54 protein-coding genes and 1 pseudogene (1 of these 55 only partly in view) are annotated in these 56,607 nt (G+C 67.1%); 31 read left to right on the top strand and 24 right to left on the bottom strand.

What is annotated here, in order from left to right:
* A protein-coding gene (locus tag ABEB12_RS23550) for a response regulator (protein ID WP_185065939.1) crosses the window boundary here: on the top strand, positions 1-52 show its 3' end. 593 nt of this gene lie to the left of the window's left edge; only the last 52 of its 645 coding nucleotides appear in the window; its start codon lies off the left edge, out of view; the stop codon is at positions 50-52.
* A 306-nt stretch (positions 53-358) separates the two neighbouring features.
* Positions 359-796, top strand: coding sequence for a CBS domain-containing protein (locus tag ABEB12_RS23545; RefSeq protein ID WP_185065940.1), 438 nt, complete (start codon positions 359-361; stop codon positions 794-796).
* A gap of 62 nt (positions 797-858) precedes the next feature.
* Here the strand turns inward: ABEB12_RS23545 and ABEB12_RS23540 are convergent, their stop codons facing one another.
* The 7 genes from ABEB12_RS23540 to ABEB12_RS23510 form a co-directional block, all read right to left on the bottom strand.
* Positions 859-1,731 carry an ion channel gene (locus tag ABEB12_RS23540; protein ID WP_185065941.1) on the bottom strand — a complete coding sequence of 291 codons (873 nt, stop codon included), beginning with the start codon at positions 1,729-1,731 and terminating at the stop codon, positions 859-861.
* A complete protein-coding gene (locus tag ABEB12_RS23535) occupies positions 1,728-2,450 on the bottom strand; it encodes an ATP-binding cassette domain-containing protein (RefSeq protein WP_185065942.1) in 723 nt (240 codons plus the stop codon). Before ABEB12_RS23535 ends, ABEB12_RS23540 begins: the two co-directional genes overlap by 4 nt.
* A gap of 115 nt (positions 2,451-2,565) precedes the next feature.
* Entirely contained in the window at positions 2,566-2,994 is a 429-nt protein-coding gene (locus tag ABEB12_RS23530) for a pyridoxamine 5'-phosphate oxidase family protein (RefSeq protein WP_185065943.1), read from the bottom strand.
* 207 nt (positions 2,995-3,201) lie between these two features.
* The gene (locus tag ABEB12_RS23525) at positions 3,202-4,104 is read right to left on the bottom strand and encodes a carbamate kinase (protein ID WP_185065944.1); all 903 of its coding nucleotides are present in this window, start codon (positions 4,102-4,104) and stop codon (positions 3,202-3,204) included.
* Complete coding sequence (locus ABEB12_RS23520) at positions 4,101-5,321, bottom strand: arginine deiminase (RefSeq protein ID WP_185065945.1); 1,221 nt, start codon at positions 5,319-5,321, stop codon at positions 4,101-4,103. The genes ABEB12_RS23525 and ABEB12_RS23520 overlap by 4 nt, the downstream gene beginning before the upstream one ends.
* A 19-nt stretch (positions 5,322-5,340) precedes the next feature.
* Positions 5,341-6,750 carry an amino acid permease gene (locus ABEB12_RS23515; RefSeq protein ID WP_185065946.1) on the bottom strand — a complete coding sequence of 470 codons (1,410 nt, stop codon included), beginning with the start codon at positions 6,748-6,750 and terminating at the stop codon, positions 5,341-5,343.
* Between the two features lie 258 nt (positions 6,751-7,008).
* Positions 7,009-7,890 carry a CBS domain-containing protein gene (locus ABEB12_RS23510; RefSeq protein WP_185065947.1) on the bottom strand — a complete coding sequence of 294 codons (882 nt, stop codon included), beginning with the start codon at positions 7,888-7,890 and terminating at the stop codon, positions 7,009-7,011.
* A 167-nt stretch (positions 7,891-8,057) separates the two neighbouring features.
* Between ABEB12_RS23510 and ABEB12_RS23505 the strand changes: the two genes are divergently transcribed.
* A complete protein-coding gene (locus tag ABEB12_RS23505; RefSeq protein WP_185065948.1) occupies positions 8,058-10,754 on the top strand; it encodes a GNAT family N-acetyltransferase in 2,697 nt (898 codons plus the stop codon).
* 58 nt (positions 10,755-10,812) lie between these two features.
* On the opposite strand, the gene ABEB12_RS23500 is transcribed toward ABEB12_RS23505, so the two are convergent.
* Together ABEB12_RS23500 and ABEB12_RS23495 are read right to left on the bottom strand one after the other, a co-directional pair.
* Positions 10,813-10,980 (bottom strand): DUF6307 family protein, encoded by a 168-nt coding sequence (locus tag ABEB12_RS23500; RefSeq protein ID WP_185065949.1) that lies wholly within the window; start codon positions 10,978-10,980, stop codon positions 10,813-10,815.
* A 17-nt stretch (positions 10,981-10,997) separates the two neighbouring features.
* Entirely contained in the window at positions 10,998-11,138 is a 141-nt protein-coding gene (locus ABEB12_RS23495; RefSeq protein WP_345703079.1) for a hypothetical protein, read from the bottom strand.
* Between the two features lie 215 nt (positions 11,139-11,353).
* Here ABEB12_RS23495 and ABEB12_RS23490 point away from each other — a divergent pair, with 215 nt between their 5' ends.
* Complete coding sequence (locus ABEB12_RS23490; protein ID WP_185065951.1) at positions 11,354-12,124, top strand: nitroreductase family protein; 771 nt, start codon at positions 11,354-11,356, stop codon at positions 12,122-12,124.
* Between the two features lie 182 nt (positions 12,125-12,306).
* Here ABEB12_RS23490 and ABEB12_RS23485 read toward each other — a convergent pair whose 3' ends face one another.
* On the bottom strand, positions 12,307-13,194 hold the full coding sequence (locus ABEB12_RS23485) for a universal stress protein (protein WP_185065952.1): 888 nt from the start codon (positions 13,192-13,194) through the stop codon (positions 12,307-12,309).
* 384 nt (positions 13,195-13,578) lie between these two features.
* Between ABEB12_RS23485 and ABEB12_RS23480 the strand changes: the two genes are divergently transcribed.
* The 6 genes from ABEB12_RS23480 to ABEB12_RS23455 all read left to right on the top strand — a co-directional run bounded on the left by ABEB12_RS23480 (position 13,579) and on the right by ABEB12_RS23455 (position 17,173).
* Complete coding sequence (locus ABEB12_RS23480) at positions 13,579-13,842, top strand: CBS domain-containing protein (protein ID WP_185065953.1); 264 nt, start codon at positions 13,579-13,581, stop codon at positions 13,840-13,842.
* A 2-nt stretch (positions 13,843-13,844) separates the two neighbouring features.
* Positions 13,845-14,846: a magnesium transporter gene (locus ABEB12_RS23475; RefSeq protein ID WP_345703078.1), complete on the top strand. Its 1,002-nt coding sequence runs from the start codon at positions 13,845-13,847 to the stop codon at positions 14,844-14,846.
* Positions 14,847-15,057: 211 nt separating this feature from the next.
* A complete protein-coding gene (locus ABEB12_RS23470; protein ID WP_345703103.1) occupies positions 15,058-15,582 on the top strand; it encodes a DUF6292 family protein in 525 nt (174 codons plus the stop codon).
* An 87-nt stretch (positions 15,583-15,669) separates the two neighbouring features.
* Positions 15,670-16,182, top strand: coding sequence for a universal stress protein (locus ABEB12_RS23465; protein WP_185065955.1), 513 nt, complete (start codon positions 15,670-15,672; stop codon positions 16,180-16,182).
* A 184-nt stretch (positions 16,183-16,366) separates the two neighbouring features.
* Positions 16,367-16,657, top strand: a complete 291-nt coding sequence (locus tag ABEB12_RS23460) for an SHOCT domain-containing protein (protein WP_345703077.1) — start codon at positions 16,367-16,369, stop codon at positions 16,655-16,657.
* 60 nt (positions 16,658-16,717) lie between these two features.
* Positions 16,718-17,173 (top strand): DUF305 domain-containing protein, encoded by a 456-nt coding sequence (locus ABEB12_RS23455; RefSeq protein ID WP_345703102.1) that lies wholly within the window; start codon positions 16,718-16,720, stop codon positions 17,171-17,173.
* 95 nt (positions 17,174-17,268) lie between these two features.
* Here ABEB12_RS23455 and ABEB12_RS23450 read toward each other — a convergent pair whose 3' ends face one another.
* The gene (locus ABEB12_RS23450) at positions 17,269-18,048 is read right to left on the bottom strand and encodes an alpha/beta fold hydrolase (RefSeq protein WP_185065957.1); all 780 of its coding nucleotides are present in this window, start codon (positions 18,046-18,048) and stop codon (positions 17,269-17,271) included.
* A 98-nt stretch (positions 18,049-18,146) separates the two neighbouring features.
* Positions 18,147-18,716, bottom strand: coding sequence for a TetR family transcriptional regulator (locus ABEB12_RS23445; protein WP_185065958.1), 570 nt, complete (start codon positions 18,714-18,716; stop codon positions 18,147-18,149).
* A gap of 153 nt (positions 18,717-18,869) precedes the next feature.
* On the opposite strand from ABEB12_RS23445, the gene ABEB12_RS23440 reads away from it, so the two are divergent.
* Positions 18,870-20,513, top strand: coding sequence for a GMC oxidoreductase (locus tag ABEB12_RS23440; RefSeq protein ID WP_185065959.1), 1,644 nt, complete (start codon positions 18,870-18,872; stop codon positions 20,511-20,513).
* Positions 20,514-20,624: 111 nt separating this feature from the next.
* Here ABEB12_RS23440 and ABEB12_RS23435 read toward each other — a convergent pair whose 3' ends face one another.
* The 3 genes from ABEB12_RS23435 to ABEB12_RS23425 all read right to left on the bottom strand — a co-directional run bounded on the left by ABEB12_RS23435 (position 20,625) and on the right by ABEB12_RS23425 (position 25,216).
* Positions 20,625-22,076, bottom strand: a complete 1,452-nt coding sequence (locus tag ABEB12_RS23435) for a SulP family inorganic anion transporter (protein WP_221498809.1) — start codon at positions 22,074-22,076, stop codon at positions 20,625-20,627.
* 241 nt (positions 22,077-22,317) lie between these two features.
* Positions 22,318-24,792 (bottom strand): PEP/pyruvate-binding domain-containing protein, encoded by a 2,475-nt coding sequence (locus ABEB12_RS23430; protein ID WP_345703076.1) that lies wholly within the window; start codon positions 24,790-24,792, stop codon positions 22,318-22,320.
* Positions 24,767-25,216 (bottom strand): MarR family transcriptional regulator, encoded by a 450-nt coding sequence (locus ABEB12_RS23425; RefSeq protein WP_221498810.1) that lies wholly within the window; start codon positions 25,214-25,216, stop codon positions 24,767-24,769. Before ABEB12_RS23425 ends, ABEB12_RS23430 begins: the two co-directional genes overlap by 26 nt.
* Before the next feature lie 214 nt (positions 25,217-25,430).
* Between ABEB12_RS23425 and ABEB12_RS23420 the strand changes: the two genes are divergently transcribed.
* The 3 genes from ABEB12_RS23420 (at position 25,431) to ABEB12_RS23410 (ending at position 28,711) form a co-directional block, all read left to right on the top strand.
* Positions 25,431-26,621: a cation:proton antiporter domain-containing protein gene (locus tag ABEB12_RS23420; protein ID WP_185065962.1), complete on the top strand. Its 1,191-nt coding sequence runs from the start codon at positions 25,431-25,433 to the stop codon at positions 26,619-26,621.
* Between the two features lie 151 nt (positions 26,622-26,772).
* Positions 26,773-28,053 (top strand): TrkH family potassium uptake protein, encoded by a 1,281-nt coding sequence (locus ABEB12_RS23415; protein WP_345703075.1) that lies wholly within the window; start codon positions 26,773-26,775, stop codon positions 28,051-28,053.
* A 7-nt stretch (positions 28,054-28,060) separates the two neighbouring features.
* Positions 28,061-28,711, top strand: a complete 651-nt coding sequence (locus tag ABEB12_RS23410) for an NAD-binding protein (protein ID WP_185066218.1) — start codon at positions 28,061-28,063, stop codon at positions 28,709-28,711.
* 21 nt (positions 28,712-28,732) lie between these two features.
* Here ABEB12_RS23410 and ABEB12_RS23405 read toward each other — a convergent pair whose 3' ends face one another.
* Together ABEB12_RS23405 and ABEB12_RS23400 are read right to left on the bottom strand one after the other, a co-directional pair.
* Positions 28,733-29,959 (bottom strand): FAD-dependent monooxygenase, encoded by a 1,227-nt coding sequence (locus ABEB12_RS23405; RefSeq protein WP_185065964.1) that lies wholly within the window; start codon positions 29,957-29,959, stop codon positions 28,733-28,735.
* On the bottom strand, positions 29,959-30,762 hold the full coding sequence (locus tag ABEB12_RS23400) for a DUF4118 domain-containing protein (RefSeq protein WP_185065965.1): 804 nt from the start codon (positions 30,760-30,762) through the stop codon (positions 29,959-29,961). Before ABEB12_RS23400 ends, ABEB12_RS23405 begins: the two co-directional genes overlap by 1 nt.
* Before the next feature lie 436 nt (positions 30,763-31,198).
* Between ABEB12_RS23400 and ABEB12_RS23395 the strand changes: the two genes are divergently transcribed.
* From ABEB12_RS23395 to ABEB12_RS23370, 6 genes are all read left to right on the top strand, one after another.
* Complete coding sequence (locus tag ABEB12_RS23395) at positions 31,199-31,693, top strand: MarR family transcriptional regulator (protein ID WP_185065966.1); 495 nt, start codon at positions 31,199-31,201, stop codon at positions 31,691-31,693.
* Positions 31,694-31,751: 58 nt separating this feature from the next.
* Entirely contained in the window at positions 31,752-32,621 is an 870-nt protein-coding gene (locus ABEB12_RS23390; protein WP_345703074.1) for an ABC transporter ATP-binding protein, read from the top strand.
* 53 nt (positions 32,622-32,674) lie between these two features.
* Positions 32,675-33,376, top strand: a complete 702-nt coding sequence (locus tag ABEB12_RS23385) for a fluoroquinolone export ABC transporter permease subunit (RefSeq protein ID WP_185065968.1) — start codon at positions 32,675-32,677, stop codon at positions 33,374-33,376.
* Positions 33,373-34,146, top strand: coding sequence for an ABC transporter permease (locus ABEB12_RS23380; protein ID WP_185065969.1), 774 nt, complete (start codon positions 33,373-33,375; stop codon positions 34,144-34,146). The genes ABEB12_RS23385 and ABEB12_RS23380 overlap by 4 nt, the downstream gene beginning before the upstream one ends.
* Positions 34,147-34,326: 180 nt before the next feature.
* On the top strand, positions 34,327-34,632 hold the full coding sequence (locus ABEB12_RS23375; protein WP_185065970.1) for a DUF3040 domain-containing protein: 306 nt from the start codon (positions 34,327-34,329) through the stop codon (positions 34,630-34,632).
* A gap of 168 nt (positions 34,633-34,800) precedes the next feature.
* Complete coding sequence (locus ABEB12_RS23370; RefSeq protein ID WP_185065971.1) at positions 34,801-35,259, top strand: CBS domain-containing protein; 459 nt, start codon at positions 34,801-34,803, stop codon at positions 35,257-35,259.
* A gap of 312 nt (positions 35,260-35,571) precedes the next feature.
* Here the strand turns inward: ABEB12_RS23370 and ABEB12_RS23365 are convergent, their stop codons facing one another.
* The gene (locus ABEB12_RS23365; RefSeq protein ID WP_185065972.1) at positions 35,572-36,192 is read right to left on the bottom strand and encodes a hypothetical protein; all 621 of its coding nucleotides are present in this window, start codon (positions 36,190-36,192) and stop codon (positions 35,572-35,574) included.
* A 240-nt stretch (positions 36,193-36,432) separates the two neighbouring features.
* On the opposite strand from ABEB12_RS23365, the gene ABEB12_RS23360 reads away from it, so the two are divergent.
* The 4 genes from ABEB12_RS23360 to ABEB12_RS23345 all read left to right on the top strand — a co-directional run bounded on the left by ABEB12_RS23360 (position 36,433) and on the right by ABEB12_RS23345 (position 39,881).
* Positions 36,433-37,476 carry a PhoU domain-containing protein gene (locus ABEB12_RS23360; RefSeq protein WP_185065973.1) on the top strand — a complete coding sequence of 348 codons (1,044 nt, stop codon included), beginning with the start codon at positions 36,433-36,435 and terminating at the stop codon, positions 37,474-37,476.
* 413 nt (positions 37,477-37,889) lie between these two features.
* Positions 37,890-38,636, top strand: coding sequence for a hypothetical protein (locus ABEB12_RS23355; RefSeq protein ID WP_185065974.1), 747 nt, complete (start codon positions 37,890-37,892; stop codon positions 38,634-38,636).
* Between the two features lie 69 nt (positions 38,637-38,705).
* Positions 38,706-39,680: a hypothetical protein gene (locus ABEB12_RS23350; RefSeq protein ID WP_185065975.1), complete on the top strand. Its 975-nt coding sequence runs from the start codon at positions 38,706-38,708 to the stop codon at positions 39,678-39,680.
* A gap of 33 nt (positions 39,681-39,713) precedes the next feature.
* Positions 39,714-39,881, top strand: a complete 168-nt coding sequence (locus ABEB12_RS23345; RefSeq protein ID WP_185065976.1) for a hypothetical protein — start codon at positions 39,714-39,716, stop codon at positions 39,879-39,881.
* Positions 39,882-40,133: 252 nt separating this feature from the next.
* Here ABEB12_RS23345 and ABEB12_RS23340 read toward each other — a convergent pair whose 3' ends face one another.
* From ABEB12_RS23340 to ABEB12_RS23330, 3 genes are all read right to left on the bottom strand, one after another.
* A complete protein-coding gene (locus tag ABEB12_RS23340) occupies positions 40,134-40,871 on the bottom strand; it encodes a hypothetical protein (RefSeq protein WP_185065977.1) in 738 nt (245 codons plus the stop codon).
* 15 nt (positions 40,872-40,886) lie between these two features.
* Positions 40,887-42,749, bottom strand: coding sequence for an ORC-CDC6 family AAA ATPase (locus tag ABEB12_RS23335; RefSeq protein ID WP_185065978.1), 1,863 nt, complete (start codon positions 42,747-42,749; stop codon positions 40,887-40,889).
* 1,128 nt (positions 42,750-43,877) lie between these two features.
* Positions 43,878-44,264, bottom strand: coding sequence for a pentapeptide repeat-containing protein (locus ABEB12_RS23330; RefSeq protein WP_345703101.1), 387 nt, complete (start codon positions 44,262-44,264; stop codon positions 43,878-43,880).
* A gap of 139 nt (positions 44,265-44,403) precedes the next feature.
* Here ABEB12_RS23330 and ABEB12_RS23325 point away from each other — a divergent pair, with 139 nt between their 5' ends.
* From ABEB12_RS23325 to ABEB12_RS23310, 4 genes are all read left to right on the top strand, one after another.
* Positions 44,404-44,589, top strand: coding sequence for a hypothetical protein (locus tag ABEB12_RS23325; protein WP_185066233.1), 186 nt, complete (start codon positions 44,404-44,406; stop codon positions 44,587-44,589).
* Between the two features lie 167 nt (positions 44,590-44,756).
* Entirely contained in the window at positions 44,757-45,839 is a 1,083-nt protein-coding gene (locus tag ABEB12_RS23320) for a hypothetical protein (protein ID WP_185065979.1), read from the top strand.
* A gap of 504 nt (positions 45,840-46,343) precedes the next feature.
* Entirely contained in the window at positions 46,344-46,979 is a 636-nt protein-coding gene (locus tag ABEB12_RS23315; RefSeq protein WP_185065980.1) for a protein NO VEIN domain-containing protein, read from the top strand.
* A 1,606-nt stretch (positions 46,980-48,585) separates the two neighbouring features.
* Positions 48,586-48,891: a pyrophosphohydrolase domain-containing protein gene (locus ABEB12_RS23310; protein ID WP_185065981.1), complete on the top strand. Its 306-nt coding sequence runs from the start codon at positions 48,586-48,588 to the stop codon at positions 48,889-48,891.
* 41 nt (positions 48,892-48,932) lie between these two features.
* Here ABEB12_RS23310 and ABEB12_RS23305 read toward each other — a convergent pair whose 3' ends face one another.
* On the bottom strand, positions 48,933-50,705 hold the full coding sequence (locus tag ABEB12_RS23305) for a DEAD/DEAH box helicase family protein (protein WP_425572266.1): 1,773 nt from the start codon (positions 50,703-50,705) through the stop codon (positions 48,933-48,935).
* Complete coding sequence (locus ABEB12_RS23300) at positions 50,702-52,819, bottom strand: tetratricopeptide repeat protein (RefSeq protein WP_185065982.1); 2,118 nt, start codon at positions 52,817-52,819, stop codon at positions 50,702-50,704. The genes ABEB12_RS23305 and ABEB12_RS23300 overlap by 4 nt, the downstream gene beginning before the upstream one ends.
* Before the next feature lie 890 nt (positions 52,820-53,709).
* Between ABEB12_RS23300 and ABEB12_RS23295 the strand changes: the two genes are divergently transcribed.
* Positions 53,710-54,351 carry an SDR family oxidoreductase gene (locus ABEB12_RS23295; protein ID WP_221498811.1) on the top strand — a complete coding sequence of 214 codons (642 nt, stop codon included), beginning with the start codon at positions 53,710-53,712 and terminating at the stop codon, positions 54,349-54,351.
* 319 nt (positions 54,352-54,670) lie between these two features.
* Here the strand turns inward: ABEB12_RS23295 and ABEB12_RS23290 are convergent, their stop codons facing one another.
* Positions 54,671-55,216 carry a restriction endonuclease gene (locus tag ABEB12_RS23290; RefSeq protein ID WP_185065984.1) on the bottom strand — a complete coding sequence of 182 codons (546 nt, stop codon included), beginning with the start codon at positions 55,214-55,216 and terminating at the stop codon, positions 54,671-54,673.
* A gap of 429 nt (positions 55,217-55,645) precedes the next feature.
* Here ABEB12_RS23290 and ABEB12_RS23285 point away from each other — a divergent pair, with 429 nt between their 5' ends.
* On the top strand, positions 55,646-56,347 hold the full coding sequence (locus ABEB12_RS23285; RefSeq protein ID WP_185065985.1) for a phosphoadenylyl-sulfate reductase: 702 nt from the start codon (positions 55,646-55,648) through the stop codon (positions 56,345-56,347).
* 58 nt (positions 56,348-56,405) lie between these two features.
* A pseudogene (locus ABEB12_RS23280) lies at positions 56,406-56,607 on the top strand (sulfate adenylyltransferase subunit CysD); the annotation flags it as partial.

Below are 56,607 nucleotides of genomic sequence, written 5' to 3'. Positions count from 1 at the left end.
CCAGGTCGCGGTGCTGGCCACGGAGCTGCGGGACCAGCGGCGCCAGCCGTGACGTCGCGGCGTGAGCCCGGCGAGGTGGTCAGCTCACCGGCTCCACGCCGGTGACGTCGACGACCTCCTCCAACGGGCGCCGAGGCGTCCGTGTTCGTGTCCACCCCGACTCCCTTCCAATGGTCCGGGTCCGAGCATCTCGAGCCGCTCGGCGCGTGCGCAGGGCCATACGCAGCCGATTCCCGGTCATAAGGTCCCCACTTCGGGTACCGCGATGCCCGGGTTCCGAGGCCCTTGGACCCTGGACCGGCCCCCCGCGAACCGGCAGCGTGTCGTCTCCCGGACCCGGCGAAAGAGGAGGCCTACGGTGAAGGCACGTGACGTGATGAGCAGCCCGGTGATCACGGTCCGCTCCGACACCCCGGTGCCCGCCGCCGCGGCGCTGCTGGTGTCGCACGGATTCACGGCGGCACCGGTGGTGGACCGGCACGGCGAGCTCGTCGGCATCGTGACCGAGGCCGACCTGGTACGCGGCCGGGTCACACCGGAAGGCTGGCCCGCCGCGTACGGCGCGGAGGCATCGGTGGCGACGGCGATGACGCTCGCGCCGATCTGCTTCCGCCCGGAGGACGACGTGGCCGCCGTGGTCGAGCTCATGCTCGACCTCGGGGTCAGGTCGGTGCCGATCGTCGACGACGGTCGCCTGGTCGGCATCGTGAGCCGTCGCGACGTGCTGCGCACGGTGGCCCGCCGGGGGCTCGACCCCGAGGCCTGGCGGCCCGGGTCGGGTCGGGCGGTGACCTGACTCGGCGCGTGCGAGCGGCCCGCCTCCCAGCATCGCCCTCCCGGCTGGGTCGAGCTCTGGGCTCAGCTGGCGTCGAGCCGGTGGTCGCGGGCGTAGGCGTCGAGGACCTCCCGGGCGCGGCCGCCGTTGGGCAGTTGGAAACGCTCGGCGATGCTTGCCGCGAAGTCGTCGATGGCCCGCAGCAGCAGCTCGCCGTGGAAGCGCACCTCCGGCGACACGCACTGCTCGCGCGCCTCTTCGGCCAGGGTAAGTAGGCGCCCGATGGCCCCCGCCAGCGCGAACCGGTGGTCGTCGTCGCGGAAGTAGTAGGTGACCGGGAAGGTGACCAGGTCCCGCTCGCTGGCGATCAGCCGCGAGGTGAGGTCGGCGTAGACGGCGGCGGGCAGCGGCGACGGGTGCTCGCCCCGGGCCGCCTCCAGCAGGCGGATCTCGTAGGCGAGCGCCCGTCGCCGCGACAGCACCGGAAATATCGACAGCAGCCAGGAGACGCTGGCGGTGAGCAGCCCGAGCCCGAGCAGCGACTGCAGCGGCGCGAGCACCCGCAGCCAGCCGGCGGCCGGCGCGATGTCGCCGTAGCCGAGCGTCGCCAGCGTCACCAGCGAGAAGTACAGGGAGTCGATGAACCCGCCGGCCCGATCGCCCGGGGTCGCGTGGGTGAAGTCGCCGGGCATCCACGGCCAGTAAACCAACGCCCACCCAACGCCGAGCAGCAAGGCCCAGTCGGTCACCACGACGAGGAACGACACCGGCCCGGCGAGCGTCAGCAGACCCGGCGGGGGCAGCCGGCGGCAGAACGACCAGATCCCCCGGATCAACACCCGGCTGAGTGCCGGGCGCTCCGCGTGGAAGAACAGGGTGACGAACACGTCGATGACGGCGAGCAGGATGAGCGCGGCTCCCGCCGGCACAGCGAGGACGGCGCCGGGATCGGTCACGCGGCGCCTACCCGCTCCGCGCCGGGGCCGGCGCGCGGCGTCGTCCGTGCCGGTTGGCGCTGGTCGCTGACCACCCGGCCGTCGCGCAGGCGGATGACCCGCTCGGCGAACGCGGCCACCTCCTCGTCGTGGGTGATGATGACGACGGTGCGGCCGGAGTCGTTGAACTCCACCAGCAGGCGCATGATCTCGTTGCTGGTGGCGGTGTCCAGGTTGCCGGTCGGCTCGTCGGCCAGCAGCAGGGTCGGGTTGGTGACCAGTGCCCGAGCGATCGCCACCCGCTGTTGTTGGCCGCCGGACAGCTCGGTGGGCTGATGCTTCTCCCGGTCAGCCAGGCCGACCCGGGCCAGCGCCCGTTGGGCGAGCTGGCGGCGTTGCCGCGCGCCGGTGTAGAGCAGCGGCAGCTCGACGTTGCGTACGGCGTTGGTGCGGGGAATCAGGTTGAACGACTGGAACACGAACCCGATCTTGTGGCCGCGGATCCGGGCCAGTTCGTCGTCGCTCATGCCGGAGACGTCGACCCCGTCCAGCAGGTATCGGCCCTCGGTCGGCACGTCCAGGCAGCCGAGGATGTTCATCAACGTGGACTTGCCGGATCCGGACGGCCCCATGATGGCAACCATCTCCCCGTCGGTGATGGTCAGGCTCACCGCATCCAACGCCCGCAGCGTGACCGTGCCGGTCCGGTAGATCTTGGTGACCTGCTGTAGCTCGAGCACGATGTCGCTCCTCGCGGTGGCTTGTGGCTTGCGTTCACGATCTCGGCTCCCCGGCCGGGCGGGCAGGGTCGATGGCCGGAACCGGTGGGGACTTCCGACACCAGTCGGGCCGGGGCTACCGGGCCGGGCCGCTGATCCGCCGGCCGCTGATGCCCGACCCGTCGAGGCGGCCCACCCGCGACCTGCGGCCCGGCGCCCAGGGCGTACACATCGGCAGACGCCCGTCGGGTTGCTCGGCCAGCCAGCGCAGCCGTCCGGTGACCAGCACGCTCCAGCCGGTCCGCTGCCATGCGTCGTAGCTGTCGACCTCGAACGCGACGGGGGCGTCGGGCGCGATGTCCGCCGCCGCGCCCACCCTGTCGCCGCGCAGCCAGATGCGCGGCCCGTCGGCGGTGAAGTTCATCGGGTACGCCCGGGGCTCGCCGTCGTGCACGAAGACCAGGCGACCGACCGGGACCGTGGGAAGCAGCCGGATGCACTCGGCCCGGCTGAGCACGTCGGGGCGGCCGCGTGCATCGAATGGGAGCGGTATCCGCGGGTTCATGGCGTGGTCCTGAGGTGCCGGGCCGGCGAGACCGCCGGCCCGGCGACCTCGGGCGAACCAGCTATTCCTTGTTGATCGTGATCTGCTTGGGTTCGGCCTGGGCCTTCGGCTCGGGCAGCGGGATCCGGATCTCGACCGTGCTCCCGATTGGCCAGACAGGGGAGGGACTTCGGGCCCGACTCGGCTGGCCGAAGGGTTGTCGGTGGGTCAACCGGTGACAGAGGTCCCGGCCGTCTGGGCGAGCAGTGCCTCGGCGTCCACCAGGCGCCCGATCGCGGCCAACCGCCCGCCGGATTCGACGAACCGGCAGGCCGCCTCGACCTTGGGACCCATCGAGCCGGCCGGGAAGGATGCGGAGCGCAGCTCCCGGGCGGAGATCCGGCGGATCGGTGCCGCACCGGCGGTGCCGAACCCCGTGTAGACGGCGTCCACGTCGGTGAGCAGCAGCAGGACCTCCGCGCCGAGGGCGTGCGCGAGCAGCGCGGCGGTGAGGTCCTTGTCCACCACGGCCTCGACGCCGTGCAGCCGGCCGACGCGGTCGTGGGTGACCGGGATGCCGCCCCCGCCGGCGCACACCACGGTGGTGCCGCGGTCGGCGAGCAGTTCGATGAGCGGGAACTCGATGAGCTCGACCGGCTCTGGCGATGGCACCACCCGGCGCCACGCGGCCCCGTCCCGGCGGACCCGCCAGCCCCGTTCGGCGGCCAGCCGCTCGGCGGTGGGTTCGTCGTAGACCGGACCGACGAACTTGGTGGGATGGTCGAAGGCCGGGTCGTCGGCGGCTACCACTGTGCGGCAGATCAGGCAGGCTGCCTCGACCGCCGCCGCGTTCTGCAGCGCGGTGACCAGCCAGTATCCGATCATTCCCTGGGTCTGTGCGCCCAGGGTGTCGAAGGGAAACGGCCGGCGCAGGGCCGGGTCGCGTTCGCTCTCCAGCGCGAGCAGCCCGACCTGAGGGCCGTTGCCGTGGGTGATCACCAGGTCGTGGGCGAGGGCCAGCGGGGCGAGCGCCTCGGCGGCGCGGCGCACGTGCCGTTCCTGGACGTCCGCCTCGGGTGGCTCGCCGCGTTCGAGCAGTGCGTTGCCGCCGAGCGCGGCTACGATTCTCATGCCGGGTCGCGCTCGATGGGGCAGGTCATGCAGCGGGGACCGCCCCGGCCTCGGCCGAGCTCCCCGCCGGGCACGGTGATGACTTCGATGCCGTGTTTGCGCAGCATGGTGTTGCTGGCCACGTTGCGGTCGTAGCCGACGACCACACCGGGCGCAACGGCGAGATAGTTACTGCCGTCGTCCCACTGCTCCCGTTCCGCGGCCCGGACGTCCTCGTCGGTGCGCAGCACGGTGACCCGATCGACCCGCAGCGCCGCCGCCAGCGCGTCCCAGAAGTCGGCGTTGGGCCGTACCGCCAGCTCCCCGGGCCGCTGGGACGGGGTGAGGCTCCACGAGCGGGGCCGCGCGTCGAAGTAGGGGTAGAGCACGAAGGTGTCGGTGTCGAGCATGGTCATCACGGTGTCCAGGTGCATCATCGCGTGCGAGCGGGGCAGCTCGACCGCGATCACCAGCCGCGCCTGGCCGGCGTCGAACAGGGCACCGGCGAGCAGTTCCACCGCCATCGGTGTGGTGCGCTCACCCATCCCGATCAGCACCGCCCCGTCGCCGAGCACGTGCACGTCGCCGCCCTCGACGGTGGCCGGCAGGTGGATGCGGTCGTCGTCGCCGTAGTAGGTGGTGAACTCGGCCTCGGCGAACAGCGGGTGGTGGTGGTAGATGGCGCGCATGTGCAGGGTTTCGCGCCGGCGGGCGGGTTTGGCCATCGGGTTGATCGACACCCCCTGGTAGAGCCAGCAGGAGTTGTCGCGGGGGAACAGGTGGTTGGGCAAGGGTGGCAGCAGGAAGTCGTCGGCGCGCAGCATGTCCCATTTGAGGCTGCTGGCGCGCAGCGGCTTCAGGTCAGCCTTCAACACCCCGCCCACCAGGCAGGTCGCGAGCTCCTGGCCGTCCAGATCGTCGAACAACGCCCGCAGCGGCCGCACCAGAGCGGGGCCGACGAGCTCGGGCGTGCACACCCGGTCCAACACGAACGCGCGGCCCGCGTCGGTGTGGAGCGTCTCGGCCAGCAGTTGGCCGAAGTAGTGCACGCGCACGTCGTGTTCGCGCAGGGTCTCGGCGAACACGTCGTGCTCCTCCTTCGCTTTCTTGGCCCACATGACGTCGTCGAACAGCAGCTCGCCGATGTTGCGCGGGGTCAACCGGCTCAGTTCCAGGCCGGGCCGGTGCACGATCACCTGCCGCAGCCGCCCCACCTCCGAGCGCACGCCGAGGTTCATCGAAAGTCTCCTTCGCCGGTCAGGCGGCTTCGGGCCAGCGACGGTCGACGTCCTGGACAGGTGGCAGCTCCTGGGGAGCGGCGCAGAGCCCGGTGCGTTCCCGGCGGGCCTTGAAGAACACGTACGGGACCAGGCCGGCCAGTAGCAGCAGGGTGGCCTGGTACACGGCGGCGTAGCCGGACGCGGCGGTGACCCACAGCGCGAACAACACGCACGCGCCGCTGATCAGCAGGTCCCTGGCCAGCAGCCAGCCGGTGGGTCGGCGACGGCGGGACACCAGGTAGGCCAGCTGGGCGCAGGCGGAGAAGAAGTAGGGGATGGCCACCGTGACCACCGACAGGTTGACCAGGTAGGTGAACACGGCCAGCCCGGAGCCGCCGCTGTAGCGCCACAGCATGAGCGCCGAGGGCAGCAGCGCGGCCACCGCGATGCCCAGCCACGGGGTGTCCTTGCGGTCGGTGCGGGCGAAGAACCCGGGGAACAGGCCGTCGTTGGCCGCCGCCCGGGAGACCTCGGCGGTGACCAGGGTCCAGCCGTTGAGCGCGCCGATCCCGGAGACCACCGCGAGCGCGGCGACCAGCGTGCCGGCCCAGCCGGCGCCGGGCAGGATCGCTTCGAACGCGGGCACGAACGGGGTGCCGCTGCCCACCAGGACGTCGTGCGGCACCAGGCCCATCACCGCGGCGGACACGGCCACATACAGCACGGCGGAGCTGGCGGTACCCAGGACCGAGGCCCGGCCGACGTTGCGGCCCGGGTTGCGGACCCGTTTCGCGGTGATGGCCGCGACTTCGACGCCGATGAACGCGAACAGCGCCACCCCCGCCGCGATGCCGATGGCCTGGTAGAGGCTGCCGCCGGAGGCGTTGAACGCGCCGAAGTTGCCGTACGACACGAAGAACCAGCCGATGATCCCGACGAACAGCAGCGGCAGGAACTTCAGTACCACGGTCAGGTTCTCGAACCAGGCCATCTGCCTGACCCCGATCAGGTTCACCGCGGCGGGGATCCACAGCCCCACCAGCGCGATCGCCCAGTCCTGCCACCAAACCGGTTCCTTGAGTCCCAGCAGCGCTTCGACGTACATCACCCAGGAAGCCACGATGGCGGCGTTGCCTACCCAGGCGGTGATCCAGTAGCACCAGCCGGTTAGGTAGCCGGCGAAATCGCCGAACTCGTGCCGGGAGTAGGCGTACAGACCGCCATCGGCGTTCGGCACCCGCCGGGTGAGCTGCCCGAACAACACCCCGAGCAGCGTGGCGCCGACCGCGACGACGGTGAGCACCAGCAGCGAGCTGGTGCCGCCGCCGGCCAACACCGCGGGCATGGTGAACACCCCGGTCCCCACGATGCTGCCCATGACCAGGCCGGTCGCGGAGATCAGGCCAAGCCTCGGTGAATCGTGTTGTGGCGCGTCGGTACTGGACATGGTCCTCCGATCCAGGCGCGCCCGACCGCCACGGTTCTCCCGTGCTCGGCGTCGCGCCCTCGAGTGAATGAGATCGCTTGACGTTCAGCGAAGCCGAAGATCCCCGGCCCCGACGAGGGACGATCGGTCCGGTCACCGGGGCCGAAGGAAAGCAGCCGCGGCGCCGACCGCCGCGCGAGGCTGGACGAATGCGTGCATGGGTTGTCGATCGGCCGGGTCCGGTGGTGAGCGAGGCGTACTGAGTGAAATGCCGCCCCGTCAAGGGGAGTGTGGAATGCCGTGCGCCCGCAGCACATCGCCCCGGCTGACCACCCCGACCAGCCGGTCGCCCGCCACGATCGGCACCAGCCGCAGGCCGCCGTCGGACAGCACTTGGGCGAGCTCGACGACCGGGGCGTCCGGTGGCCGGGTGATGACGTCGGTGGTCATCGCGGCGGCGACGCTGCGCGGGCGGGGAGTCCGCCGGCCGTTGAGGGGATCGTCGATCAGGTCCGCCTCGCTCACCAGCCCGACCAGCCGCCCGGCCACGTCCACCACCGGCAGGGCGGTGAACCGGTTGCCGACGAGCAGCCTGGCCGCGTGGTCGGGCGGGGTGTTCTCGGTGACCGTGACGAGGTCGGCGGAAGTCATGATGTCCCGGGCGTGCAATGTGCCGGTTCGGTTGAGCTTCCGCGCGGCTGCCGGAGGACGGGGCCGGCCGGCCGTTCCGCCGCCCTTGAGTAGATTCGCCGCTCGGCGCGCGAGCCGGCCGAGCTTGCCGTCGCGTGGACGCGGCCGTAGCAGGTCGGCGCGGGTGATCACGCCGACCAGGAACCCGTGCTCGACGATCGGCATCATCTGCGGCTCGCCGTAGGTGCGCAGGCGGTGGGTGAGCACCCCGATGTCGGACTCGGGCGACATGCACACCACGCCGCGGCGCATCAGACCGCCGACGGTGTGGGGCGGCAGCCCCCGTGGGGTGTGGTCGAGGCGCACCAGATCGGCGGCGTCGAGCACACCGACCAGGTGGTTGTGCCCGTCCACCACCGGTAGCGCGCTGAACCGGCGCTCGACCAGCAGTGCCCGCGCCCGTTCGGCCGGTGTGTCCGGACGGACGGAGATGACCCGGTCGGTCATGACTTCCCTGGCTCGCAACACCATGTGCAGAACGCTAAGCAGCCTGTCCGGAGTCGGCCGCGGTCGAACGTCCTTCGGGCCGGGGCCGAAGGTCGGGTCCGCCCGGCGGCCAGGGAGCAGGGGCCGATCGGCGCTGGTGCTCGGGACCATTGGCCGTGTCCAGGTGGTGTGGGGAAGCGTGTGCTGGGGCAATGACTACATGTGGGACGCCGCCCGCGATCGGGCGCTCGCTGTTGTCCGACGGTTCAGCGGTGTTCATTCGCCGGCTCGGTCCTTCGGACCGGCCGGCTGTCGAAGACCTGCATGGCCGGTTGCCCGCCGACGACGTCTACCTGCGTTTCTTCACCGGCGCCCCGGCAAGTGCGCGGGTGGTGGCGGAGATGGTGACGCAGCCGGACACGGCCGCGTTCGGGGCGTTCCATCGGGGTGGCTTGGTGGGCGTGGCGCATTACCGCCGCGAGCCCGGCGGTCGGGCCCCGGAGATCGCCGTCGCGGTCGCCCGCCCGGAGCAGCGCAACGGTGTGGGCTCGTTGCTTCTCGAGCAGCTCGTCGCGTCGGCTATCGCCGACGGGTTGCCGCGGGTGGTCGCGGACGTGTTGACGGTCAACCACGGCATGCTGCGGGTCATCGAGGATCTCGGCCTGCCGCACCGCATCGACTACGACGGCCCGGTCAGCCACGTGGTCATCGACATGCCCCGCGACGAGGACCGCACGGACTACCTCGACGCCGTCCTCGCCCGGCAGGCCAGCGCGGACGAGGCCAGCCTGCGGGCCCTGCTCGAACCACGCTCGGTCGCCGTGATCGGCGCCGGGCGCCGCGCCGAGTCAGTGGGTCGGATGGTGTTGTGCCAGATCCGTGCCGCCGGGTTCTCCGGACCGCTGCATGTGGTGAATCCGCGCGCGAGCACGGTCGCGGGCATGACCTGTTACCCGTCGGTCGACCAGATCCCGGCCGAGGTGGACCTCGCGGTACTCGCCGTGCCCGCGTCACAAGTCGGGGATGTGGCTGAACAGTGCGGTCGGCGCGGTGTACGTGCGCTGCTGGTGGTGACCTCAGGGGTGAGCACCGATTCGGCTGCCTCGGCGCGGCTGGTCGACGCGGCGCGCCGGTACGGGATGCGGATCGTCGGGCCGAACAGTCTCGGCGTGCTCAACACCGACCCCCAGGTGCGCCTGCGGGCGACTTTCGGCCGAGGGGGCACCGCTGGCGAGGTGGGGGTCGCGGCGCAGTCCGGGGGAGTGGTGATCGGGCTGACCAGCGAGCTCGACCGGCTTGGCCTCGGCGTCTCCACAGCCCTGTCCACCGGCGATTCGATCGACGTCAACGGCGACGACATGCTGCTGTGGTGGGCCGACGACGCCCGCACCCGCGCCGCTGTGCTCTATGTGGAGTCGTTCCGCCGGCCGGAACAGTTCACCGAGATCGCGCGCAGACTGGCCCGGCGGGCACCGGTTGTGGCCATTCGTTCCGGCAGCTCCACCGCCGGGCAGCGGGCCGCCACCTCGCACAGCGCCGCCGGTGCCACCCCGGCGGTGGTACGGGAGGCGTTGTTCGACCGGGCCGGGGTACTCGCGGTGGACGATCTCACCCAGGCGGTCGGGGCGCTGGCCGTGCTGTGCTGGCAGCCGCCGCCGGCCGGGCCGCGGGTGGCCGTGTTGAGCAACGCCGGCGGTGGCGGGGTACTCGCCGCCGACGCCTGTGCCCGGCACGGGCTGGTCGTCGCCCCGCTGTCCGAGGTGACCCGGGCGCGTCTCGCCCGGCTGCTGCCGGCAACCGCGTCGGTGGGCAACCCGGTGGACACCACGGCCACGGTGTCGGCCGAGACGTTCGCCGACGCACTCAAGCTGCTCACGACGGCTCCCGAGATCGATGCCGTCATGGTGATCACTGTGGCTACCCAGGTCGGCGACCCCGCCGGGCTGGTGGCGCCGGCGGCCGCGCACTCCCCGGGGAAACCGGTGATCGCGGTCCGGTTCGGCCAACCGGTCGGCGTCGTCGGGGTGGCCGCCGGTGCAGTAGAGGCGGCGTCGGTTCCCAGGTTCGCCGACCCCTCGGCCGCCGCCCACGCGCTGGCGCTGGCCGTCCGGCGAAGCCGCTGGCTACACACACCTGACCGACCCGCACCGATACCCGACGGCGTGGATCTGGCCCGGGCCCGCGAGATCGTGACGGCCGCGATGGCCGGGCACACGGCCGCGGCGGCCGTCGAGGACACCTGGCTGGCCGCCGACGCGGCCTACGAGCTGCTCGCCGCGGCCCGCGTCCCGACCGCCCCAGCGAGGCTGGCCTGGTCGGCGGAGGAAGCCGCCCGGTGCTGGAGGCAGATCGGTGGACCAGTGGTGCTCAAGGCCGACGCCCCTGGGCTGCTGCACAAGAGCCGGGCCGGTGGCGTGCTCTCGGACCTGCGCTCCTGCCTCGAGGTGGAAGACGGGTACCGGACACTGGCCGAGCGGTTCGGCGAACGGCCGCGCGGCGTGCTCGTCCAACCGCTGGTGCCCGCCGGGTCCGAGCTGCTGATCGGGGTGACCCGCCACCCGCCCTACGGGGCACTGTTGAGTGTCGGACTGGGCGGAACGAACACCGACATCGTGAACGACCGCGCTCACCGCCTGTTGCCGGCGACCGCCGCCGACCTAGACGAGCTCCTCGACGCGCCCAGGGGCGTGGCGCGAATGCTCGCCGCGGATCGGGACGCATCCTGCCGCGACAAGGTCGCCGATGTGATCGCCCGGATGGCGTGGCTGGCCACCGCCCTGCCGGAGATCGCCGAAGCCGAGATCAACCCGCTGATCCTCACCTCGGGCACCGTCACGGCCGTGGACGTGCGGATCCGGCTGGCACCGGCCACCCCCGACGGGGCGTGGCTACGCACGTTGCCGTTCTGAGCGCGGCGCAACCCGATCGGAGTTGGTGCGTGGTGTTCGCCCTCCAGGTCGACGACGGTCACCGGATTTTCTCGGGGATGTGATCGACCGCCCGCAGTACCTGGATGGCGAGGCTGCGCGCGTCCTCTTCGCCCAGGGGCGAGTTCTGCCTGATCGCAGCCGCGGCCAGACGCACGCGCTCTTCGTAACCCGGCTTTGTCCGGCTGGCCAGAGTTGGAGCCGACATGATTCCCTTCCTCTCTCCTACTTTCCTGATGTTCGTGAACGGCCAAGCTTCGCGTAATGCGCCACAGCAACCACGCCGATCGCGATGATCGCCACGAAAAGCGCCATGCTGATTGCCATCACGGCGTAACCCCAAACGCCGACAAAATTCCACTCCATGGAGATTCCTTTCTCGTCGACGGGCTGTCCGTGACCGATCCGATCGTCTCGGTTCAACACGCGCGGGGGAGCGGTCGATAGTCCCTTCCGCCCGCGTCGAGAGTCCCGAAAATCTGTCGCGGACGGGTGGCCGGGTAGCCGGAGGGACCACTGGCGCGGTAGGTGGGGACCTCAGCCCATAGTGGTGCGCCCGGCCTCGCCCGCACACTCGCCGCATGACGAGCACCGTGGTGGCCACACCGTCCGTGGATCCCGCCGATTTAGGCACCCGAGAGCGGGACGTGGTGCACGCGGCGGTCGGTGCGCGATCGTTCCTGTGCACCGGGGCGTGGACGCCGCGGATCGCCGGCGGCGCGTTCGAGCTCTACGTCGACCGGGGCCGGTGGACCGCGGCCGGCGAGCGCGCAAGGCGCGGTCTGCGGCTGGCCGGCGGCGCGGCACTGTTCAACCTCCGTATCGCGGTCGCGACGCTGGGGCGTCGGCCGGTCACCACGTTGCTGCCCTCGCCCAGCCGGCACGAACTGCTGGCGAGTGTGCGCATGGGTGCCCCGATCGAGCGTCCGGATGAGTTGACCCAGCTGCACGCGGTGCTGTCGGGAACGTCGATGCGGCCCTTCCCGGGTTCGGCGCCGCTGCCGCCTTCGGTGCCGCACGCTCTGCGACGTGCCGTCCAGCTCGAGGGGTGTTGGCTCAAGCGCGTCGACCAGGGCGGATCCGAGGACCTGCGCGCTGAGCTTGGCCTCGGGTATGAGGTGACTGGCTCGACGCGGATGCTGGCCGTGCTCGGGTCCTACCACGATCTGCCGGCCGCCCAGCTGAGCGCCGGGCAGGCCGGGCAGCACCTGGCGCTCACCGCCGCTCGATGCGGTCTGGTCACCTCGATGCTGCCGGCGGCCCTGTCCGCCCCCACGGTGCGTACCGCGCTGGTCCGCTCGCTCGGGCGGTCGCTGTATCCGCAGATGATGCTTCGGATCGCCGCGCCGTGACCTCCGGCGGACGCTCCGGCCGCGACCTGTCGCGGGCGAGCGAGCAACTCGGTCGCCCGCTCGTCCAACGCGGTGTGCCGCTGGTCGGAAAATTTGCCACATCGCCCGCCGGCTGCCGGCCGCGACCGCCCACGACCGACAGATCGGCGAATAGCGGGAGCAAAGTCCCGCGTGAGAGCACGTCAGGCGTGGTCGGGCGTCGGGCGGACGACCGCGACCGGACACTTGGCGTGATGCAGGACGGCCTGGCTGACCGACCCGAGCAGCGTGCCCGCGATCACGCCGCGACCTCGGGCGCCGACCACGACCAGGCCGGCATCGCCGGACTGCTCCACCAACGACCACGCCGGCTGATCGCGTGCGACGTGTCGGCGGATCTCGACATTGGGGTACTTCTCCGACCAGCCCGCGAGGCGCTGGGCAAGCAGCTCACGTTCCTGCTCGAGCACCGCGTCAAGGTCGATCATGGCTACCAGCTCCGGCTCCACCGCCAGATCGAACCAGGTGTGCACCGCGACCAGCGGGACGTGCCGGCGCGCCGCCACGTCGAACGCGAAACCCAGTGCCGTCTCGCTCGTCGGCGAGCCGTCCACGCCGACGACGACCGGCGCCCGGTCGCCGCTGACATCACTGCCGGGTTGTCGCACGACCACGACGGGACACGAAGCGTGGGCGGCCACCGACACCGCGACCGAGCCGAGGAGGAGACCGACGAAACCCCCATGCCCACGGTGGCCCAGGACAACCAGATCGGCCCGGGTTGACTCGTCCAGCAGCACGGCGCGGGCCGATCCCTCCCTCGACTCCCGCTCGACCGTGAGGTCCGGTGAGATCCCCCGGGCCACCGACTCGGCCACGTCCAGACGGTCTTCGGCGTCGGCCAGGACCGCTCGCTGGTACTCGACCGCGCTGAATCCCTCGACCGGAACGTGCGTGGACTCGGCCATCCTCGCCGCCACGATCCGCAGGGTCGAGCCACGTCGCGACAACGCCTCGCACGCCGCCCATCGCACGGCCTCCAACGCCCGGTCGGAGCCATCCACCGCGGCGACGATCCGCTGCTTGATCATCGATCCTCCTCTGTTCGGGACCAGCCACGTTGCCGCCCGGCCGGGAGGCTGCGTAGCGTCGCTCGGCTCTTCCTCGAGAGCCGAAAGACCCCACTTCCGGCCCGCCTTCATGCTGCTCACGCTGGTGGCGTGGGTGGCGGTGCTTGCCATGGCCCGGTACCCGGCGTGGATCTTCAGGTTCAACGTCGGCGTGTTGCGGTGATCCTGGCGGGTTGGCTACTACGGGTAAGGCGCGCTGGGTCCCGAGCCCGGCGCCGCACCTCGCTAGAGGGCGGACGGCTTGGCGCACTGATGCCGGATAGCTCGCCCGATGGGGTACTACGACCCTTCTCCCGCGGCTGGTGGTTGATCGACGATCGGGATCACCATTCAGGGGAGGACATGATGGCGCTGGGCGTGATCTCCGAACGGGACCGGGTCTTCGGGACCGGGGCAGAGCTGGACGAGCAGCCGGCCGAGGACGTGATGAACCCCGATGTGGCGTGGGTGTCGGCGAAGGACACGATCCGCGACGTCGCGGCCCGGATGGACGAGGCCGGTGTGCGACATCTGCCGGTGCGTGACCAACGGGGCACGGTAGTGGGCAGGGTCTCGGCACGGGACCTTCTGTCCGTTCTCGCCGACCCGGCAACGACCGAGACCGAGTAGCGGTGACCGCGCACGCCGGCCACGGGGCGGAGATACGGGAGCGGCACACCGACCTGCTCGAGACAGCGGCGGCGCACGCCTCGATGAGGGTGCCACTCACCACCGTTGAGAGCACGGTCGGCGAGGTACTGGACGGCATGCGTGGACGGAGCTTCGACACCGCCGCGATCGCCGCCGTGATCGACGGCGACATTCTGTGTGGAGTGATCGCCCTGGAGCAGGCCCTCGCCCGGCCCCCGGCGACCCCGGTTGCCGAGGTCATGGACGCGCATCCACCGACAGTGGCGCCCGGTGTCGACCAGGAGCGCGCGGCATGGCGGGCGGTGCGGCACGGGGTGGCGGCGTTGGCAGTGGTCGACGCCGACGGCCGGTTCCGCGGCGTGATCCCGCCGCGACGCCTGCTGGCGGTGCTTCTCGCCGAGCACGACGAGGACATCGCGCGGCTCGGGGGCTACCTGCGCTCGACCGAAGCGGCGAGCACGGCGGCCACCGAGGGAGTCGCACACCGGCTGTGGCATCGGCTGCCCTGGCTGGCGCTCGGGCTGGCCGGCGCGTTCCTGGCCGCGGTGATCGTAGGCTCGTTCGAACAGCAGCTGGAACGCCAGGTGGTGCTCGCGTTCTTCCTTCCCGGTGTGGTGTACCTGGCCGATGCCGTCGGCACGCAAACCGAGGCGGTGGTCATCCGGGGGTTGTCGGTGGGGGTGTCCATCTCACGGGTCGCGCGGCGGGAGGCAATCACCGGCCTGCTCCTCGGCGTGCTCTTCGCTCTTGTCAGCTATCCGATCGTGTTGCTGATCTGGGCCGAGCCGCCGGTGGCCGCGACCGTGGCGGTGGCGCTGTTCGCGGCCTCGTCGATCGCCACGGTCATTGCGATGGTTCTGCCGTGGGCGTTGCAGCGGATGGGCCGAGACCCGGCGTTCGGGTCCGGACCGTTGGCCACCGTGGTACAGGACCTGCTGTCCATCGCGATCTACTTCGCTACCGCTACCGCGATCGCCGTGTGACCGCGTCCTGGGCCTCTGACACGCAGACCGCGACGACCGCGGTCAGGACCAGCAGCTCGATCGGGCCAGCCGAGACCAGCCGGCACGGATGGATGCCACTTTGGGGTCGAATGACCCCATGGTCGGGGCACTCGGCCCCCCGCGCCGACCTACCCGATTGCCACACCATCACTTCTGATAGGGGACGTATCGAAGAAGCGAGGTGGGTTTCATGCTGACGTGTGCGGACATCCCTGCCCCATCGGCTCAGTGTTCTCCCGAGCTCGCGCGACTCGACGACCGCGCGCTGTTGCGCGGCTACCTGTTGGCGGTGGTCGGTCGACTCGACGAGCGCGGCATCCCGGTTCGCGCCGTGCGGACGGATGACTCCGTTCCCGGCCCGTTGGCTGGTGCCATCATCCTCGATGAGGTGTGCGCGCCACCGCACGTCTGGACACCGACCGGGCTGCGTTGGAGTGTGGACGTGGGCTGGTCGGCCCTGCTGGCCCGCGTCGGCGACGAAACGCTCGGTAGCGTGGTCCGCTACCTGCCCTCCATGCTGTCCGTGCCGTCGCCTCGCAGCGTCGCGCATTTCGTAGTAGCACTCCGCGCCGACCCCGACACCGGCTGGGCCTCGGCGACCCCGTGCCGGCACAAGATCATCGATCGGCGTGTGCTGAACATGCAACTTGCGCCCTTCGTCGATCGCGAACCGACCTCGGGGGCCACGCACAGCGGCGTTGATCGCTGCTCGTAGAAATCCGCGGTCTTTCCGGAGATCTCGGCCGGAGCATTTACGTGTCAATCCGAGCTGTTCTCAATACTGTGTTGATTGGAGTGAACGATGACAAAAAGAATCGTAGTAGGTGTCGACGGTTCAGTCGGGTCGAAGGCTGCCTTGGAGTACGCATTCGACGAGGCCTCGCGACGCGATGCCTCGGTCTACGTGATCACCGTCTTTCAGTCGGCCGGAATGTTCGGCGCACATTACGGAATGCCCATCTCGATCTCCGAAGAGGACACCGCGGGGCAAATTCGGTGTCAGATCCAGGCGTTGATCGACGAGCTGCTGGTGGGCCGGCAAACAAAGCCCGAGGTGCGGTTGTCCGTCCGCACCGGATGGTCACCGGCACAGATTCTGGCCCGTGAGGCCGAAGCGGCGGAACTGCTGGTGGTCGGACATCGCGGGCTCGGTGGTTTCAGTAGCGCGCTTCTCGGCTCGGTGAGCCTTCAATGCGTGCTGCACGCGTCGTGCCCGGTTGTTGTGGTCCGGCTACCCCGGGCTCGTGCCCTTGAGGCCGAGAAGGACCGTCTTCCCGCGACGGAGGCCGTGCCGGGGTACGCCGCGTCGGGCTGACTCAGGACCGTGGGAATGGCGCGCGAGGTCGCGCTACGCCCACAAGCCGGGGACCATGCGCGCCTGGACAGGGGCTGGTCCCCGCACGGACGTTCGCGGTGGGCCGATCGGTCATCGCTGAGAGGCCTAACGCCTCTGGGGAGTCGGGGGCCCGAGCGACAGATTCGAAGCGCGGACCGGGGTCATGAGACGCCGGCGCGACCCGAGAGTGGTGATCAAAATGATGTGGGGCTACGGCAGCGGGTGGGGATGGCTCGGCATGGGTGTCGGGATGACCCTGTTCTGGGCGTTGGTCATCCTTGGTGTGATCTTCCTGGCGCGCTACCTCGGTGGCGCTCGTGACCGGCGCGATTTCGGGATCAACGGTGGACGGAGCGACGCCGAGCGGATCTTGGCGAACCGGTTCGCCCGGGGTGAGATCGATGAGGAGGAGTACCGGAAGCGGCGTGAGCTGATCCGGGGCGGCGGGAGGTGACCGCGGTGACCCGTCGACGACAGATTCTGCTGTTCGCGGCGCCCGGCGTCCGCGCGCCAGCTGGCAGGCTCGGGCCGCGCGGAGATGCGCGCACTGGGGGAGTCGATCGTGACGACGCAGAGCGCTGAGATCGGCAAGATGAACGCATGGCTTGCCCAGTGGTACCCGGGGCGGCCCACCACGGTCGACTACCGGCCCATGATGCGCGATCTGTCCGGGCTGACGGGCGATGCGCTCGACGAGACATTCCTGCGCGACATGATCCCGCACCACATGGCCGCGGTGATGATGTCGCAGCGGATGCTCGTCCAGGGCCGCGCCGAGCATCGGGAGGTCGCGGACTTCGCCCGCACGGTGCGCGACACGCAACATGGCGAGATCTTTCAGATGAACGGCTACCTGGCCGACTGGTTCGGCGGAGACTGGCCGATGCCCTACGGAGCGCACCCGGCAGGCGGAGGGGCGCCGTGCACCGGCGGCGCCCCTTGGGGACCGGGCGGAATGATGGGGCGATAGCGGCGAAACGCTCCAGGCGGGCATAAGCGGCGACCCGCAGCTGGGCCGGGCCGGGTCCACCGGCTCGGCCCCGCGTCATTGTCGTCAGAGATGTGTCAATTCGGGGCGGTGCCGGATGACTGGCCTCGCTCGGCTCGTGCGCAGGTGCGCAGGATGACTCTGGCCGCCATTTCCGGATCGTCGCTCATCGCCATGTGGCCACAGCCGGGGAGCCGGGCGAACTCCGCGCCTTGCAGCCGATGTTGGGCGTTGACCATTTGGCGTGGGGAGAGCAGTTTGTCCCGTTCTCCCCACGCCACGGTGAGTGGCACGAGTGGTTTGGGGTCGCTCTTCCACTGGAACTGGCGGGCGCTGGCCATGGCTTCGTCGAACGCCGGCGCGTCGCGCATGGCGGTGAGGTTGGCGAGCGCTTCCGCGGGTTCCATGCGCTTGGGATGTGCGCAGAGCCGGGAGATGAGCAGGTTGCGAACCAGGGGGATCTCAGCCAGTGGTGGGTCGGTGGCCAAGGAAGCCCGGGCCGCCATCCGGAACAGCCGTAGCTGGGTGATCACCCACCAGCGCTGCCTGGGTGTCCAGAACCCGGTCGGCGCGATTGCGGTCGCGGAGGACACGATCCCCGTGGTGGCCGCGCCGATGGCGAGCATTCCGCCGAGTCCGCTGCCGGCGACGTGCGGCTGGCTGACCTCGAGGTGATCGAAGATCCGCTTGAGTGATCGGATGCCGAAGGCGCGGATGCCGTCCTCGGTGGTGGTTGGAGGGATGGGGGCACGTCCGAACCGGGGTAGATCGACCGCGATGACGTCGTGGCGTTCGGAGAGTTGGTCGATCACCGGCCGCCAGACTTGCCACCGCTGCCCAAGGTTGTGCAGCAGCACCAAGGGCGTACCGGTGCCCCGCCGACAGTAGTTGGACTCGACCGCACCCCGGCCCTGCGCACGCGCCCACCGGTGCGGCGTTCCTGGCCCGGGCTCGCTCACCGCCGTGCCACCGGGTTCACCGTGCGGACGATTGTCTCGAGCAGTTGGCGGATCTCGGTGAAGGGCATCAGCCCGGCGCCGGCGGCGACCATGGCCCCGGCGAACGCGAGCCGGATGGTGGTGCGGGCGTTCTCGGTGAGCTTGTCGCGGCAGACCTGTTCGAACTGCTGGTCGAAGTGTTGAGAGAACAGCTCGCGGACCCGTGCGGTGTCCGGGTCGTCGCCGAGGAACACGCAACGGAGTGTGGCCTGCATCTGTGGATCGGCGGCGATGACGGCGGCGTAGCCGTGTAGGAACTCGGGCAGCCGCTGCTCGATGGGCCGGCTGTCGCCCGTGTCGATCGGCGGCAGGTCCCGCAGGTGGCGCAAAAGCACCGAGGCCAGCAGGTGCTCCTTGGAGGAGAAGACCTTGTAGGCGGTCGCCGGGGAGATGCCGGCCCGGGCCGCCACCAGCCGCACGGTCAGTGCCGCCGGCCCGGAGGCCCGCAGCTCGGCCGCCGCCGCATCGAGCAGGCGCTCGGTGGTCGGTTCGCGGACGCCGAACCTGCGCGGGATTGGACTGGCCACACCCCTCAACGTAAGGGACCTTCCCGACCGCCCCACGAGCGGGGGGACACCCATGTGAACAGTCGAATAGACAACTGTCTACAGTTCGGCACCCACACCAGGTGTGAGCGACACGGCACACCGCGTGCCGATCGCGGACGGAAGGGGAGGCCCATGGCCACAATCGGTCGCCGCTCACTGCTCACCGGCGCGGTCGCGGCCGCCGGCCTGTCCGTGCTCGGCGCGCGGCTCGGCGCGAGCGTCCGGCGGGTGGCGCTGACCCGCGAGGAGCACCGGGTGGTGGTGATCGGGTCGGGTTTCGGCGGCGGGGTGACCGCCCTGCGGTTCGCCCAGGCCGGGGTGCCCGTGCTGGTGCTCGAGCGGGGCATCCGCTGGCCGACCGGCCCGAACGCGGACACCTTCCCGCGTCCCACCAGCTCACCGGACAAGCGGATCTTCTGGCTCAACTCGGTGGCCGAGCCGCTGGACGGTGTGCTCGACCCGGTGTCCGCGCTGCTGGGCCGGGCGGCCGGGCCACACGCCGGCCTGGTGCGGCTGCCGGAGCTTCCGGTCGGCCGCTACACCGGGCTGCTGGAGCGCGTGGCCGGCGACGGCATGGACATCATGTGCGCCGCCGGCGTCGGCGGGGGCTCGCTGATCTACCAGGGCATGACCCTGCAGCCCTCCGCCGAGGTCTTCCACGCCACCATGCCTGAGCAGCTGGACTACGCCCGGATGGACCGGGTGCACTACCCCCGGGTCGCGCGGATGCTGCGCATCGCCGTGGCACCGGATGAGCTGATCGCCAGCAAGACCTACGCCGCCGCGCGGGCGTTCGCCCGGCACACCACGGACGCCGGCTTCCGGGTGGAGAAGATCCCCATGCCGATCGACTGGAGCTTCGCGCTGCGCGAGCTCAAGGGCGAGATGAAGCCCTCCTACACCAACGGCGACTGCGCCCTCGGGGTGAACAACGGCGGCAAGCACTCGGTGGACGTCACCTACCTCGCCCAGGCCGAAGCCACCGGCCGCGTGCGCGTGGCCACCCTGCACAACGTCACCGACGTGGTCCGGGCCCGCGACGGCCGCTGGGAGATACACGTCGACCGGATCGCCACCGACGGCACGGTGCTGGAGCAGAAGATCATCACCGCCAAGGCGCTGGTCATGGCGGCCGGCACCGCGAACACCTGCCGCCTGCTCATCCGCGCCGCCACGCTCGGCACCATTCCCGACCTGCCCGACGGGCTCGGCGAGAACTGGGGAACCAACGGCGACCGGATCTGCACCTGGACCAACGCCGTCGACGACTTCGGCACCCCGCAGGGCGGGCCGGTGGTCTACGGCAGCAAGGACTGGGCGGACCCCGCCACCGCGAACACCATCATCCAGGCCTCCCTGCCCCCGCTGCCCAACCTGCGCACCACCATGATCGTCGGCTACGGGGTCAGCAGCGGCCGGGGCCGCTTCGCCTGGGACCCGGTACGCGGCGAAGCCGTGCTGCACTGGCCCCGGGACGCCGACGGCACGCTGACCCGCCGGATCGGCGAACGCATGCGGCACATCACCGGCCCGGGATCGGTCGTCCTGGACACCACCACCGTGGCCCCCACCACCTGGCATCCGTTGGGAGGGGCATCCATGGGCCGGGTGTGCGACCTGGCCGGCCGGGTCCAGGGGCAACGAGGCCTCTACGTCCTCGACGGCGCCCTACTGCCCGGCACGGCCGCCGCATGCAACCCGTCCATGACCATCGCCGCCGTCGCCGAACGAGCCACCGACGAGCTCACCGAACACGACGTCGACCACGTCTTCTGAAACGGTCCACGCCCGACGACACGCCGCGGATCGTGGGGCTGGTCGATCCGGCTGACCTGGGCTGTGGCTGTCACGGCCCGCGTCAACAGTCGTGCTGGGGCCGTTGGGTTGTTAGTCGCGGTCTGCGATGGCGGCTCCGACTTTGTCACGTTGCTCTTCGTGTGCGAGCGCGATGAGGGTGTTCTCGAGGTGGGGCGGCAGGTCTTTGATGTCGAGGTCGATGCCGGTGCGGTGTGAGTGTTCGATGAAGGTCAGGAGGGCTTTTGCTCCGGACAGGTCCATGTAGCTGACCTTGTGCAGGCTCAGGGACAGTTTCGAACCGAGGTTGCTCAGTGTGTGGAACACGCGGTCGACGGACAGGAACGACAGGGGTCCTTCGATGCGGTAGGTGTCCGTGTCGTGCTGGACGATGACGGCCCGGTACTGGCGGGAGTTGATCGCGTGGATGAGCAGCGACAGGGCGACACCGATGACGACGGCCACGGTCAGGTCGACGAGCACGGTGACGAGCATGGTCGTGAACATCACCGCGACGTCGCCTTTCGGTGAGGTGTGTGCTTTGCGCAGGCCGTCCCAGTCGAACATGCCGATCGCGGTGACGATCAGGATTCCCGACAGCACGGGCAGGGGGATGTACTGCACGATGTTGCCCAACCCGGTCACGAGGGCGAGGAGGATGACGCTGTGCGTGGCGGCCGACAGCGCGGTGCGGCCACCGCTCTTGACGTTGACCACGGAACGGACGGTTGCCCCGGCGCTGGCCAGACCGCCGAAGAGGCCGCTGGCGATGTTGCCGAGCCCCTGGCCGACCAGTTCCTTGTTGCTGCGGTGTCGGGTGCCGGTGATGTTGTCCATGACGACCGAGGTCAGCAGCGAGTCGATCGAGCCGAGCAGCGCGATGCTCAGCGCGGGCAGCACAAGGGAGAGAATCAGCGAACCGCTGAGCTCGGGAATGGTGATCGTCGGAACTGACTCGGGGATGTGGCCGATGTAGTCGATGGCCGAGTTGAGCAGGACCGGTCCGATGCGTAGGTCGTGCAGCAGCGAGTCGGTGAGCTGCAGCGCCGCGGTAATGGCCACGAGCGCGACCAGGCTGGACGGAATTGATTTGAGCACGCGGGCGGACACGAGCATGAACACGATCGTGATGGCCACGACCAGGAAGCTGTTCCGCACCTGGTCTATCTCGCCGAGGATGATGATCAGAGCGATTCCGCCCATGAACCCGGAGATCACCGGGTGGGGTATGTAGCGGATGAGTGCTCCGACTCGGCACAGCCCGAACAGGATCTGGAACAGGCCGGCCATGATGAACGCGACGAATCCGGCTTCGAGTCCGTGCGCGGCGATCACTCCGGTGGCCACGACGGTGATGGGGCCGGTGGGGCCGGTCACTTGGGCTGGTGTGCCGCCGAAGATCGCGGCGAACAGCCCGGCGAAGATCGCTCCGTACAGTCCGATGAGGGCGCCGTCGGAGGTGCCGGTCGCGGTGATGCCGAAGGCGATCGCCAACGGCAGGGCCACGATCGCCACGGTCAGGCCGGAGAGAACTTCGTTGGACATGCGTCGGAGCATGGGTCGGCGCCTCGTTTCACGGTGTTGCCTCGGCCCACCGTGAGCCGAGCTGCCGACCAGACTTCCCGGCGCTCCTACCCGTCAAGATCCCGTAAAGATTGCACCGGGGCAAGGTCGAGAACTCCGACGAGCGCAGCGGAGCCTCCCCACCACGGTGTTCTCGGCACGACTGTGCCTGACCTCACCCGAGGGCGCCGCCGCGCTGGAGAGGCGAAGGATGCCGCCAGGGCTACTGGATTTGTACGGTTCCGGCGGCGCCGTCGATGGTGATCTGTTGTCCCGTGGTGATGAGGTGGGTGGCGTCGCGGAGGCAGATGACGGCGGGGATGCCGTATTCGCGGGCGACGGTGGGGCCGTGCGCGGCGGGTGAGCCGGTTTCGGTGACCAGACCGGCGGCGGTCATGAACAGTGGTGTCCAGCCGGGGTCGGTGGTGGGGGCGACGAGGATCTCGCCGGGTTCGAGGTGGGCGTTGGTGGGGTCGCGGATGACTCGTGCTTTGCCGGTGGCGGTGCCGGCCGACGCGGCCATGCCGACCAGCACACCGTCGGCCGCGGGTGGGGTGGGGGCGAGGGTTTCCAGGTCGGTGCCGTCGGACAGTAGCGCGCCGGGTATGCGGGTTCGGCGTAGTTCGCGCTGGTAGCTGGCGCGACGTTGGGCGGTGAGGGCGCGTTGGTCGGTGCGGTGGTGCACGGCGGAGTGGGTTTCGGCCAGGTCGAGGAACATGATGTCCTCGGCGCGTTCGAGCAGGCCCGCTTCGGCGAGGTCGGCGCCGATCAGCAGCAGCTGGCGGCGGGTTTCGCGCAGCGGGGCGAGCCAGGCGAACTTCCCGATTTCGCGCAGGCCGCCGAGGGTGCGGGCGCGGCGCATCAGCACGCCGGCGAGCCGGCCGCGCAGCGGTCGGGTGGGCCGGGCGCGGTGGGCGAGTTGGGCGATGGTGGTTTCGGCGGTGGCGGCGGCGCGGGCGAAGCGCTGTTCCGGGCTTTGCTGGGGGTCGTCGAGCCGCAGGTAGTTGGCGAGGGTGGCGAACAGCGGGGTGGGGTCTTCCTCCCAGCGGGGGAGGCCGACGTCGATCTCGCCGGCGGCGCGTCGGCCGTAGGTGCGCAGGAACTCGCCCAGCCCGATGTCGGGCAGCGTGTTGTCCCGGTAGCGGGCGGCGAGTTGCTCGGGCGATGTGCCGGTCAGTAGATCGCGGTGGTCTCGCGCGCCGTCGGCCAGCCGCCACAGAGCGAGATCCATCTCGGTGGTGATGTTGTGGGGCATGCCGCCGAGGGTGAGATCCAGCTCGCCCGGTGAGGCGACCCCGTTCAGCAGGGCGGAGGGTGCGCCGGACAGCAGGAGCGAGGTCATCAGCGGCCAGGTCAACGTCATCATCTCTCGGCCCATGATCGGCTGTTGGGCGTCGTGGATGACGTAGTGGAGCCGTTCGGCGGCGGTGGCCAAGCCGCCGGGACCGGTGGATCGGGCGGCGATGTCGTGCATGGCCTGGATCGCGCGGGCACGGGCGCGGGCGGGGCGGACCACGCTGCGGGTGATGCCTACCAGGGCGCCGGGCGTGAGCCGAAGCGTCATCTTGATCGCGGTGGCCGGCCGGAACGGCAGTCCGCGCCGGGGGGCGAACCGGGGGTCATCCAGGAGGTGCTCGATGACCTGGCGGACCCGGGGGCCGTAGATCTCCATCGCCTGGGGTAGGCGGGCGCGGGTCCAGCGGCTGCGCAGCAGGTCGGTCAGATCGGCGTAGGCGCGGCCACCGATCGGGACGATCCGGGTGATGCCGTGCAACGGATCGACCGGTACTCCCATCGCGGTCATCCACATCGCGGCGGCCAGCTTCAGCACGCTGAGCCCCATCGGGGTGAACGGGCGCAGCATGCCTTGGATGTGGCCGAACTCCAGGTAGACGTGCGGCTCCCCGTCGGCCGTCTCGGGAGGCTGGGGGAACAGCGTGGTGATGGGGCGAGACTGCAGCAGCCAGAGCACGCCCTCGGCGTCGAAGGCCCACTCGATGTCCTGCGGCGCGCCGAACCGGGCCTGCAGGCACTGGCCCACCGCGCCCAGTTCGTCGAGCTGTGCCTTGCCCAGGCAGCCGCGCTCGGCCCGGTCGCGCTCGGCCCGGTCGCGCTCGGCCGGCCACAGGTAGTGGTCGGGGACGACGCTGCCCTCGACGATCGCGGTGCCCAGGCCCGGGGCGGCATCGATGACCATCCGCGAGCGGCTGCCGGTGACGGGGTCGGCGGTGAACAACACCCCCGCGACCCGGGGGTCGACCATCCGCTGCACGACCACCGCCATGGCGACGCGGTCCTGGTCGATGTTGTTCGCCTCCCGATAGGCGACCGCGCGCGCGGAGTGCAGCGAGGCCCAACAGCCGCGTACCGCCTCGACGAGCGCCGCCTCACCCTCGACGTTGAGGAAGGTGTCCTGCTGCCCGGCGAAGCTGGCCTCCGGCAGGTCTTCCGCGGTCGCGCTGGACCGCACCGCGACCCGGGCGCCGGTATCGGCTCCGTGGCCGGTGGTGAGCGCGCGGTACGCGGCGCGGAGTTCTTCGTCGGGAACGTGGCCGTCCAGGTAGGCCCGGGTGGTCAGGCAGAAACCGTCCGGCACCCGTTCACCCGCTTTGATCATCTCGCCGAGCGCGGCGGCCTTCCCGCCGACCAGCTCGAGCATGCCCGGGTCGATGTCAGCCAGATCGATCACGTTCGTCACGGATCCTCCTCGCCGCCTTGGCATACAGCTCCATGCCCTGCATGGTGATCTCCCGCTCGTCGGGAGTGAGGTGGTTGAACAGCTCCAGCTGCGCCTCGATCCGCACCAGCCGCAGGCGGCGCAGCAGTTCCGTTCCGGCCGGGGCGATCCGGATCCGGCGCGCCCGCCGATCCGCGGGGTCCTCGTAGCGGTCGGCCAGACCACGCCGGACCAGGCCGTCCACGATGCGGCTGGTCCGCGAGACCGAGCGGTTCAGGATCTCGGCGAGCTGTTTGACCGTGGGCTCCTCGCCGCGCTCCAGTACCTGCAGCAGCACGCTGTCGAGCAGGCGCAGGTCATCGCTCTCCCGCATCCGCACCAGCGACGGCAGCAGGTCCCGCTGCATCGACGCCAGCAGCTCCAGCAGACGCTCCCGCTCATCCACGGTGTGCCGCTCCGCACTAGTTGCTATCTAGCAATAATTGCTAGAACAACACTACTCGGCCGGCGCGGCGAAGCAACCCCCGGCGGTCCACGGGTGCCTCGACGAGGCCGTGAGCGCCGTGGAACGACCGGATCAGTCGGCGGTCACCAGCGGATCTACAGTGGGGCCGCGCTGGCGGCCGGCGGAACGGGTAATCGAGTGAGAGGCGGCATGCATGCTTCTGGTCCTGGCGTTCGGTGCGGTGCTGCTGGTCAGCGTGTCGCTCTCCGGGCTGGCCGCGCGCACGGTGTTGTCCACGGCGCTGTTGTTCCTGCTGGCCGGCGCGTTGCTCGGTCAGGGTGGCCTGGGTGTGGTGGCGGTGCATCCCGGGGACCCGCTGGTCACAGCGCTGGCCGACATCGCGCTGTTCACCGTGCTGTTCACCGACGGCCAGCGGGCCAATCTGGCGGCGTTGCGGGAGAACTGGCGCCTGTCGGGTCGGGCGCTGGGCCTGGCCATGCCGTTGACGATGGTCGGTATCGCGGTGCCGGCGCATTTCCTGGTGGGGCTGGACTGGTCCACCGCCCTGTTGATCGGCGCAATCCTGTCGCCCACCGACCCGGTGTTCGCGGCCGCGATCGTCGGGCGCGTCGACGTGCCGCTGCGACTGCGGCGGCTGTTGAACGTCGAGTCCGGGCTCAACGACGGCCTGGCGCTGCCCTTTGTGCTGATCTTCCTGGCCACCGCGAGCCACGCCGAGGCCGACCTCGGCACGGTGGGCCTCGAGCTGGCGCTGGGCCTGGCGCTGGGTGTGGTGGTGCCCGCGCTGATCGCGCTGGCCTGGCGATCACGGATCCTGACCGCCGAGCCGCGCCTGCAGCCGCTGGGGCCACTGGCGATCGCGGTGCTGCTGTATGCCGGATGTCACCTTACCCACGCCAACCCCTACCTGGCCGCGTTCGCCGCCGGCGCGACCCTGGCCACCCTCGACCAGGTTTCCGCCGAACACTTCGAGCCGCTGGGTGACCTGCTGTCGGAGATCACGAAGTTCGCCGCGCTGCTGGTGTTCGGCGCCTTGATCACCCCGGAACGGCTGTCCCACATCAGCGTCGGCGGCTGGGTGCTCGCGGTCGCGGCGATCATCCTGGTCCGCCCCGCCGCGATGTTGCTGTCGCTGCTGCGCACCCCGCTGTCGCGCGGTGAGCGACTCACGGCGGCCTGGTTCGGTCCGAAGGGCTTCGCCTCGGTGGTGTACGGCCTGCTCGCGCTGCAGGCCGGCATCGCCGAGAGTGAGCAGGTGTTCGATCTGGTCGCGGTCACCATCGCGCTGTCGATCGTGTTGCACTCCTCGACCGATGTGCCGGTGGCGAAGGCGTTGCGGGTGCGGCCGCCGGACAACCTGCCCAGTGGGCGGGCGGAGGTGTAGCCCCGCGCGGCGTTCTGCGAAGCTGTGGCCCGTGGGCGCCGCCGATACCTCGCCAGCGAGACGTGGCCGAGAGCCCGGGGTTCTTACCCGGCTGCGTCGGGCCGGGTTCGGGCGTAAGCGCCCCGCCTTGCTGGTGGTGCTCGGTTTCCTGGTGCTTGTGCTTGTGGGCACGGTGTTGCTGTCCATGCCGTTCGCCGTCGAGGACGGGCAGGCACCGGGGCTGATGACCGCGGTGTTCACCGCGACGTCGGCGGTGTGCGTGACCGGCCTGGTTGTGGTGGACACGGCCACGTACTGGTCCACCGCCGGCGAGCTGATCATCTTGGGTCTGATCCAGGCCGGTGGGCTGGGCATCATGACGCTGGCCTCGCTGCTGGGGCTGCTGGTGTTCCGACGTTTCGGGCTGCGGATGCGGTTGACCGCGCAGACCGAGACCAAGAGCATCGGGTTGGGTGAGGTTCGGCGGCTGGTCGGCCGGGTGATCCTGGTGTCGCTGATCTTCGAGCTGGTGCTGTGGGTGATGCTCGCCCTGCGGCTGTATGTCGGTTATGACCGCCGGGTCGGGGCGGCGGCGTACGAGGGGTTGTTTCATTCCGTCTCGGCATTCAACAACGCCGGGTTCGCGCTCTACAGCGACAGCTTGATGGGGTTCGTGACGGACCCGTGGATCTGCCTGCCGATCGCCGTCGCGGTCATCGTGGGTGGGATCGGGTTTCCGGTGGTGCTGGAGCTGTGGCGCCGTTTCCGGACGCCGCGCGCCTGGTCGCTGCACACGAAGATCACCGTGCTGGCCACGGCGGTGCTGCTCGCCGTCGGCACTGTGTTGATCACAGCCCTGGAATGGGACAACCCGAAGACCATGGGCGCGGCGGGCTGGTCGGACAAGCTGTTGGCCGGGTTCTTCGCGAGTGCCTCGGCGCGCACCGCGGGCTTCAACAGCCTCGACGTGGCCGGTATGGAGCCGGCCACCCTGCTGGTCCACGACATGCTGATGTTCATCGGCGGTGGGAGTGCCGGAACGGCGGGCGGGATCAAGGTGGCCACCTTCGCGCTGCTCGCGTTCGTCATCCTCGCCGAAGCGCGGGGGGAACCCACCGTGCACGTGTTGGGCCGGAAGCTGTCTGACGGTGTGCAGCGCCAGGCGCTGACGATCGTGTTGCTGGGCATCGGCCTGGTCATGAGCGCCACCGTCGCCCTGCTGGCCGTCACCTCGCTGGACCTGGACCAGGTGCTGTTCGAGGTAGTCTCCGCGTTCGCCACGGTCGGACTGTCCACCGGCATTACCGACGACCTGCCCGTTTTCGGCCAGCTCGTGCTGATCGTGCTGATGTTCGTCGGCAGACTGGGACCGATCACCCTGGCCACCGCGATGGCGCTGCGCGAGCGGGTGCGCCGCTACGAACTACCGGAGGAGCGGACGATCGTTGGCTGACAAGAACATGGACGACCAGATCGTCGTCATCGGTCTCGGCCGCTTCGGCACGTCGTTGGCCGTGGAGCTGGTCACCCGCGGCTGCGAGGTACTCGGCATCGACTCGGACCCGAAGATCGTGCAGCGCTTCGCCGATGACCTCACCCACGCGGCGGTGGCCGACACCACCGACCTGGAAACCCTGCGGCAACTGGGCGTGCACCAGTTCACCCGCGCGGTGGTGGCGATCGGCACCGACCTGGAAGCCAGCATCCTGACCACCTCACTGCTGTCTGACCTGCACATCCCGCACATCTGGGCCAAAGCGACCAGCCGGGAACACGGCCGGATCCTCGAACGGGTCGGCGCGCACCACGTGGTGCTGCCCGAGCACGAGATGGGCGAACGCGTCGCGCACCTGGTCACCGGCCGCATGCTCGACTACATCGAGCTCGAAGACGACTTCGCCCTCGCCAAAATCCCGACACCGAAGGAAGCGGTGGACATCCCCCTCGGGCAAAGCCAGCTTCGCTCCAAGTACGGGGTGACCGTTGTGGCGATCAAACGCCCTGGCGAACAGTTCACCTATGCCACCGCCGACACCGTCGCCAGCCGCCACGACCTGCTGGTCATCGCCGGCGCCCGGGACAAGGTGGAACGCTTCGCCGAGCTGTCGTGACCACCGGACCGGGCAGCCCGGTCAACGCACGGTGGGATACCGCTTCAGCGTGATCGAGTTCAGTGCGCGCGCCGGGCCGCCCTGCAACTCGCCGAGCCGGCGCTGCACGGCGGCGGGCAGCCGGGGCAGGACGCGCATCATGTTGGCGGCCAGCCACACCTGGCGGGCGGTGTTCGGGATCAGGGTCCGCATCGAGGCCGGGCCGATGGCGCGGCTGTGGCGGATGAACTCGTTCATCTCCCGCTGGTAGCCGGCATATCCGGCGGCATGGTCGTCCCGGGCGGCCGCGAGCTCACCGGCGAGCACGTAGGCCCCGACGAGGGCGACGGTGGTTCCGCCGCCGACAGCGGGGCCGGGGCTGTAGCCGGCGTCCCCGACCAGGCACACGCGGCCCTTCGACAGCTGCCGCATCCGGATCTGGCTGATCGAGTCGAGGTAGAAGTCGGGTGAGTGGTCCATCTGCTCGAGCAGCCGGGGGATCTCCCAGCCCTCGCCGTCGAACACGTGGCGGAGCAGCTCCCGCTGCTGTGTCGCGTCGCGGTGGTCGTAGGCGAACTCGGTGGCGCGGCGGAAGAAGAACCCGGCCCTGGCCTGCCCGGTCTGCCACACCGTGTGGAGCGCCGCCATCTTGCCCGGTGTGGTGTAGATCCGCATCCGGTCGGTCGGCCCGCTGTAGGTGGGCAAGGTGAATACCGAGAAGTAGCCGCCCAGGTAATGCCGGAAGGCCGATTCGTCGCCGAAGGCGAGGCGCCGCACGTTCGAGTGCAGCCCGTCGGCGCCGATGACGAGGTCGAAACGCTCTGGGGGTGCGTGCTCGAAGGTCACCTCGATGTCCTCGTCATGGTCGTCGATCGCGGTGATCGAGTCACCGAACAGGTAGCGCGCCCGGTCCTGGGTGGCCTCGTGCAGGATCGCGGCCAACTCGCCGCGCATGATCTCCACGTGGCGGTCGGAGATCCCGGCGGCCAGCTCGGCGAAGTCGACCTCGATGGGCGGTTTGCCGGGGCGTTCGAACGCCAACAGGTCCGTGCGGGTGCGTGCCGCGAGCACCTGGGGGAGCACCCCCATCCACTCGGTGACCTCCACGGCCGGGCCGAACAGGTCCACCGCATGCCCACCCAGGCCCCGCCGTAGCTGGGGGGTCTGTTCCACCACGGTGACCTCGTAGCCGTAGCGACACAGCCAGTAGGCCAGCGCCGGCCCGGCCACGCTCGCGCCGCAGACCAGGACGGTGCCCGGTCGCGACATCACGGCCTGGCGTCGTCAGGTCGTTCCGGCAGGTGCTCACCGGGCGGATGCTGGGAGGGCGTGGTCATGAGCGCGGCACCGATCTGGTTGGCCAGCGCCACCGCCACACGCAGCTGCTCCCGGGAGGGGTGCACGACGTTGCTGGTGGAGGTGAGCAGGAACCGGCCGTGCACGACGCCACCGCTTTGCGCCAGGACCGCGATCTCCGTGTCGGTGGGCAGGCCCAGGCGCCGCACGTCGATCGGGCGCGCATTGTAGGTGACGCCGCCGTCCTCCTCGATGGTCGCGAGCACCAAACCGTTGCCGGAGTCGAACCGACAGCGGTCGATACCTAGCACCTCGACGATCTGCGCACACACGTTGCCGATGAGCGAGTCGGTGGACGAACGGCCCGCGCTCACCGCCGAAGCGGTGCGCAGCACACCATCCAGGTAACCCTGCTCGCGGCTGGCCCGGGCCTGCTGGCGGCGCCCCCACAGCGCGATCTCCGCGACAGCCGCGCCCACGCCCATGAGCAGAACCGCCGTCTCGATGTCCGCCGGATCGGTGATGGTGAACCGGTTGTAGGGCTCGGTGAGGAAGAAATCGAACCAGACAGCGGCCGACAATGCCGCGACGAGCCCAGCCGCGCGGATGCCGGTCGACGCCGCCGCCACGACCAGCAGCACCAACCCGAGCGCGGCATTGGTATTCGCCACACTGTCGCGGAACGCGCTGAGTACCGCGCACCCGGCCAGCGGCAGCAACCCGGCGACCACGACCACGTGCGCGCGGTGTGTGCCCAGCACGGACTCGATCCGCATCCATCCGCCCCGACCCCTGCTCACCGCACACCACCGAGGTCACGCGGCGCGGCGACGAGATCCACGAGGCGGTGTCGCCTCGCCCTGACGGTGCCCGGAACCAACCTTCGGGCCACGCTCCCGGAACGGGTGGCTATGCCGCTGTCTGTCACCAGAACTCATCTCGATCTCATCATCGCCGGGGGCCGCTGTGGACGGTCGGCGGTTGTTCGACGAGCAGAGCACTGCCCTGAGCCTTCGGTCGTCCGCGGGCGTGGCTCCCTGCCGTTCCCATGGTCACAGCCCCGGCGCTGACCCGACAAGCGGATCGTCCCGGCGAGCCGCGTTAAGGGCGTCAGGATCTCGTTAAGAGCCCGACGGGTCCTCGACCACACCCGAAATCTGGCATAAAGTTTCAGAACATTCTGAAAGTTCCGGTTCGAGGGAGTGCGCTTGCGTGGACGTGTCTGAGCGCGGGCCGTTGCACGAGTACGCCGACGAGGTGGGCTTGTTCTTCGAGAGCACCGGCCTGCCCCGCGTGCCGGGACGCATCCTGGGTTGGTTGTTGGTGTGCGAGCCCGCGCATCAGTCGGCCGAGGAGCTGATGGAAGCGCTTCAGGTCAGCCGGGGCGCGGTGAGCATGGCGATGCGGATGTTGCGCACCGCCGGTGCGGTCGAGCGCCACCACGTGCCGGGTCAGCGGCGGGTGTTCTACCGGATTCAGCCGGGTTTCTGGCTGCGCGAGGCCGAGGACAAGGCGCGGCTGGCGGGCCAGTGGCGCAAGCTCACCGAGCGCGGCCTCGATCTGGTGGCCGGTAAGCCGGCGTCCTCGAGCGCGCGGCTGCGCGAGGCCCACGACATGTATGCGTTTCTCGAGCGCGAGTACGCCCGGATCAAGGATCTGTGGCTGCACGAGCGCGAGACCCGACAACAGCGGGAGGGGCAGCCGTGACGAGCCGCTCGTCGAACCGGGACGCGAAAGAAATCGTGGGAACGGGGTGGGAGCACAGGTGAGAGCCGATGTGGTGGTGGATGTCGCGGGCCTTACCTTCCGCTATCCCAGGGCCGCGCACCCGGCGGTGCGCGGGATGACCTTCACGGTGTCGCGGGGCGAGATCTTCGGTTTCCTCGGGCCCAGCGGCGCGGGAAAGTCCACCACGCAGAAGATCCTCACCGGGCAGCTGGCCGGCTACGGTGGCTCGGCGGCGGTGTGGGGGCGCGAGCCCGGCGCGTGGGGACCGGAGTACTACCAGCGCATCGGGGTGTCCTTCGAGCTGCCCAACCACTACCTGAAGCTGACCGCGCTGGAGAACCTGCGGTTTTTCGCGTCGCTGTACGCGGGCGAGACCGAGGACCCGATGAAGCTGTTGGAGCGGGTCGACCTCGCCGAACACGCGCACACCCGGGTGGGCAAGTTCTCCAAAGGGATGGCGATGCGGCTGGTGTTCGTGCGCGCCTTGCTGCACCGGCCCGAGTTGCTGTTTCTCGACGAGCCGACCTCCGGGATGGACCCGGTGAACGCGCGCCGGGTCAAAGACATGATCCGCGAGCTGCGCGACGAAGGGCGGACTGTCCTGCTCACCACCCACGACATGGCCACCGCCGACGAGCTGTGTGACCGGGTGGCGTTCGTGGTGGACGGCGGGATCGCCGCGTTGGACTCCCCGGTGGAACACAAGATCAGCCGCAGTCGGCGCAGCGTGCGGGTCACCTACCGCGCGGACGGCGAGCTGCGCACCGCCGAGTTCGGCCTCGACGCCCTGGCCGGCGACGAGGGCTTCCGCGCGCTGGCGGCCCGCCACCACCTCGAGGCCCTGCACAGCCAGGAAGCCAGCCTCGAGGACGTGTTCATCGACGTCACCGGGCGGTCACTGCGATGAGCGCCGCGGCCAAGCCCGCCGGCCCGGCTGTGTCGACCTCGACGTTAGGGATCATGAGGGCCGGGTTGCTGCTGGATCTGCGCCTGCAACGCCGGCACGGCTTCTACTACGCGGCCGCGTTCACCGCCGCGCTGTGGGTGGTGGTGTTGTACCTGCTGCCGGACCCACTGATCGCCCCCGGCATGCCGTATGTGATCTTCGGTGACCTGGGCATCGTCGGGTTCTTCTTCATCGTCGGCGCGATGTTCCTGGAACAGGGCGAGCGGACGCTGTTCGCGCTGTTGCCCACGCCGATGCGGTTCGGAACCTATCTGGCCGCGAAGCTGACCAGCCTGACCGGGCTGGCGCTCGCGGCCAGCCTGATGGTCACCCTCGCCCGCTACGGGCTCGGGTTCGAACCGGTGAGCTTCGCCCTGGGCGTCGTCTACACCTCGGTACTGATGATGTTGATCAGTTTCTGCACCGCCGCGCTGTATCCGTCCATCTCGGAATGGTTGATGCCGTCCCTGATCCCGCTGGTGATCGTGAACCTGCCACTGCTGGACTACTCCGGGCTGTGGCCGGGCCTGTGGCTGTATGTGATCCCGACCGAAGCCCCGCTGCTGCTCCTCGGCGCCTCGTTCCACCAACTGGAGCTGGCCGGCTGGCGGCTGGCCTACGCGCTCGGCTATCCCATCCTGTGCAGCGCGCTGCTCGCGGCACTGGCCCGGCGGATGTTCTACCGGTACATCGTGGCGCGGGAAGGCTCCTCATGACCACCAGCCATCCCCGGACCGCGGCGACCGCGGGATACGGTGCGGTGTTGCGGGCGTTCGCCCGCAACGACACCCGCAACATCCGGCGCGACTCGATGCTGATCGGTGTGTTGTTCGGCCCGTTCGCCTACGCGTTCGCGCTCTGGTTCGTGCCCCCACTGACCCGGTTCGCGGCCACCGAGTGGCGGTTCGACCTCACGCCCTATCACCCACTGATCGTCAGCTCGTTCACCGTTCTCGGCCCCGCGGCGGTGCTGGGCAGCCTGTGTGGACTGCTGCTGCTGGATGAGAAAGACCAGCACACCTTGGCCGCGCTGCGGGTCACCCCGGCCCCGCCGGCCGCCTATCCGGCCTACCGGGCGGCGATGACCGTAGGCCTGGTGACCGCAACGACGGTGCTGGTGTTGGCGCTGTGCCGGCTGGTACCCGCCGCCGTGGTGGCTCGGGGTGCGGCCATCGGCCTGCTCGGCGGCCTGTTGGCGGTGGTCATCGCGCTGCTCATGGCCGGCCCGGCGAACAACAAGGTGGAAGGGCTCGCGCTGGGCAAAGCGGTGAGCATGCCGCTGATGTTCGCGCCGCTCGTGCCGTACTTCTTCCTCGACTCGCCGTGGCAGCTGGCGTTCGGTGTGCTGCCCTCCTACTGGCCCGCGCGCGCTCTGTGGGCGGCCATGGACGACGGAGTGTTCTGGCCCTACATCGCCGGCGGCCTGGTCTACAACCTCATCCTGGTGTCGCTGTTGGTGCGGCTGTTCGCCTACCGCTTCCGGTAACGCCCACATTGCCCGCGGGCGACGGCCGTGACTGCCCGGGTGCTCGGTCATCGCTGGTTGCGGCTGGGGATGCCGCTGGTGGCGGTAGCCAGCGGCGCCGGCCCCGTTCTATGGTGCGGACGGGTGCGCCGGGAAGTCTGGTCGGCAGTCGGCTTCGACGAGCGCGAAAGGTCGCCGGCCATGACCGCACCGTCTCCTCCGCGACCGGACGAACCGGTTCCGTTGTCTGGCCGGGAGCAACGGGTGTTCGCCGCGATCGAGAACGAGTTCCGCGCGTCCGAACTGGCTCGTGTCGAGGACCGGTGGACGTCGGTGCGGTTGTGGGTACCGGCGTGGCCGGGGTGGTTGTCGCTGTTGCTGGTGACGGGGCTGTTGGGGATGGTCGGGGGTTCGCTGCACACGCCGGTCGCCTCGATGATCCTGGCGGTGTTCGTGATCGCGATCGGGGTGCCGGCCGTGTTCTGCTGGTTCGTCGGCGGCCGGTAGGTCGCGAACGACGCCCGTGTTCAGGAGCGGGCGAACCGGGCGTTGTGCTGCTCGCGCGGCGGCCCGCACCAGCTGCCCGGTGATCAGGAACCCGGGGATCACGAAGAACACGTCCCGGCCGGGTGCGGACGCCTCCCACGGGTCGGGGGCGGGCATAGGGTGTGGGGGGTGAAAGCTCGTGACTTGGCTCAGCCGCTGCCCACGGTCACCGTCGACTCGGCGGCGTTGGAGGCGGCGCGGCTGATTGCCGAACGGCGCCTGCCCGGCATCGCGGTCCTGGACCACCAGCAACGTCCGGTGGCGTTGCTGCCCGCCTCGGACGTGCTGCGCGCGGTGGTCCCCGAACCGGTGCTGGATGATCCCTCGCTGGCCGGCGTGGTCGACGAGGCCAGCGCCGACCGGCTGTGTACCGAGGGTCTCGGGCGCAAACGAGTGGCGGATCTGATGCGGCCGGTCCACCAGCGGGTCGAGCTGGCCGCCGTGGAACCGCACGACACCGTGGTCGAATGCGCCGCGTTGATGGCCCGGCTGCACAGCCCCGCCGTGGTCGTCATCGACAACGGGGAACTCGTTGGCGTGGTCACCGCCGCGCACCTGCTCGAGGTCCTGCTCAACCGCCCGGGTTGACCCGGGGCTCGGGCCATCACCCTCACCGGCACCAGCTCAGCCGGCCAACGCGAAGTAGCGCAGCCACACGTAGCCACTGGCGATCACCAGCGTCACCGCGGTGATGACCAGCCCATAGCGGGTGCCCCCCTTCTGCTGATCATTGGCCTCACCTCCGCCTTGGATCTCGAGTCGGGGTCGACCAAGTCCCGCTGACCGGTAGATTTCGCGCGATCACTGTCCGCGGTCGCAGGATGGACCGCGTCGCGGGAGCGGCTGCGCCTCACGGCGACCCGTGTGACGACGGGTGCGCTTCTGGTCCTGGCCCGTCCATCATCCGTACGTTGCTCGTAGGGCGTCGTAGCGTTGTTTGAGCAGGTGATCTCGGTTCAGCGGGGAGTGTGCTTCGTCGGGTGCGAGCCGGTGACGGATGCCGACCGAGGTGAGCACCCCGAACATGCGGACCAGGTGGATGATGCGCAGGTCGTCTTCGTCGGTGGCGCCCAGCTGCTCGGCGCCCACCAGGGTCAGGGCGCGTTCCAGAGCGCGGACGTCACGGTGCAGTCCTGCTCGCTGGGCGGCGTGGACCAGGTCGTGACGGATGGCGGCCGGCCCCAGTCCGCACAGCCGGGCGAAGCCAAGCTCGTCGAGCGGGAACAGCCGGTCGTGCTCGCGCAGGTAGGCGAGCTCCAGTGCGCGGGCGTGGCCGTGGGTGCAGTACTGGCAGCCGTTGACCAGGGAGATGGCCACGCACAGCAGGTGCGTGCGGATCGGCCCGAACGTGGCCAGCGTGCGCTCGTAGCGCGGCATGTTGCCCAGGAACCAGCCCAACGCACGCCACGGGCCAAGTTGCCCCACGGCGGGCGCGATCAGACGCGGTGGGAATCCCCACAGCAGCGTGCACACACCTTCCAGCAGCCGCGTGACAGCTCGTGCCCGCACCTGGGCTGCCATCGAGATCTCCCGCTAGGTGGCCGAACGCTCACGCTGAGCAATCCTTGGCCATAACGTACTACCGACGGGGGACACCAGATCGACCGGTCCCATTGCCCACCGAGACCAGTGGCGTGGTGCACGGCCGGCCCCGCCCGGTGTGGGCGGGACCACGGTTTCGCCGGGCGCCGGGTGATCGTCGCCGTTACCGCTGCTCGGGTCGATGGCAGCGGCGGTCGGCATACCTCTAGAGTCTTCCGAGTGCGTGAGCAGCGTCACGACGTCACCGCCCATGTGGGCGATGAGCTGGCCATCATGTGCGGGTTGGTGTGCCGGTCGATGCAAGACGCCAGCCACGCGGTCATCCGGACAGACCTGACCCTCGCCGAGCGGGTCATCACCGCACACGCACAGATTGCGCAACGCGGCACCCAGTGCGCGCGAAGCACCTGCACCCCTCAGGCGCACCCGCCGGTGCTCGCCGACCGCCGGATCATGGCCACCGCGATGACCGCCGCGCACAAGATCGTGCGGATGGGTGAGCTGGCCTGCCAGGTCGCCGACATCGCCCGCGAGCGTCACCCCCAGCCGGCGCTACCCGCCGCGCTGCGCGAACCGCTCACTCGAATGAGCCAGCTCGCGATGCGGTCGGGTCGCCATCTCGAACAAACCCTCGCCGCCCCGGTCGGCACGTATCTGCCCGCGCTGCAACGGGTGAATGACGAACTCGACTGGCTCCAACAACACCTGCTCGACACCCTCAACCGCGCCACTCCGCACTATCCCGCGCAGACCGGGACGCAGATCACCACGCTGGCACGCTGCTACGAACGGTTCGCCGATCACACCGTCTGCATCAGCCGCTACCTCGACCACAGCACCGACGGAACCGAGGCCGCTGAGTCCTCCTGGCGATCAGACACCGGGATGCTCGGCATCCCGGTCCCAGAATCAGCGCGGAAACCGGCGCTGAGAGCTGCGGCCGCGCCCGCGTCGCACCTCGCCCCCTTTCTGGCGGAGCACCCGCTGACCAGGTTCCTTCGTGCCACCGGCTCCGCCGAAGGGGTCCTTGCCCGGCATCAACGCGGCGAGCACGGCCAGTGCCTGGGATGCAGCGGGACCCAGCACGTGGAATACCCCTGCACCCAGCACGTGCACGCCACCCTGGCATTACAGCCGCCACCCCCAAACCGACATGATCACCCCGAGCCGGACCCAACGGACCCGACACCTTTCGACGGCACCGCATCACCGGCACGGCGTCGGCACCTGCGGATCGCTCCTGTTCCGCCTGACGGTTCCTAACACGCAGGTCACCGAGTCGAGGGCGATACCAACGCCGCCAGATTGGACGCCGGTGCACTAAGCACCCGTGTCGTGTCCGCTGCCTGGCACGGACGCCCACCCGGGGATTCGCCGAACGGCCACCGACCAAGGAAACGACAAAACGATGAGAGAAATCACCCGACAGACCAGTGAGATAACCAGAAGATCCGCTGGTCGCCGCCAATGGAGGCGGTGGTCGCCGAAGCAACGCCGGCCCGCCCACGACGGTCCCCGGATGACGGTCGAGCTCGGGATCCTGACCGGCGCGATCACCGGGCCGGCCGTCTGGCCGGTCACCGCGAGCGCCCCATGCTTGGGCACCGGCGGGTGTCACGACACGCCGCGCGAGCGTGCCCAAAGACGCTTGAACACGGATACGGAAGATGTAGCGAGTGCGCAACAACCTGGTGTCCGAGGCCGGAGTTGCACATTATTCACCCGGGTCGAGCACGTGGGAGCGAGCTGAGTCCCGAGGCTCGCCACGTGAGCACCACAGATCGCATCGCGCCACGCGCCAGCTCTCGGAGGCAGACGGCCATCAGCACGACTCGCACGACCAGCAACGTGGTTTCACGTTTGGTCAGAGGTCTGACGCCGAGGCGAAGCTGCGCAGGTTCCAAGCTGCCATCGCGTCCGGGATCGACCCGGCAGCGCTGGTCGAAGTGACCAACGCCGCGCAGAAGGAACGAGCCGCGGCCCGTGCCGAGTTGGACGGCACGCCGTCGCCGGACCTGATCACCGATGCCGAGGTCTACGCGATGGTCGACGCACTCGGGGACGTGGACGCGGCGGTGTCCGAGAAGAATCCCACCAGGCTCGCGAACCTCTACTCGAACGCTGACCTGCAGGTTCGGTACTTCCCGGCCGAAGATTCCGCTGAGCTGCGCATTGGCTTGGGTACACGGGTGAATAAAGTTGGTGTCCGAGGGTCGAGTTGCGCCAATTCCCGCCGCCTTCGGCACGGCAGAGCGGCCTTGGGCACTCCGAAGCCGACTTCACCTCGAAGGAGCGTGCCTTCTAGTCGGGGCCGCCCAAGGGAGCCAGACATGATCGCGAATAGGCCTCTGAGTGTCTGTGCGGCCACGGTGTACAACCTCCATGGCTCGTGCTCGCCGTCCGACTCGCTGCTGCAGCAGTGATCTCAGCGTCAGAGGCAACCGCTACCGTTCACGGTTATCGTCGCTACGTGACATCTTCAAGGGGGATACATGGCCGAATCTGCCGAGCACGCATTCCTGTCAGAGACGGCAATCAGAATCATGGAAGAGTCGGCCAACGCCCAACTCTTCTCGTGCTTGGAATCTGGACGTAAGCGTTTCGACTTCGCATGCAACCTTACGCGCGACTGGACTCGCGCCGTTTCAGGACAGACGCTCTGGAAACACGATCGAGATGGAATTGACAAAGACCTGAGAACTCTGCTGACTGACGGCGAGGCATCCGCGGCGGTATACGTCGTGCGAGATTCTATGAAGAACCGTGACCGTGTGGATGAAATCATCCGAGACTACAGGAACACCTCTCTGCGTGTGAGCCTCTCTAAGCTAAGGATCTTTCGAGTTCCCGCCGATTTTGACGCCGACGATGAGCGCGCTCGCGAAGTAGTGCGTGACGGGCTCCGGCGCGACATCTATCAGGATCTTCTTCTGCAGGTCGCGTTGGGAGGCATCACAGCGCAAGACGTGAGGAACTTCGCCAGCTCCGGCCGCGTGGGTTCTCCGGTCTGGATTCTTAGTCGGATCGATAACGACGGATACCTCGACAACTATACGAATGCCTCAAAACGTTACCGGATGGGAATCCCAGCCTTAAAAGAAGAACTTCTAAGGCTGGAATCGGCCGGGATGGTATCGCGGGAGGAAAATGCACTTGGACTGATTCAGGTTACTGAGAAGGGGTGCGCAATGCTGGATATTTGCGCGCGCCTCTACGAATATCTCGCCGGAAAGGTAGGCGGGAACAAGGAGTTCTTGTACGTTTGTAGACTGCTGGGGATGGATTTCTCGACGCTGGCGAACGGCGGACAGGCGGTGAATTTCGAGTTCTACGAGGCCAATAGGAAAAAACTCCCTTTCGGGCATGGTGCCGATAATGCAGCGTTGATGCTGACATGCCTCTACTATTCTTCGCAGCACGGGGAGATCGAATGGCGCCCGCCATGCTTTACCCTGCCACGTAACTAAGAGCTCCCACCGTGAGAGGTCGAATAGGAGCCAGTGGAGAAGCCGCTCGCCGAGGCAGAGGCCAAGCTTCGGCGGTTTCAGGATGCCGTCGCTGCCGGGATCGAGCCGGTTGCCCTCGTCGACGCGATCAACCAGGCGCAAGGCCCAACGGGGAAGCCGCACGAGCCGATCTGGCCGGCGCACTCGCGCCCGATGCGGTGACCGAGGCCGAGGTATGCGCCATGGTCGAGCCGCTCGGCGACGTCGGCCGGAAGCTTAGGGAGGGCAAACCAGAGAGCCTGGAACGGCTCTACCGGGATCTTCGACTTGAGCTGATTTGTCAGCTTCGGTCATCTACTCGCTAACCGGTAAGGGCTCGCGATGCCAACGATTGCCGCGCTGGTGGCGTCACAGGCTGACTCAGGGGCGGGTGCTGAGTAATGGGTTGGTGCCGCCCCTGACCTGCGGGAAGGGTCACGCGTCGGAAGGGTCGTCCGTCGGCAATTCAGTCCATTCGACCCCTAAATCTATTTCGACCGCTTTCTCTGTCCGCATTTCCCATTCGCGAACCATAGTGAGATTCGCCGAGTCTAGGTTGTCTAATACGGCGGAAAATCTACCGTCTTTCAGTACTTTAATCAATGCTTCCATCTTTAACTCTTCATCTGGAAGGGTAAGCGCCGCGTTTGCATGGTGCAAGGTTTCGCTTTTGGTTTCCTCTGATATAGTTAGGTGATTCTCAAGTTGAGCCTCCAGCTCGGCTAGAATGAAGCGTGAGTGCACTCCGTTTGCCATCCATAAAGTGCGCGTTTCTCTAACCTCTTTTCTGAAAAGTCGAGTGAACCGCTCATCTAGGGCATATAGGCAATATAGTCGCCAGACGTCGTAGTAATATGTGAGGCCAACTTTGGCATTCTGTCCTCTGACTGGGGTTTCACGGATGGGACTGCGTAAGGCCAGTGGCGCGAAGGTTCCGATCATTAACCCCAGCACCCAAGGGTCATTAGAAGCGACTACCCCAGTCTCAGCTGTCTTGGCTTGAACGAGACCTGCGACAACAGCCACAGAAATACCGCAATCCAATATAACTACCGTACTCCACCACCAAAATGCTTTCAGTTTAACGTCCCCGAACGGGGCGCGCCTCCCGCGCAGGCTCAGCTCAATATTCGTGACAATTAGTGAACTAATTACGGCAATAAGGTAGGTCATCGCGGCCAACCCTCGTCACCGCAGCCGTTTATACGCAGTAACGCCATCGGCATCCACGGCCAGAACTTTCCCCTGCTTCAGCAGTTCTTCTATTGCTGCAGATACCTCCCCAAAGGGTCGACCCAAATTTACCACGAGTTCTCCAATAGAGACCGTAGAATGTTGTGAGTCGATCAGCTTGTTGACCTCGTCAATCACCGGATCTTGCGCTTTAACTAAGTCCTCGAAACGAGACAGCTTGAAAACAGGCGCCACGCGAAGGATTTGTAACACTTGCCGAGACGACTCAGCTACCACCAAGGGTGCCCCTTGCGCGCTCTCGGAATTTGTTCGGGGCCTCGTTCTCTTGGCTGCCAGCTGACCTTCTTGGAAGTCCAAGACTCTGAGGTTTTGTTTGAGCCGATACCCTGAATACTGACTCAAGTCCAATGTGTAGCATTCACTTTTCTCTCCTGCCACCTCGATGTCAGAAACGGCAGGGTCGACGAGGTGTATCAGCCTAGTTTCAAGTAGACGCGTAAGTACGTCGTACTCACTGGTGTTCTCGTCTTTATCTCTAAAGTCAATTCTAAAATAGGTATAATTCTTCTCGTCCACGCAAAATGCTCGAAGTCGATAGAATGCATTTGTAGTCTGCCTGGAAGCTCCGATATTCGAACCTAGATCTGTCTCCAGTTCGTCTATTCGAATTTTTGCTATATCGCCTGCAGCCTGATTAACGTCGGTAATCCCAACAGTGCGGCCAGATCTTCCTCGCGCCTTTCCGATAGAGGATGACGCGAGCACGAGAAAATCTCGCGGAACTCCGCCGCTTGCAAATGCCAACCGATCTACCGCTGGACGATTTATAATGTTGCTGATCGTGGCGATCCCGGCGTACTGACAGTAGGAGGTGAACATGTCGTTCAGAAAGCCCACAGTTTCTCGGGGATTCTGAAGGCTGAGATCTAGTTCAACTAGAATTACATCGTGATCGGTCTGGAGTCCCGTTGGAGGATTTGGCCGATACCAGTGTGTCAGATGCTTAATTGAGGCAATCTTGAGCCAGGTGTTTGCATCCCTGGTGCATGAGTGAAGGAGGTTCAGCAAGTCGGCCTGGTAATGCCTTGGCACATAGTGGAAGTCATCAATAAATACAAATAACATGTTATCCATGCTATTTGTGGCTCTTCTAATTGCTCGTTGAACGTCAGGAAGGAGTGTATTAATCTGGGAGAACTTCGGCTCTGGTGCGATATACAGTTCCGCCAATGCCTGGTGGACTAATTCCAGGTCCCTAAAAAACTCGGAAGAGTTCAACCGCCTTAGTCGTGATGCATCCTTCAGCGAGTCGATTATGTCGATTACAATCCGGATAAAGGTTCTATTTAAGCCCAGTGGGCCTAGAGGCTGCGCGTTAATCCATACAGTGGTTGAGTCGTTGGAAACAGCCTTTCGGGACTCGACCAAAAGTGCGGTCTTGCCGGCGCCTCGTCTTCCGAATACCAAAGTATGCCGGGGGCCAAACGTAGCCGCTAAACTAGCAGTATTTCTCGGAATATAGGAGAGGCTCGGTTGCTTTTCGGATACTCTTGAGCGCGAAGACAGCAGTTGTATGAGCGCATCTATTCGACTATCTCTCAAATCGCGCACAGGTCCCGCAGGTGGCGCTACGTTGTCAGGTGCGGCTCTTACTGTCATGAAAACTTGAAAGGAGTCATTTTTAAGTTCTTGCTCAAGTGTTAACGCGATATCCGAGGCGGCTTGAGCGTGTTCCCTTGGAACTGTGATGACGTAGATTCTTTCACCGCCGCTGCCCCGAGCAGCTAGGTCGATCGGAAAACCGAGCCGATTGCGAAACTCAGCCTTGATGGTCTCAGTTTCTGTCTCTGGCTCCATGCTTTTTCTCCGGGTTCTTGACGGGTGTGGCGATAAGATGGATAGGATACTTGCGGAGGTGCCAAAAGTCTTTACTCCATGCGATTGATCAGGCTCCAGCGGTGGTGACCAGGAGTCGACCAACTGACCAAGGCTGCCTGGTGGGTTCGCCACGGGCCACCGCCGGACACCGAAAGTCAATGTGGTTTGCGCGTCCCATCAGATTTAGGCGCTGGTGGCGAGCTGGCTGATTGGGTGTAGTAGCGACGTGTCGTCTCCTGCAGTTAGGGCCGCTCGCCGGGTTCGCAGGCCCCACGACGAGGCAGATCCGTTGATTTTCCCGGGCGTATGCGCGGGAAGTGGATCCGTTTCCGTGTGGTCACGCGTGCCGCGTGCCAGGTTTCGGTCCATCGACGGAGTCGGTGTGCGCAGTCACAGCATTGGGGCCACAGTGGTGTGCTTCTGGGTGCTGCCGACGTGAATTGGGCGCCGCACAATGCCCGGTAAGTCCCGTGGCGGGCTTTGTGCGTGGCGGCGAACTGGCGAAAGTGACGCAGTGCTCGATCTGACCGGCTGAGGCGATCCACAGTACGTACCGGGGTGAGTTTTCCGGCGTTGCCCAAGGGTCTCGCGATGAATCACCCCCAAGAACCGTGATCAAACTGTTGCCGCTCTGCTGGCCGACCAAGATCGGCGAGCCGGCGACACGAGCGCGCACCAGGGGATCAAGAAGCGCCTTGCCGAGGCAGAGACGCGGCTGCGGAGGCTCCGGGAGGCGATCGAGGCCGGTGCGCATCCCGAAGCTCTGGTCGACTCGATCAACGAGGCACAGGCGCAGCATGCGGCCGCACGCGCCGAGCTGGGCGCGGTGGGTCCGGCGCCGGATCTGATGTCGGACGCCGAGCTGTACGCGCGGCTAGACGCGCTGAGCGAGATCAAAGAGGCGCTGAACAGGGCGAATCCCGCCCGCTTGCAGAAGATCTACGCCGATGTGCGCCTTGAGCCGGTGTACGACCCCGAGGCCAAGGCGGTGGATGCGAGCATCCGACCCCTTGGAGGGGTAGTGCCTGTGTCCGAGGCCCGAGTTCCACATTATTCACCCGTGTCCCGTTGGCTTGACTGGTGCCTGTGCTCGGATCACGCCAACGGTTAGCCGCAGCTCGGAGCGCGTTGGCCTGCCGGGAGAGGAGTGCCTGTTACGAGCGTTCCGGGTGGCACCGCGATCGTCGCGCCGGTGATTTCGGCACCGCTCAGCTCGGCGCCGGTGAGATCTGCTGTATCCAGACAAGCCCCTCGGAGGTCCGCGCCGCGAAGATCGGCGCCGCGCAGGGAGGCGCCTGCCAAGTTTGCGTTGCGAAGCGAGGTGCCCGGTGCGTCAACTCCTGCCAGATCTCGTCCATGCAGATTGACTGCGGACAGATCAGCGCCGGCGAGACGCGCGCCGCGAAGATCACCCGTGAGGTTACTGGCTGAAATGCGGTGGCCCCGCAAATCCAGGGCGTTCCCGGGCCTGGCTGACGTCCGCGACCACGGCATGACACCCTGTAGAGCGAACAGCGCCATTACCGCTACGGCGCCGATGACTGCGACGACTGCGGCGCTCTGCCGTGCGCGGCGCGAACGTAGCAACTCAGCCGCTGTGAAGAGTAGGGCTGCGAGGGCGGAGCTGGCGGTTATGATCGCGCCGAGCAGCCCGAAGACCTGCCCGGCGACGGCCACCAGCACGATGGCGACGAGCGGCCAGATCCAGATTGATACCTGCCGAGCCCTGGTGGACATCAGTCGACATGATTCCATGCAGATGACGGCTGACAAGAACGATGTCACCTCCTACGATTTCCGCAGGTCGGGAGGGACGTGAGGGACGGAGCCGGTATGCGTAACTCGCCGGGACCCACGCCACCAGGCGATCCGGGGGCCGAGGTGCGTCGGACGGTCCGTTGCCCGGAATGCGGTAGTCGAGCGGACTGGCGCGGCTACGTGTACAGATGCATCGCTGGCCACGAGTTCGAGCACCCCGAGTAGGCGATGGCCGATCTGTCGCAACTCGGGTCCACCGCCAAGGACTCGATTGGTCGCTACTTCAGCCTCGTAAGCGCGTTGCCGTCGGCAATGCTGGTTTCCTGGGTGGTGCTGCTGGTCGGCAGCGGTGCATGGAGCCGCCAGCCGGATCTGAATGCGGCGTTGCGTACCTTTGGCGAACTCAGTGTCGGCGGAGGTGCCGGTCTTATACTTGCAAGCCTCGCTCTGGGAGCCATTCTCCACCCCGTGCAGTACGCGTTCGTCCAGTTCTTGGAGGGCTACTGGGGTATTTCGCGGCTGGCACGTCGAATGCGATTCATTCGGATGAAGCACCACTGGAAGCGACTGCGCGACCTGCGGCTGGAATCCATGCGGCTCGCAGATCAGATCGTCAATACGGATCAAATCCCGAAGGACGCTCCAGACGGGGACCGTATACGCACGGAGCGTGCGCTCATCGAACTTCACGCTGTGCGCCAGGAAATCAACAGGGTCACCGCCGCTGCTCCGCCGAATCTGGATGCGATCATGCCCACTCGCCTGGGCAATGTCCTGCGCTACTACGAGCGCGAGGTGGGGAGGCCGTACGGTATAACAACTGTAACGGCTGTCCCGTTCCTGTCGCGGACAGCGGCGCCTGGGGACATGGATTATGTGAACGACCAGCGGTCGCAACTTGACTTGGCTGTGCGCATGTCGATCGTCGCTTTCATCGCGACGGGGCTGACCGTGATGTTTCTCGCGCGGCACGGCCTCTGGCTGTTGGTGGCGCTTGTTCCGTACGCTGCCGCGTATTTGGCCTACCGTGGAGCGGTTGTTATCGCTGGCGAGTACGGTCGGGCGCTGGGCGTGCTCGTTACGCTTAACCGGTTTGAGCTCTATGACCGCTTGCGCCTGCCGCCCGTCTTGAGCACTGAGGAGGAGCGCAGGCGGAACAAGGATTTGATGAGGTTTCTTGAGCATGGGTCGGTGATGGAGCGGTCGCTGGCATATCGTGCGGTGGAACTTGACCAGGGGCCTGCACCCGGGCAGGGCGACCCTGCTTCCGGGGTGCCATCCGGCGATCGCGGAGACCCCTCCAACGACTGACTTGAGAACGTTGCACTTGGGATAGGCGATCGCCGACTGCTCATGGGACGACGAAAGAGCGATCGGGGAGTAGCCGGAAGACCCTCCTCAACAGGACACAGATGCTGCAAGCTTCCCCTTGTGGCGACAAATACGTGGTGGACGGATCACAGTGATCAGCGGTACTGGATGGAGATCACCCACAGAGCGGACATCGGTGGCAATCTGCATGCGCCGAAACTCGACGAAGGCCGCTGGTCATACGACCTGGTCAGCTAGGTGCAGCCGGGAGATCGGGTACTGCATTGGTCGAGCCCACGCCGCACAGTGGTCGGCTGGTCGGACGTGGTCGGTGTAACCACGACGGTGCCTGAGTACACCTGGCAACCCCGTGGCCTGTCGGGGCGTGCACTGTCTGGTCCAAGGACCGGGGAGGGTTGGGTAGTCCCAATTGGCGGTTTTCGGGCGTTCCGCACGCAGCCCACGCTCACCTCGCTGCTCCCGCTGCTCGACGACTTGATGGGAATGAAGGAGATTCTGGAATCGAAATACGGGGAACCGATATACTTCCCCTTTTATCGCTATGCGGGAGCGCAAATACGTACCCAGCAAGCGTACTTCGTGAAGTTTCCTGTCGAATTGTTCGATGTAATTCCAGATGTCTCTGCGGCAAGGTTGAGGGCGGATGACCAGATGGAAGATGTCGATATAGTTGAAGACTTCCAGCCGCGTGGGAAGTCTGCTCCATCAGGGCGCACGACGCGAGTTCAAGATCCTAAGCTTCGGGTAGCCATTGAGCACCGTGCTTTGGACGTAGCGCTCGACTACTACAGGCGGATCGGCGGCAGGGATCCTAAAGAGCTTGGAAAAGCGTACGACCTAGCGGTAAATGTCGATGGTGTCGAGCGTCACTGTGAGGTAAAAGGCAGTTCGATGCTCATTGATTGCGTAGAGTTGACAATCAACGAGGTAGCGCATGGGAGTCGTCGCGATAATGTTGATCTCATAGTGGTCGATGGTATTGAGGCTTCTCGCGATAGGTCGACTGGGGAGATCTTGGCGTCTGGCGGATCCATGCGCATCTGGACCAACTGGACACCGGAGAAGGAAGCCCTTACCGCTCGGCGCTTCAGTTCTACGCTGCCTTTAAGCTGTGACTGATAGTGCCTGTGAAAATCCTGCCCCCATGGTCTGCGGATCAGAAAAGCGACATGCATTTTTGCATGCAACTGAAGCGACTACCGGCCTAACGCCGACGACCTGACTCCGGTAAGCCGCCGCTAAGGGCACGGATGCTGACACGGCTAGTCTCGGGGTAGTCCTTCCGTGACCGTGCTTGACTTTCCCGTCAGGCGTGCGATGGAGCCGACGGCCAACGTCTCCCAGGGGTGCCGGTCCTGGCACACCGTTGCGTGACTGCGCCGCCGGTGGGCCTGCTGCGCAGACTCGGGTGATTAGCTCGCGAACTGCTCTGGCATATCGCTCAAGCGACTCCTGACCGCCGTCCCGGTCAAGCTTGGCGATCACAGTTCGCAGTTGGTCAGCGATCTTGCGAAGGCGCGCGTAGTCCGGCGGGTGATCGCCAGCGTCGCCCGAGTCAACGCCAGCTTTGATCGCTTCCTTCACGAGCTTCTCGACCTTGGCTTGAGATTGAGTGCGCGAGCTTGGGTTGGGTGGCTTGCGGCGCTTCGAGGTCACGAAATATGAATCGAACCGCAGGCCGAGGCTGTTTCGCTGTGTTCGAGGAGATCTCCGACGGCCTTAGCAGCGTCGGGGCCTCTACGGCCCAGTGGCTGGTAGACAGCTTTCATGTCGTTAGGTACCGCTGTTCCTGCCACGGCCGTCTTGTTCCGTACTCGGTGTAGGTGTCGCCTTCACGGGCTCCGGGAGGCGATCGAAGCCGGTGCGCATCCGGCTGCGCTGGTCGACTCGATCAATGAGGCGCAGGCGCAGCGGGCGGCCGCACGCGCCGAGCTGGACGCGGTGGGTCCGGCGCCGGACCTGATGTCCGACGCCGAGTTGTACGCACGGCTGGACTCGGTGAGCGACATCAAAGCGGAGCTGAGCAGGGCGAATCCGGCCCGCTTGCAGAGGATCTATGCCGACGTGCGGCTTGAGCTGGTGTACGACCCCGACGCCAAGGCGGTGGATGCGAGCATCCGACCCCTTGGAGGGGTAGTGCCTGTGTCCGAGGGGGGACTCGGAAACGTAGAAGTTGCACACCCGCGCAAAACGAGTGTGCATGCGGCCAACCCTAGTGCAGAACCCTACTCACGCGGAGCGACAGCGACTGTCGGCTCGCTGTGACGGCCATACGACGTTCCAGAACGGTGAAATTGCACGCTGACCGGCCTGACGGCCTGTATCCGGCCTACAGGCGGATGACCGCCGTGAGCGGCGCCGGGTTCGCCGGCCTGCAGCGGGGTGATCGCGACCGGCATGATCAGCCTGCCGACGCAGTCCCCGGTACGGGAGCTTGCCCAGCCCGCTGATTAAGAGTCGGCTTGATCAACTGTCGGAGGATGTCGATCTTTCTCGCTTGATGCCGTTTTGGCTGGTCAGGTCCTATGGCCCGTGCTCCTGGTGATGGCCGGTGTTGCATGCTGTCGGTCTTCTCGGGCGCGCCTCGGGCGCGGCGAGTGCTCGTTTGTCCGTCGTGCCACCGCGGAGAATGGGTCTGCGCTCTGGGTGGTCTTGGCGTCTCGGGCACAACTCGGGCGCGAGAGCTTGATCCGGATCAGTCGCCAGACCGAGGAGTGTGACATCTGTGGGCAAGCTGGTCCGCGACAAGATCCCCGACATCATTCGTGCCGGCGGCCGTACCCCTGACCTGCGCCGGCTCGGCGAGGCTGAGTATGTCCGAGAACTGCACGCCAAGCTCGTCGAAGAGCCGGAGGAGTTGGCCGCTGCGGCCGGGCCGGCGATTGTCGAGGAACTCGCCGACGTGCTGGAGGTCGTGCGGGCGTTGGTCCGGGTGAATGGGTTGACCATGGACGAGGTCACGGCTCATGCGGACCGGAAGGCGATTGCTCGGGGCGGGTTCGCTGAGCGCTGGTACCTCAACTCGTGGTAGCTCGGTGCGCCACGCCCCGGCCTTCTCTCTCTCGGCGCGCCTCAGCCGCCGTAGGTACGCAGTCGTTCCCGGATCGCGGGATTAGACGCGGCCGCCAGTGCAAGTTCGAAGGCTGAGATGGGCGAGCCGAATACCTGGATGTATTTCTCGGCGGCAGCGACCAGGGTGGCTTCGGCGCGCCGGCCGTCGCTGTCGAAGACAAACTCGAGGTCACCAGTCGAGGCGAGTGGTTGGAATGCGCCGTTACGGGGTTGATCTATACCGTCCAGCCCCGCCTGTACACCTCGGATGATCAGTGGCCTCTCGATAGCGCCTGGCGCTTCGTCCGCGATCCGCTCCGCCATCGCTAGTAGCTCGGGATCGGCTGGTAGCACGACGAGGCCATGGTCGTCCGCGCCGTTTGTGGGGTCGACCCGTACGACGCGGCCGATGATCTGACGGAAGTAGAGCTCGGCGGTGACGTTCGTGGCATACACGACCACGCGCAGCCGGCGGATGTCGACGCCTTCCGACACCATCCGCACGGCCACGATCCATGGGCTGGTGGAGTTGACGAACGCCGCGATCCCGGGGCCTGGAGCCGGATCGTCGGGGTTGTTGCTCCGGCTGCACGCGACGACCGGACGCACACCGCTGCTTCGGGTTAGCATCGTGGCGATGGCGTCTGCGTGATCGCAATCCATGCTGACAACGAGTCCCGCCGCATCGTGGTCACCGCTGGCGCGTAGATGCCGGAGGCGTCTGTCAGCCTCTTCGAGCATCGCGGTGAGGTGACCGCCGTCGGAGGTAGCGTCGAGCGCCGTTCGCAACCGGTAAGACTCGCCACGCTCGCTCAGGTCGTCATCGAACGTGACCGTGTGCTCAGCCGAGTCCGGGGTGCGAAATGTGGCGGTCCCGCCCAGCGCGGCGAAATGAACAGGTCGGCAGGTCCGGTCACGGAGCGCGTCGCCGTACGTATAGCTGTAATCGCACACGGACCGGCCATCGACCGTCTTCACGAAGACGATCGGGTCCCTGATCCGGAAGGGTGTGCCGGAAAGGCTGATGATTCTTTTGGCTGAGTGCAGGAATGCTTGCTGGGCAGCCATTCCCCAGCCACCGTCTGTTCCGGCATGGTGGATCTCGTCGAAGATGACGAGTGTGCGGTAACCAGGTTCAGCGGCGAGCGCGGCCAGCATCGTGGTTTGCCGAAACAACGTGTGGTAGGTGACGACTCCGCCACACCATGGAGCGTAGAGCGGCTGGACGGGGCGCCAACCTGCCGGCGCGAGGGGGAGACGTGGTCCACCGTTGGAGCCGTTAGCCGCATCGACCCATTGCGTGACTAGCCGGGAGGTGGGGACCACGATGAGCACACGGTTCACTTCTCGGGAGCTGATCATCGTCGCAGCTGCATCGAGTGCGAAACGGGTTTTACCCGCGCCCGGGCACGCCTCGATCAGGAGCGGGTCCGAGCTGGAGGCAACAACGCGCATTGCCTCGGTTTGCCAGCGCCGTAGGGGACCGCTCCCCGCAGCCACCTGGGGTGACGGCCTCCGGATGAGCGGGCCTGCCGAGTTCCCCTTGCGCCGGTTGCAGGCTACACAGAGTGCCTGCAGGTTCTCGAGGACGGTCAGCCCACCCTGCGACCAGGGCTGGATGTGGTCTCCCTCAATGAGGTCACGCGGCATTTCCCGACCGCATATGACACACGTCCGCCCCTGCCGCAACCAGGCTGCAGTGGTTTCCGCTGGGGTGAACCACCTCCGTTCGCGGTCCCAAACGACCTCCGGATCCTCGACGATGTCGCCCAATTCTTCATTCTCTGTCGTCATAGCGCGTAGCTCACCGGTGTGTGAATTCTGAAAATATCTAGGCGGGAACCTTGTTCCCGATATCTGGCATACCAGCTCCGCATCTCGTTGAACCGCTGGAGCTCGTCGGGGCGCCACGCGATCCGAGCGGCACGGGATTCGCGAAGTTGGTCGACGTGATCGGTAAGAATCTCGGTCAGTAGAGGATCGCGGACGGCGTCGAATGGAGGGATGCGGAGTTGGTAGTGGGTTTCGAGGTAGTTCAACGCGGCGGTCAGAAGGTCTCCATCCCACTCCGTCCCGTCGGAATCGATGACGAGACTGGTGTGGACGCGCAGGTAGCACGCGTCGCCACGTTGGTTCGGCACTTCACCGACTCCGAAGTGGGCGGCGTTCTCAAGGTAAGTTCGTTCGATGCGGTCCATTCGTTCGCGTCGGACGTACCGGCGTGCGAAACCGCGCAGCATAGGTGTGTCGGGCAGCACCGCCGTGACAGGATCGGCTGACGCTGAGGCGAGCGTGTCGCACCAGGCCTGCAGGACCAGATCACTACGGTCTGGCCAACGCCACAACGCAACCTTCGGTGCGTTCCCCACGAACTGGTACAACGGCTCCGGTGATCGCTGATGCAGCACCAGTGTCGAGGGCTCGCGGTGATACAGCCACGTTCCACGCGGGGGCTTCTGCAGCACCAGATCGTTCACTTTGAGTTTTTTAGGTGGCCGTTCGCCCAGGTCTTTGATCGTCGATCTGAAACTGCTGCTGACGAATCCAGCCGCAAAAGCCCACACGGACGACTCACCGCAACGTTGAGCAGCGAGGAGTAGCCGTTGGCACAAGCGAACGGCCTCAGTGGTCCAGGCTGGGTCCTCCGTGAGTGTGGCGACTCGGCTGGTGTCTTCCGCGATCTTCACCGGCAACGGCCCGTCTATGGAATCCGCAGTGCTGCAGGAGTGCTCGCCCCGTCGGTCGACGAAACACATCGGGCCGCCGACCAGAACGAACCGAACACCGCCTAATGCTGGGTTCGGCAAAGGTCGAAAGAAGATGCTAGTGTCGCAGAATTGTGCCCTATCCATGAAACTTACGTGCAACGGCCCGTTGTCTTCTGCGGAGAAGAACTGCCGGGGCTTGTCGGCCCCCGGCTGCTCTTCGTTCGCGAGCCATTCCATCAGATCTCGGCCAAGACCTCGGTCGGTGGTATTGGAGTTGAGATCTCGATACCGTCGCAGTGTTTCTCTCATGCGTGGCAAGTCTCCGCGCATGCCTTGGGTTCGAGCTAGCTGGTCGAACGGGAATTGCGCTGGTCCCCACTCCGACTTTTCTTCCTCGGAGCACCACTGCGCGAGAATCTTTTCGGCCGCCTCAAGCTCACCGCTGCCGATAAGAACCGAAACGTCAGCCACGCGAAGGTCAATGAGAGAGGCTGTCTCCGCAACGGGTGGTAGGTCGAGATCAGGATCTGATTCGAGTTTGAACACCGCCGGGATATCAGGACCATAGGCAACCAACCTTTCCAAATCCCGTGGCTTGGGGTGCACGCGAGATTGCAGGCCGCGCAGTCGGGACACAGCCTCAGATGCCTTGTCAGGCCCACCGGCAATCTCGATGGCCTGCTGATAGGCGATCCGGGCGCCCTCGAAGTCGTTCTTCTCCTCGAATCCGCGTGCCAGGTCAGTGGCAGCGCTGACCGCGCTCTCGAGACGACCGACCTCGATCAGAGTTCGGCAAGCGGCGTAGGTGCCGTCGATGTTGCCTTGGCTGGCGTGTAGTTCGGCGAGGTCGATTGCGGCTCGTGGCGACATGATGTCGTCTTGGTAGGCGATGGCTTCTTCGTAGGCGGCGCGTGCGCCGTTGGTGTCACCGTGTTCGGCGAGCATTCTGCCGAGGTCGATGGCTGCGCCGGGTGCGTGGTAGTCGCTGGAGTTGATAGCGATTCGGTAGGCGGCGTGGGCGGCGTCGATGTTGCCTTGGCTGGCGAGTAGCTCGGCGAGGTCGATGGCCGCCGCCGACGAGTAGTACTCGTCTCTGAACGCGATGGCTTGCTCGTAGGAGCGCCGCGCTCCCTCGAGATCGCCTTCCTCCTGACGCAGCCGGCCAAGATCGCGAGCGGCTTCAGCATCCCCAGTTTTCATCGTGAGGCCCAGGAAGCCGTCATCGACAGTGGGACCACGGGATGAGGAACCGGGACAAGCAGTATCTCAGGACACAACGAGATCATCACGGCATCGCTCCCCAGGTGCTCGTGGCAGTCAAACCGGACCTCGCTGCGCGCAGCCTCGCCATTAGCGATGAGTCAGCAGCTACGCCCGTTCAGAGCAACCGCCGGCAGATCGCTCTACTCGCAAAGTGGAATTCGCGATGTTTCGCGGTCTGGCGGCGACGCGGCTTTCCGGGGCGGGTGGGGCGGAGTTTCTGTGTCGCGCGGGGGCGGGGCGCCGGCGAACCCGGCCTACCTGACCCGGGCGTTTGTGAAGCTGGTGCGTTCGGCGGGTTTGCCGCCGATCCGGTTGCACGATCTGCGTCACGGGCGGCGAGCTTGTCGCTGGCGGCGGCCAATGAGTTGAAGACCGTGCAAGCGCTGTTGGACCATTCCAGCATCGCGGTCACCGCCGACACCTACACCAGCGTGCTGCGACCTCGCTCCGGATCCGGCGACAGGTGCAGACACGGCGGCACCCGAACATCACCCTGATGCCTGGGCGCTGCGGAATCCGGTGACGGCGGCGCGCTGGGCCGCCAGTCAGGTGGCGGAGGTCGAGTTCGGTTCTGAACGCCTACGAGATGTTGCCGCTTGCACCCGTGGGGAACCCGGCGGCACTGCGTACCTCCCGACGGAAGCGCCACAGTGCGTCGGGATTCCCCGGCCGGAGGTAGCGGATGAAAGACGTCCGGTCGCGGACGTCGGCAGGCACCTTGTCGACGATTGTCATTTCTCTGCCGGGTCCGTAGCTCACGAGGACGACGCGCGCCCCGGAGTGTCCGCGCGCGTAGTCGGCCAACGCTCTGGCGAAGGACGTGTTATGTGGCCGCGGTAACGGCAGACCTGTCCACACCCGACGGCGCACGTTACGTCATCGATACCGCGATCGCAGAGATCGGCGGTGTAGACATATTGGTCAACAACGTCGGTGCGGGCGATGCCGATCGGCTGAAGCTGGGCGGGTTCCTGGACGCCGACGACAACCAGTGGCGAGACCTGTTCGATTTGAATCTGTTCAGCGCTGTGTGGGCATCGCGCGCGGCATTGCCGAGTCTTATAGACCGACGCGGGGTGATCGTCAATGTTGCGTCGATCAATGCCCGCGTGCCGGCAACCGGCCCCGTGGGCTACAGCGAAGCCAAGGCCGCGCTGGTGGCGTTCGGCAAGCGGCTGAGCGAAGAGTTCGGACCGCAGGGGGTGCGAGTCAACACCGTCTCCCCAGGTCCTGTGGGCACGGGGCTATGGCGTGATCCGGAGGGATTCGGCGCCAAGGTCGCGGCAAGCTTCGGCGCGAACCACGCCGACTTCATCGCGGCGATGCCCGAAACATTCGGCATCGCTTCGGGCCGCATCGCCGAACCAGAGGAAGTCGCCGCGCTGATCACATTCCTGGCGTTCCCCACAGCGCGCAGTGTCCTGGGAGCCGACATCGTCATCGACGGCGGACTCGTCAAGACCACTTGAAACAGCAAGACCGACGCTTATCAACCCTCACCAGAAAGCGAGTCACCACGAGCACCCCCCATGGTCGACGTTCAGGACCAGTACCTCCAGACCTGGACCGAGCCCGACCCCGAGCTCCGGCGCGCCAGCATCGACCGGAGATGGGCAGCAGCAGACGGCCGTCTGGTCGTGTCCTCGCTCGGCATCGCCATACTAGCCTCTGCCATTCACGGAAATTGATGGCGTGGATGCCCGGGCGTAACGAAAGGTGCTCTGAGCTGCGATAATCCGGTTTGTCGAAGACTGGATGGTCGCGGGATCGGAGCACCTAATCGATGGTTCAGGTGGGTGCGGGTGGACGGTCTCTGCGCTTGCCTCCTGGTGGTCCGCTGATCAGTACGTCTTTGCCGAGGGTTTCACGGGTTAGCGCGACCAGGCGGGCGCCGTCGATCAGCTCGATCCGGCCGTTCTCCTTTGCTTTGGTCCAGCAGCCGGACGTGAACCATGAGGTCGTGACCAGGATGCCGCGCCCGGGCCGCTTTTCATCCATGGCGCCGACGAGCTCTCGGATGTGGTTGAGGCCGAGGACGCGGCTGTACTGCTTGACCTGAATGACCGTGAGGCCACCGACGACTGAGTTGCGGTTGATGACTACCGCGTCGGTGCCGTCATCGCCGGTGCGCTCGGTAGTCCACCCTTGGATGCCCTCCATCGATTCGAAGACCTGACGCACAAAGTGTTCGAACTCCGTCGGTGTCATTTCCATGAGGTCCGGTCGAGAGACCAATCGGGATACCGCGTCGAGACCGTCAACGAAGGCGAACCGGGTGAGGTCGAACTCGCGAATCGGAGTAACTGGCTCGACCTCATAGGGATGGCGGGACACGAGGTCCGGCGCTCCGGGCGTGTGGGCCTGACCTGACGAACCGTTTGGTGAGGTACGGCTGCTTCTTCTAATGTAAGCGCCTACTCGAAACGCGGAGAGCGCAATGCGTGTCGATCATCTGAACCGCGCACCATACGCCGAGCATCGCCCCGGTCGGCGTCGGCTGCTGCTGCGGCCGGCGGTGCATCGCGTTCCGCAGATCGACTCCGGCGGTCGTGACTGGTGCGGTGCGAGTAAAGAATCGGGCTGTGGCCACGTCGTCTGTTCGACGGGGGAGCGCGACATGGAGTCTCGATGCTCATGGATCCAAGGCCTGGCGCTGCCGGTGCTGCCTGGTGGATCGCTCGTGTCGTCATCTTGCTCATCAAGATGAGCGGTCATGACGGCGAACCGGTTAGGTGATGGGCTCTGGGCGAAAGGCTCAGAGGGATGGGCGTGATCGCTGCCGCGCATTTGCGTGATCTGGCCGAGCGGGGCGCGTCCGAGCTCGGCCCGGACGCCACCGCCGAGGAGCTGCTGGACTGGACGGCGGCCACCTTCGGCGACCGGTTCATCGTGGCGTCCAACATGCAGGACGCGGTGTTGGTCGAGCTGGCCGCACGGGCCAGGCCCGGGGTGGACGTGCTGTTCCTGGAGACCGGCTACCACTTCGCCGAGACCATCGGCACCCGGGACGCGGTGGAGACGGTCTACGACGTGCGGATCGTCAACGCCACCGCCGACCGGACGGTGGCCGAGCAGGACGCCGCCGAGGGCAAGGACCTGTTCGCCCGCGAGCCGGACCGCTGCTGCTTCCTGCGCAAGGTGGTCCCGCTGGAGCGCACCCTGGCCCGCTACGACGCCTGGGTGACCGGCGTGCGCCGCGTGGAGGCGCCGACCCGGGCGAACACCCCGCTGATCACCTACGACGAGAAGTTCGAACTGGTCAAGATCAACCCGCTGGCCGCGTGGAGCGACGAAGACATGGACCGCTACATCGCCGACCACGGGATCCTGGTGAACCCGCTGGTCGACGCCGGATACCCGTCCATCGGCTGCGCGCCCTGCACCCGCAAGCCCCTGCCCGGCGAGGACAAGCGGGCCGGCCGGTGGGCCGGCCGGGCCAAGACCGAGTGCGGGTTGCACCAGTGAGTACCACGGCTCCGGCAGGAGCGCCCGGTACCCAACTGGCCGCCAAGAAGGTGGAACAATGACAGCGCCCGCGCTGACGGAGGTCCGGGCGTTCGACGCGCTGGACGCCCTGGAGTCCGAGGCCATCCACATCTTCCGCGAGGTGGCCGGCGAGTTCGACCGTCCGGTGATCCTGTTCTCCGGGGGCAAGGACTCGACCCTGCTGGTGCACCTGGCGGTGAAGGCGTTCGCGCCGGCGCCGGTGCCGTTCTCCCTGCTGC

Origin of the sequence: Actinospineispora eucalypti (genome assembly GCF_039543365.1) — a bacterium.
Lineage (GTDB): Bacteria > Actinomycetota > Actinomycetes > Mycobacteriales > Pseudonocardiaceae > Pseudonocardia > Pseudonocardia eucalypti.
This window is presented reverse-complemented; position numbering and strand designations above follow the sequence as displayed.

What these genes read in the sequence shown, in the direction of transcription:
- ABEB12_RS23460 (WP_345703077.1), top strand. Translation starts at nt 16,367, where the DNA reads ATGAGACGCCGGCGCGACCCGAGAGTGGTGATCAAAATGATGTGGGGC.
- ABEB12_RS23465 (WP_185065955.1), top strand. Translation starts at nt 15,670, where the DNA reads ATGACAAAAAGAATCGTAGTAGGTGTCGACGGTTCAGTCGGGTCGAAG.
- ABEB12_RS23525 (WP_185065944.1), bottom strand. Translation starts at nt 4,104, where the DNA reads ATGAGAATCGTAGCCGCGCTCGGCGGCAACGCACTGCTCGAACGCGGC.
- ABEB12_RS23330 (WP_345703101.1), bottom strand. Translation starts at nt 44,264, where the DNA reads ATGCCGTGGTCGCGGACGTCAGCCAGGCCCGGGAACGCCCTGGATTTG.
- ABEB12_RS23380 (WP_185065969.1), top strand. Translation starts at nt 33,373, where the DNA reads ATGACCACCAGCCATCCCCGGACCGCGGCGACCGCGGGATACGGTGCG.
- ABEB12_RS23410 (WP_185066218.1), top strand. Translation starts at nt 28,061, where the DNA reads ATGGACGACCAGATCGTCGTCATCGGTCTCGGCCGCTTCGGCACGTCG.
- ABEB12_RS23500 (WP_185065949.1), bottom strand. Translation starts at nt 10,980, where the DNA reads ATGTCGGCTCCAACTCTGGCCAGCCGGACAAAGCCGGGTTACGAAGAG.
- ABEB12_RS23510 (WP_185065947.1), bottom strand. Translation starts at nt 7,890, where the DNA reads ATGGTGTTGCGAGCCAGGGAAGTCATGACCGACCGGGTCATCTCCGTC.
- ABEB12_RS23420 (WP_185065962.1), top strand. Translation starts at nt 25,431, where the DNA reads ATGCTTCTGGTCCTGGCGTTCGGTGCGGTGCTGCTGGTCAGCGTGTCG.
- ABEB12_RS23515 (WP_185065946.1), bottom strand. Translation starts at nt 6,750, where the DNA reads ATGTCCAGTACCGACGCGCCACAACACGATTCACCGAGGCTTGGCCTG.
- ABEB12_RS23435 (WP_221498809.1), bottom strand. Translation starts at nt 22,076, where the DNA reads ATGTCCAACGAAGTTCTCTCCGGCCTGACCGTGGCGATCGTGGCCCTG.
- ABEB12_RS23300 (WP_185065982.1), bottom strand. Translation starts at nt 52,819, where the DNA reads ATGAAAACTGGGGATGCTGAAGCCGCTCGCGATCTTGGCCGGCTGCGT.
- ABEB12_RS23365 (WP_185065972.1), bottom strand. Translation starts at nt 36,192, where the DNA reads ATGGCAGCCCAGGTGCGGGCACGAGCTGTCACGCGGCTGCTGGAAGGT.
- ABEB12_RS23325 (WP_185066233.1), top strand. Translation starts at nt 44,404, where the DNA reads ATGATCGCGCCGAGCAGCCCGAAGACCTGCCCGGCGACGGCCACCAGC.
- ABEB12_RS23375 (WP_185065970.1), top strand. Translation starts at nt 34,327, where the DNA reads ATGACCGCACCGTCTCCTCCGCGACCGGACGAACCGGTTCCGTTGTCT.
- ABEB12_RS23400 (WP_185065965.1), bottom strand. Translation starts at nt 30,762, where the DNA reads ATGCGGATCGAGTCCGTGCTGGGCACACACCGCGCGCACGTGGTCGTG.
- ABEB12_RS23340 (WP_185065977.1), bottom strand. Translation starts at nt 40,871, where the DNA reads ATGACCTACCTTATTGCCGTAATTAGTTCACTAATTGTCACGAATATT.
- ABEB12_RS23315 (WP_185065980.1), top strand. Translation starts at nt 46,344, where the DNA reads ATGAAGGAGATTCTGGAATCGAAATACGGGGAACCGATATACTTCCCC.
- ABEB12_RS23320 (WP_185065979.1), top strand. Translation starts at nt 44,757, where the DNA reads ATGGCCGATCTGTCGCAACTCGGGTCCACCGCCAAGGACTCGATTGGT.
- ABEB12_RS23350 (WP_185065975.1), top strand. Translation starts at nt 38,706, where the DNA reads ATGGCCGAATCTGCCGAGCACGCATTCCTGTCAGAGACGGCAATCAGA.
- ABEB12_RS23490 (WP_185065951.1), top strand. Translation starts at nt 11,354, where the DNA reads ATGACGAGCACCGTGGTGGCCACACCGTCCGTGGATCCCGCCGATTTA.
- ABEB12_RS23480 (WP_185065953.1), top strand. Translation starts at nt 13,579, where the DNA reads ATGGCGCTGGGCGTGATCTCCGAACGGGACCGGGTCTTCGGGACCGGG.
- ABEB12_RS23530 (WP_185065943.1), bottom strand. Translation starts at nt 2,994, where the DNA reads ATGAACCCGCGGATACCGCTCCCATTCGATGCACGCGGCCGCCCCGAC.
- ABEB12_RS23385 (WP_185065968.1), top strand. Translation starts at nt 32,675, where the DNA reads ATGAGGGCCGGGTTGCTGCTGGATCTGCGCCTGCAACGCCGGCACGGC.
- ABEB12_RS23440 (WP_185065959.1), top strand. Translation starts at nt 18,870, where the DNA reads ATGGCCACAATCGGTCGCCGCTCACTGCTCACCGGCGCGGTCGCGGCC.
- ABEB12_RS23285 (WP_185065985.1), top strand. Translation starts at nt 55,646, where the DNA reads ATGGGCGTGATCGCTGCCGCGCATTTGCGTGATCTGGCCGAGCGGGGC.
- ABEB12_RS23470 (WP_345703103.1), top strand. Translation starts at nt 15,058, where the DNA reads ATGCTGACGTGTGCGGACATCCCTGCCCCATCGGCTCAGTGTTCTCCC.
- ABEB12_RS23520 (WP_185065945.1), bottom strand. Translation starts at nt 5,321, where the DNA reads ATGAACCTCGGCGTGCGCTCGGAGGTGGGGCGGCTGCGGCAGGTGATC.
- ABEB12_RS23505 (WP_185065948.1), top strand. Translation starts at nt 8,058, where the DNA reads ATGACTACATGTGGGACGCCGCCCGCGATCGGGCGCTCGCTGTTGTCC.
- ABEB12_RS23485 (WP_185065952.1), bottom strand. Translation starts at nt 13,194, where the DNA reads ATGATCAAGCAGCGGATCGTCGCCGCGGTGGATGGCTCCGACCGGGCG.
- ABEB12_RS23335 (WP_185065978.1), bottom strand. Translation starts at nt 42,749, where the DNA reads ATGGAGCCAGAGACAGAAACTGAGACCATCAAGGCTGAGTTTCGCAAT.
- ABEB12_RS23305 (WP_425572266.1), bottom strand. Translation starts at nt 50,705, where the DNA reads ATGACGACAGAGAATGAAGAATTGGGCGACATCGTCGAGGATCCGGAG.
- ABEB12_RS23495 (WP_345703079.1), bottom strand. Translation starts at nt 11,138, where the DNA reads ATGGAGTGGAATTTTGTCGGCGTTTGGGGTTACGCCGTGATGGCAATC.
- ABEB12_RS23405 (WP_185065964.1), bottom strand. Translation starts at nt 29,959, where the DNA reads ATGTCGCGACCGGGCACCGTCCTGGTCTGCGGCGCGAGCGTGGCCGGG.